Source organism: Coriobacteriaceae bacterium (assembly GCA_025757745.1).
Classification (GTDB): Bacteria; Actinomycetota; Coriobacteriia; order Coriobacteriales; family Coriobacteriaceae; genus Collinsella.
On sequence record CP107217.1, the window covers coordinates 1,901,400 to 1,959,070 of the forward strand.

50 protein-coding genes and 1 pseudogene (2 of these 51 cut by a window edge) are annotated in these 57,671 nt (G+C 58.5%); 17 read left to right on the forward strand and 34 right to left on the reverse strand.

Features of this window, described 5'->3' with window-relative positions; genetic code table 11:
• The 6 genes from OGM60_08320 to OGM60_08345 all read left to right on the forward strand — a co-directional run.
• Positions 1 to 1,506, forward strand: partial view of a 1-deoxy-D-xylulose-5-phosphate synthase gene (locus OGM60_08320; protein ID UYI98884.1) — the 3' portion only. Its footprint begins 276 nt before the window's first position; the window shows 1,506 of its 1,782 coding nt (coding positions 277–1,782); its start codon lies beyond the left edge, outside the window; the stop codon is at positions 1,504 to 1,506.
• A gap of 472 nt (positions 1,507 to 1,978) precedes the next feature.
• Positions 1,979 to 2,971 (forward strand): glutamate ABC transporter substrate-binding protein, encoded by a 993-nt coding sequence (locus OGM60_08325; GenBank protein ID UYI98885.1) that lies wholly within the window; start codon positions 1,979 to 1,981, stop codon positions 2,969 to 2,971.
• A gap of 138 nt (positions 2,972 to 3,109) precedes the next feature.
• A complete protein-coding gene (locus tag OGM60_08330) occupies positions 3,110 to 3,769 on the forward strand; it encodes an amino acid ABC transporter permease (protein ID UYI98886.1) in 660 nt (219 codons plus the stop codon).
• Positions 3,766 to 4,599 (forward strand): amino acid ABC transporter permease, encoded by an 834-nt coding sequence (locus tag OGM60_08335; protein UYI98887.1) that lies wholly within the window; start codon positions 3,766 to 3,768, stop codon positions 4,597 to 4,599. Before OGM60_08330 ends, OGM60_08335 begins: the two co-directional genes overlap by 4 nt.
• A gap of 72 nt (positions 4,600 to 4,671) precedes the next feature.
• Entirely contained in the window at positions 4,672 to 5,400 is a 729-nt protein-coding gene (locus OGM60_08340; GenBank protein ID UYJ00176.1) for an amino acid ABC transporter ATP-binding protein, read from the forward strand.
• An 87-nt stretch (positions 5,401 to 5,487) separates the two neighbouring features.
• Positions 5,488 to 6,297 carry a gamma-glutamyl-gamma-aminobutyrate hydrolase family protein gene (locus tag OGM60_08345; GenBank protein ID UYI98888.1) on the forward strand — a complete coding sequence of 270 codons (810 nt, stop codon included), beginning with the start codon at positions 5,488 to 5,490 and terminating at the stop codon, positions 6,295 to 6,297.
• A gap of 99 nt (positions 6,298 to 6,396) precedes the next feature.
• Here OGM60_08345 and OGM60_08350 read toward each other — a convergent pair whose 3' ends face one another.
• The 7 genes from OGM60_08350 to OGM60_08380 form a co-directional block, all read right to left on the reverse strand.
• The gene (locus tag OGM60_08350) at positions 6,397 to 8,016 is read right to left on the reverse strand and encodes an ABC transporter ATP-binding protein/permease (GenBank protein UYI98889.1); all 1,620 of its coding nucleotides are present in this window, start codon (positions 8,014 to 8,016) and stop codon (positions 6,397 to 6,399) included.
• On the reverse strand, positions 8,009 to 9,301 hold the full coding sequence (locus OGM60_08355) for an SPASM domain-containing protein (GenBank protein ID UYI98890.1): 1,293 nt from the start codon (positions 9,299 to 9,301) through the stop codon (positions 8,009 to 8,011). Before OGM60_08355 ends, OGM60_08350 begins: the two co-directional genes overlap by 8 nt.
• Before the next feature lie 21 nt (positions 9,302 to 9,322).
• The gene (locus OGM60_08360; GenBank protein ID UYI98891.1) at positions 9,323 to 10,141 is read right to left on the reverse strand and encodes a hypothetical protein; all 819 of its coding nucleotides are present in this window, start codon (positions 10,139 to 10,141) and stop codon (positions 9,323 to 9,325) included.
• Positions 10,125 to 10,949 (reverse strand): hypothetical protein, encoded by an 825-nt coding sequence (locus tag OGM60_08365; protein ID UYI98892.1) that lies wholly within the window; start codon positions 10,947 to 10,949, stop codon positions 10,125 to 10,127. The genes OGM60_08360 and OGM60_08365 overlap by 17 nt, the downstream gene beginning before the upstream one ends.
• Complete coding sequence (locus OGM60_08370) at positions 10,946 to 11,671, reverse strand: ATP-binding cassette domain-containing protein (protein ID UYI98893.1); 726 nt, start codon at positions 11,669 to 11,671, stop codon at positions 10,946 to 10,948. Before OGM60_08370 ends, OGM60_08365 begins: the two co-directional genes overlap by 4 nt.
• A gap of 342 nt (positions 11,672 to 12,013) precedes the next feature.
• Complete coding sequence (locus tag OGM60_08375) at positions 12,014 to 12,343, reverse strand: helix-turn-helix domain-containing protein (GenBank protein UYI98894.1); 330 nt, start codon at positions 12,341 to 12,343, stop codon at positions 12,014 to 12,016.
• An 8-nt stretch (positions 12,344 to 12,351) separates the two neighbouring features.
• On the reverse strand, positions 12,352 to 12,912 hold the full coding sequence (locus tag OGM60_08380; GenBank protein UYI98895.1) for a hypothetical protein: 561 nt from the start codon (positions 12,910 to 12,912) through the stop codon (positions 12,352 to 12,354).
• A 729-nt stretch (positions 12,913 to 13,641) separates the two neighbouring features.
• On the opposite strand from OGM60_08380, the pseudogene OGM60_08385 reads away from it, so the two are divergent.
• Positions 13,642 to 14,202, forward strand: a pseudogene (locus OGM60_08385) (IS3 family transposase).
• Positions 14,203 to 14,289: 87 nt separating this feature from the next.
• Here the strand turns inward: OGM60_08385 and OGM60_08390 are convergent.
• From OGM60_08390 to OGM60_08400, 3 genes are all read right to left on the reverse strand, one after another.
• Positions 14,290 to 14,646, reverse strand: a complete 357-nt coding sequence (locus OGM60_08390) for an Hpt domain-containing protein (protein UYI98896.1) — start codon at positions 14,644 to 14,646, stop codon at positions 14,290 to 14,292.
• Between the two features lie 23 nt (positions 14,647 to 14,669).
• Positions 14,670 to 16,550, reverse strand: coding sequence for a diguanylate cyclase (locus OGM60_08395; GenBank protein UYI98897.1), 1,881 nt, complete (start codon positions 16,548 to 16,550; stop codon positions 14,670 to 14,672).
• A 211-nt stretch (positions 16,551 to 16,761) separates the two neighbouring features.
• Entirely contained in the window at positions 16,762 to 17,559 is a 798-nt protein-coding gene (locus tag OGM60_08400; GenBank protein UYI98898.1) for an alpha/beta fold hydrolase, read from the reverse strand.
• A gap of 225 nt (positions 17,560 to 17,784) precedes the next feature.
• On the opposite strand from OGM60_08400, the gene OGM60_08405 reads away from it, so the two are divergent.
• From OGM60_08405 to OGM60_08415, 3 genes are all read left to right on the forward strand, one after another.
• A complete protein-coding gene (locus OGM60_08405; protein ID UYI98899.1) occupies positions 17,785 to 18,561 on the forward strand; it encodes a radical SAM protein in 777 nt (258 codons plus the stop codon).
• Positions 18,562 to 18,721: 160 nt separating this feature from the next.
• Entirely contained in the window at positions 18,722 to 19,609 is an 888-nt protein-coding gene (gene map / locus OGM60_08410; GenBank protein ID UYI98900.1) for a type I methionyl aminopeptidase, read from the forward strand.
• A 129-nt stretch (positions 19,610 to 19,738) separates the two neighbouring features.
• The gene (locus OGM60_08415; GenBank protein ID UYI98901.1) at positions 19,739 to 20,674 is read left to right on the forward strand and encodes a D-2-hydroxyacid dehydrogenase; all 936 of its coding nucleotides are present in this window, start codon (positions 19,739 to 19,741) and stop codon (positions 20,672 to 20,674) included.
• Between the two features lie 134 nt (positions 20,675 to 20,808).
• On the opposite strand, the gene OGM60_08420 is transcribed toward OGM60_08415, so the two are convergent.
• From OGM60_08420 to OGM60_08430, 3 genes are all read right to left on the reverse strand, one after another.
• Complete coding sequence (locus OGM60_08420; protein UYI98902.1) at positions 20,809 to 21,279, reverse strand: PIN domain-containing protein; 471 nt, start codon at positions 21,277 to 21,279, stop codon at positions 20,809 to 20,811.
• 16 nt (positions 21,280 to 21,295) lie between these two features.
• Positions 21,296 to 21,676 carry a hypothetical protein gene (locus tag OGM60_08425; GenBank protein UYI98903.1) on the reverse strand — a complete coding sequence of 127 codons (381 nt, stop codon included), beginning with the start codon at positions 21,674 to 21,676 and terminating at the stop codon, positions 21,296 to 21,298.
• A gap of 214 nt (positions 21,677 to 21,890) precedes the next feature.
• Complete coding sequence (locus OGM60_08430) at positions 21,891 to 23,276, reverse strand: M18 family aminopeptidase (protein ID UYI98904.1); 1,386 nt, start codon at positions 23,274 to 23,276, stop codon at positions 21,891 to 21,893.
• A gap of 161 nt (positions 23,277 to 23,437) precedes the next feature.
• Here OGM60_08430 and OGM60_08435 point away from each other — a divergent pair, with 161 nt between their 5' ends.
• Together OGM60_08435 and OGM60_08440 are read left to right on the forward strand one after the other, a co-directional pair.
• Complete coding sequence (locus tag OGM60_08435; GenBank protein UYI98905.1) at positions 23,438 to 24,523, forward strand: carcinine hydrolase/isopenicillin-N N-acyltransferase family protein; 1,086 nt, start codon at positions 23,438 to 23,440, stop codon at positions 24,521 to 24,523.
• 140 nt (positions 24,524 to 24,663) lie between these two features.
• On the forward strand, positions 24,664 to 25,743 hold the full coding sequence (locus OGM60_08440; protein ID UYI98906.1) for a 6-phosphofructokinase: 1,080 nt from the start codon (positions 24,664 to 24,666) through the stop codon (positions 25,741 to 25,743).
• A gap of 523 nt (positions 25,744 to 26,266) precedes the next feature.
• Here OGM60_08440 and OGM60_08445 read toward each other — a convergent pair.
• From OGM60_08445 to OGM60_08485, 9 genes are all read right to left on the reverse strand, one after another.
• Complete coding sequence (locus OGM60_08445) at positions 26,267 to 26,587, reverse strand: hypothetical protein (protein ID UYI98907.1); 321 nt, start codon at positions 26,585 to 26,587, stop codon at positions 26,267 to 26,269.
• Between the two features lie 446 nt (positions 26,588 to 27,033).
• Entirely contained in the window at positions 27,034 to 27,954 is a 921-nt protein-coding gene (locus OGM60_08450; protein ID UYI98908.1) for a helix-turn-helix domain-containing protein, read from the reverse strand.
• Positions 27,955 to 28,593: 639 nt separating this feature from the next.
• Complete coding sequence (locus tag OGM60_08455) at positions 28,594 to 31,359, reverse strand: hypothetical protein (protein UYI98909.1); 2,766 nt, start codon at positions 31,357 to 31,359, stop codon at positions 28,594 to 28,596.
• Between the two features lie 5 nt (positions 31,360 to 31,364).
• On the reverse strand, positions 31,365 to 32,066 hold the full coding sequence (locus tag OGM60_08460; GenBank protein UYI98910.1) for an ABC transporter ATP-binding protein: 702 nt from the start codon (positions 32,064 to 32,066) through the stop codon (positions 31,365 to 31,367).
• Between the two features lie 85 nt (positions 32,067 to 32,151).
• The gene (locus OGM60_08465) at positions 32,152 to 33,498 is read right to left on the reverse strand and encodes an ATP-binding protein (protein UYI98911.1); all 1,347 of its coding nucleotides are present in this window, start codon (positions 33,496 to 33,498) and stop codon (positions 32,152 to 32,154) included.
• A gap of 23 nt (positions 33,499 to 33,521) precedes the next feature.
• Positions 33,522 to 34,211 (reverse strand): response regulator transcription factor, encoded by a 690-nt coding sequence (locus tag OGM60_08470; GenBank protein ID UYI98912.1) that lies wholly within the window; start codon positions 34,209 to 34,211, stop codon positions 33,522 to 33,524.
• Between the two features lie 228 nt (positions 34,212 to 34,439).
• The gene (locus tag OGM60_08475; GenBank protein UYI98913.1) at positions 34,440 to 35,018 is read right to left on the reverse strand and encodes a methylated-DNA--[protein]-cysteine S-methyltransferase; all 579 of its coding nucleotides are present in this window, start codon (positions 35,016 to 35,018) and stop codon (positions 34,440 to 34,442) included.
• A 695-nt stretch (positions 35,019 to 35,713) separates the two neighbouring features.
• Positions 35,714 to 36,739 carry an aspartate-semialdehyde dehydrogenase gene (locus OGM60_08480; protein UYI98914.1) on the reverse strand — a complete coding sequence of 342 codons (1,026 nt, stop codon included), beginning with the start codon at positions 36,737 to 36,739 and terminating at the stop codon, positions 35,714 to 35,716.
• A gap of 174 nt (positions 36,740 to 36,913) precedes the next feature.
• Positions 36,914 to 38,302, reverse strand: a complete 1,389-nt coding sequence (locus OGM60_08485) for an aspartate kinase (GenBank protein UYI98915.1) — start codon at positions 38,300 to 38,302, stop codon at positions 36,914 to 36,916.
• 103 nt (positions 38,303 to 38,405) lie between these two features.
• On the opposite strand from OGM60_08485, the gene thrC reads away from it, so the two are divergent.
• Positions 38,406 to 39,923 carry a threonine synthase gene (thrC, locus tag OGM60_08490; GenBank protein ID UYI98916.1) on the forward strand — a complete coding sequence of 506 codons (1,518 nt, stop codon included), beginning with the start codon at positions 38,406 to 38,408 and terminating at the stop codon, positions 39,921 to 39,923.
• A 200-nt stretch (positions 39,924 to 40,123) separates the two neighbouring features.
• The gene (thrB, locus tag OGM60_08495) at positions 40,124 to 41,005 is read left to right on the forward strand and encodes a homoserine kinase (GenBank protein ID UYI98917.1); all 882 of its coding nucleotides are present in this window, start codon (positions 40,124 to 40,126) and stop codon (positions 41,003 to 41,005) included.
• Between the two features lie 258 nt (positions 41,006 to 41,263).
• Here the strand turns inward: thrB and yihA are convergent, their stop codons facing one another.
• The 10 genes from yihA to OGM60_08545 form a co-directional block, all read right to left on the reverse strand.
• Positions 41,264 to 41,854 carry a ribosome biogenesis GTP-binding protein YihA/YsxC gene (gene yihA, locus OGM60_08500; GenBank protein ID UYI98918.1) on the reverse strand — a complete coding sequence of 197 codons (591 nt, stop codon included), beginning with the start codon at positions 41,852 to 41,854 and terminating at the stop codon, positions 41,264 to 41,266.
• A gap of 37 nt (positions 41,855 to 41,891) precedes the next feature.
• The gene (gene mtnN, locus OGM60_08505) at positions 41,892 to 42,632 is read right to left on the reverse strand and encodes a 5'-methylthioadenosine/S-adenosylhomocysteine nucleosidase (protein UYI98919.1); all 741 of its coding nucleotides are present in this window, start codon (positions 42,630 to 42,632) and stop codon (positions 41,892 to 41,894) included.
• A gap of 78 nt (positions 42,633 to 42,710) precedes the next feature.
• On the reverse strand, positions 42,711 to 43,010 hold the full coding sequence (locus OGM60_08510) for a hypothetical protein (protein ID UYI98920.1): 300 nt from the start codon (positions 43,008 to 43,010) through the stop codon (positions 42,711 to 42,713).
• Positions 43,011 to 43,060: 50 nt separating this feature from the next.
• The gene (locus OGM60_08515; GenBank protein UYI98921.1) at positions 43,061 to 43,621 is read right to left on the reverse strand and encodes a hypothetical protein; all 561 of its coding nucleotides are present in this window, start codon (positions 43,619 to 43,621) and stop codon (positions 43,061 to 43,063) included.
• A 502-nt stretch (positions 43,622 to 44,123) separates the two neighbouring features.
• Positions 44,124 to 44,942, reverse strand: coding sequence for a pyruvate formate-lyase-activating protein (pflA, locus tag OGM60_08520; GenBank protein UYI98922.1), 819 nt, complete (start codon positions 44,940 to 44,942; stop codon positions 44,124 to 44,126).
• Between the two features lie 186 nt (positions 44,943 to 45,128).
• A complete protein-coding gene (locus OGM60_08525) occupies positions 45,129 to 45,983 on the reverse strand; it encodes a DegV family EDD domain-containing protein (GenBank protein ID UYI98923.1) in 855 nt (284 codons plus the stop codon).
• Between the two features lie 277 nt (positions 45,984 to 46,260).
• Complete coding sequence (locus OGM60_08530) at positions 46,261 to 47,703, reverse strand: glycoside hydrolase family 32 protein (protein UYI98924.1); 1,443 nt, start codon at positions 47,701 to 47,703, stop codon at positions 46,261 to 46,263.
• Between the two features lie 101 nt (positions 47,704 to 47,804).
• Positions 47,805 to 49,256, reverse strand: a complete 1,452-nt coding sequence (locus tag OGM60_08535; protein UYI98925.1) for a PTS transporter subunit EIIC — start codon at positions 49,254 to 49,256, stop codon at positions 47,805 to 47,807.
• A gap of 45 nt (positions 49,257 to 49,301) precedes the next feature.
• Entirely contained in the window at positions 49,302 to 50,684 is a 1,383-nt protein-coding gene (locus OGM60_08540; protein ID UYI98926.1) for a family 43 glycosylhydrolase, read from the reverse strand.
• Positions 50,685 to 50,867: 183 nt separating this feature from the next.
• Entirely contained in the window at positions 50,868 to 51,878 is a 1,011-nt protein-coding gene (locus OGM60_08545; protein UYI98927.1) for a LacI family DNA-binding transcriptional regulator, read from the reverse strand.
• Between the two features lie 467 nt (positions 51,879 to 52,345).
• Between OGM60_08545 and OGM60_08550 the strand changes: the two genes are divergently transcribed.
• Positions 52,346 to 53,635 (forward strand): IS110 family transposase, encoded by a 1,290-nt coding sequence (locus tag OGM60_08550; protein UYI98928.1) that lies wholly within the window; start codon positions 52,346 to 52,348, stop codon positions 53,633 to 53,635.
• A 121-nt stretch (positions 53,636 to 53,756) separates the two neighbouring features.
• On the opposite strand, the gene grcA3 is transcribed toward OGM60_08550, so the two are convergent.
• Complete coding sequence (gene grcA3, locus OGM60_08555; GenBank protein ID UYI98929.1) at positions 53,757 to 54,008, reverse strand: autonomous glycyl radical cofactor GrcA3; 252 nt, start codon at positions 54,006 to 54,008, stop codon at positions 53,757 to 53,759.
• Positions 54,009 to 54,093: 85 nt separating this feature from the next.
• Complete coding sequence (gene pflB, locus OGM60_08560) at positions 54,094 to 56,145, reverse strand: formate C-acetyltransferase (protein ID UYI98930.1); 2,052 nt, start codon at positions 56,143 to 56,145, stop codon at positions 54,094 to 54,096.
• A gap of 549 nt (positions 56,146 to 56,694) precedes the next feature.
• Between pflB and OGM60_08565 the strand changes: the two genes are divergently transcribed.
• Together OGM60_08565 and OGM60_08570 are read left to right on the forward strand one after the other, a co-directional pair.
• A complete protein-coding gene (locus OGM60_08565; protein ID UYI98931.1) occupies positions 56,695 to 57,144 on the forward strand; it encodes a winged helix DNA-binding protein in 450 nt (149 codons plus the stop codon).
• Positions 57,141 to 57,671: the start of an ABC transporter ATP-binding protein/permease gene (locus OGM60_08570; GenBank protein ID UYI98932.1), read on the forward strand. The gene runs 1,836 nt beyond the window's last position; 531 of the gene's 2,367 nt are visible here — the first part of the coding sequence; the start codon lies at positions 57,141 to 57,143; its stop codon lies off the right edge, out of view. Before OGM60_08565 ends, OGM60_08570 begins: the two co-directional genes overlap by 4 nt.

A 57,671-nucleotide genomic window follows, 5' to 3' on the forward strand; every position in this document is an offset into this window, starting at 1 on the left:
TATGGTGAAGCTTCTGGCTTTGCCAATCCCGACGAGTCCGAGCACGACCTGTTCGCCATGGGCCATACCTCCACGTCGGTGAGCCTGGGCTGCGGCCTTGCCCACGCGCGCGACCTGGCGGGCGACACGTATAACGTCATTACTGTTATTGGCGACGGCTCGCTTTCGGGCGGCTTGGCGTTTGAGGGCTTTAACAATGCGGCCGAACTCGATAGCAACCTGATCATCATCGTCAACGATAACGACCAGTCCATTGCCGAGAACCATGGCGGCCTGTATCGCAATCTGGCCGAGCTGCGCGCCAGCAACGGTACCTGTGAGCGCAACGTTTTCCGCGCGATGGGGCTCGATTACCGCTATCTGGACGCCGGTAACGATGTGTTGGCCCTCGTCGACGCGCTGCAGGAGCTGCGCGACATCGACCACCCCATCGTGCTGCACGTCTCGACCGCCAAGGGCATGGGCTTTGAGCCAGCCCAAAACGACCCCGAGCGCTGGCATCACGTAGGGCCCTTTGACATGGCGACCGGCCGCAAGCTCTGCCCGGGCCATCCGAGCGAGCCCGCACCGCGCACCTATGCCGATATTACGGGCGAAGCGCTCAGCGCCGCCATCGAGCGCGATCCGCAGGTCGTGGGCATCACGGCCGCCACGCCCTACATCATGGGCTTTACACCCGAACTTCGCGCTGCCGCCGGCAAACAGTTCGTCGATGTGGGCATTGCCGAGGAGCACGCCGTGACCTTTGCCACCGCGCTTGCGCACTCGGGCGCCAAGCCAGTCTTTGGTGTGTACGGCACGTTTTTGCAGCGCGCCTACGACGAGCTGTGGCACGACCTGTGCCTCAACGACGCCCCCGCAACCATCCTGGTGTTTGGTGCGTCAATCTTTGGCACCACGTCCGAGACGCACCTTTCGTTCTTTGATATTTCCATGCTGGGCGGACTTCCCAACATGCATTACTTGGCGCCGGCCTGCATGGAGGAATATCTGTCCATGCTGACCTGGTCGCTCGACCACCGCGAGCATCCTGTGGCGATCCGCGTACCGGGCATCGGCCTGGTGAGCCGTCCCGACCTTGCGCCCGCCGAAGACACCGACTACAGCGCCGTTCGCTACAACGTGGTGCGCCAGGGTCGCGACGTTGCCGTGCTCGCACTTGGCGATTTCTTTGAGCCGGGCGAGCGCGTGGCAAACCGCTTGGCTGCCGAGTACGGTATCGAGGCCACGCTCGTCAACCCTCGCTTTGCAACCGAGCTTGACCGCGAGTTCCTCGATAGCCTTGCTGCCGAGCATCGCGTTGTCGTCACCCTCGAGGACGGCATCTTGGACGGCGGCTGGGGCGAGCGCGTGGCATGTTATCTGGCATGCACGCAGTTGCGCACGCGCACCTTCGGCATCGCCAAGGGCTTCCCCGACCGCTACGACCCCAACGAACTGCTCGCGCAGAACGGCATGACGGTCGAGAACATAGCCGCCGAAGCCGTAAGGCTACTCAACGAGTAAGAAAACCTCCGCAAGGGAAGCACCCCCTGCGGAGGTTTTTGTTTTCACAGCTCAATTATCTCAATCTGTAACATCTAGGGCCCGAATTCCCGTCTAACTGTTACAGATCGAGACAAACCGTCTTTGCCCCTGACCTTTGTCTCAATCTGTAACAGATAGAGACCTTTTGCCCGTCTAACTGTTACAGATCGAGACATTCGAATTCCGCTGAAGAGAAAATCTCAATCTGTAAATCTCAATCTGTAACAGTTACTCGGCAAAAATGGCTGCAGATGTTACAGATTGAGACAAAACAGTAAGGCATGCCGCCGCACCCGCCCAAACCACCGCAAAGGTGCCTGTCCCCTTTTGGTGGGTACAATAACCCATAAGGTAAGTATGTTTCTGAGTTATTTCGTGTTGACCCGTCTGAGCGCGATAGGGTATAACTCTACTCAACCGCTAGGGATTTTATTGAGAAAGGTGTTCTACCATGAGCAAGAACCTCTCCCAGCAGGTCGTTCTCGACCGCCGCGGCTTCGTTGCCGCCACCTTCGCAACCGTCGCCGGCCTTGGTCTTGCCGGCTGCTCCGACACCAGCGCCGAGGCCGACAAGGGCTCCGCCGCCTCCTCCAAGAACTCCGAGGATACCGAGGTTTCCGCCACGCTCGACGCCAAGGCATTCGACAATCTCGTCAACGATGGCCCCAAGGCCGATGACGACGCCATCGCCGCCAGCAACTGGGCCACGGCCGTCAAGGACGCCGGCGTCTTTAAGATCGGTGGCGTTCAGACCTCCACACTCTTCTCCCTCCTCAACGAGAAAGACGGTCAGACCCGCGGCTTCGACGCCGGCATCGCACAGCTCCTGTCCAACTACATCCTGGGCGAGAACAAGGTCGAAATCACCCAGGTGACCTCGGACACGCGTGAGTCCGTCCTGCAGAACGGCCAGGTTGATGCCGTCTTTGCCACCTACACCATCACTGACGAGCGTAAAAAGCTCGTCTCCTTCGCCGGCCCCTACTACTACACCCAGCAGGCCATCCTGGTGCTCGCCGACAACGACGACATCAAGAGCGTCGACGATCTGGCCGATAAGAACGTCGCCGTCCAGTCCGGCTCCAACGGCCCCGCCATCCTGGAGGAGTTCGCCCCCAAGGCCAGCCAGCAGGAGTTCAAGACCGACGAGGAAGCCCGCCAGGCACTTCAGCAGGGCCGCGTTGACGCCTACGTCATCGACAACAACATGCAGCAGAGCGCCCTAGTCCGCGAGCCCGGTAAGTATAAGATCGCCGGCAAGCCCTTCGGCAGCAAGGAGCCCTATGGCATCGGCCTGCCGCTCGATTCCGACGGCGTCGCCTTTGTCAACGACTTCCTTAAGAAGATTGAGGACGACGGCACCTGGACCGAGCTGTGGCAGATCTGCATCGGTGACCGCACGGGTGACACCAATGTTCCCGAGCTGCCCGAGATCGGCGCCTAGGCAACGCGCCTAGTAACGGCCGCAACGAAACCATACGGAAACGCACGGTGCGCTTTATTGCGCTAAACTGTTTCCTTACTGAGTTGTCGGGGCTTCCGTACACACGGGAGCCCCTTTCCTTATCGGCGGGAGGTCCGCATGAGTCTCTCCGAGCTCTGGTCGCTCTATGGCCAGAACTATATCGACGCGCTGCTAGCAACCTGGGGCATGACGCTTGAGTCGTTTGCCATCGCCATGGTGCTGGCCGTCGCCGTCACCGTGATGCGCGTGTCGCCGCTCAAGCCGCTGCGCGTCTTTGGCGACCTGTATGTCCAGGTCTTCCGTAACATCCCCGGCATCGCGCTGCTCATTATCGTCGTCTATGCGCTGCCCCCGCTCAAGGTCGTCCTGCCCTACCGCACCTGCGTCATCGTCGCCACAGTGCTCTTGGGTTCTGCCTTTGGTTCCGAGAACTTTATGAGCGGCATCAACACCGTCGGTGTCGGCCAGGTAGAAGCTGCCCGCTCGCTCGGCATGAGCTTCAACCGCATCCTCGCCAAGATCGTGATTCCGCAGGCACTGCGTTCGAGCGTACTGCCCATGACCAACCTCTTTATCGCCGTCATGCTCACCACCGCGCTCGGCAGCCAGGTACCCCTTAAACCGCAAGAGCTCACCGGCGTGGTGAGCTACATCAACACGCGCTCGCTCGGCGGCGTCGCCGCGTTCTTTGTCTCGGCGCTCGGCTACCTGGGCACGGCCTTTGTGGTGAGTCACATTGGCAACTATATCGATAAGAAGGTGAGGATCCTCCGATGAGCAAGCACTCCTCCCCCGCACTCACCATGCGCGACGCGCTCTACGAGGCTCCCGGCCCCAAGATGCGCGCCAAGATTCGCGTCGGCACCGCCATCTCGCTTGTCGCTGTGGCCGCACTTGTCGCCCTCGTGCTGCAGCGCTTTTATGTGACCGGTCAGCTTTCGGTCCACTATTGGTATTTCTTTACACACCTCACCACCTGGAAGTTCCTGCTTGCCGGCTTTGAGGACACCGTTAAAGTCGCACTCACCGCTGGCGCCATCGCGCTGGTGCTGGGTCTGACCCTCATGCTCGGCCGCACGAGCGACATTAAGCCGCTGCAGCTGGTCTGCCGCGTGCTCACCGATTTCTTCCGCGGTGTGCCGAGCCTGCTGTTCATCTACTTCTTCTTTTTGGTGCTGCCCCAGTACAAGATCGCGCTGCCGTCGTTTTGGATGCTCACGCTTCCCGTCGCGCTCGCTGCAGCCGGCGTACTTGCCGAGATCTTCCGTGCCGGCGTCAACGCCGTGCCGCGCGGCCAGGTCGAGGCCGCCCAGGCGCTCGGTCTCTCCAAGGCTAAAATCACCTTTAAAATCGTGCTGCCGCAGGCTATTCGATTTATTATTCCGTCGTTGATTTCGCAGCTTGTGGTCGTCGTCAAAGACACCACCGTCGCCTACGTGGTGAGCTACCCCGACCTTATGCAAAACGCCCGCGTGCTCATTACCAACTACGACGCCCTCGTGTCGGTCTACCTGGTCATCGCGGTCATCTACATCCTCATCAACGTCGCAATCAACAAGGCCGCTGTCTACGTTTCGCACAAGACCGGCGCGACCATCATTCGCTAACGATTTACCATTTCGAGTCATAAGGAGCCGAGCACCATGGCACAGAGCACTTCTTCTACCGGCAATCAGCCGCTGATTGAGCTCAAGCACGTCGATAAGCACTATGGCGATCTGCACGTCCTCAACGACATCAATCTCTCGGTCGACCGCGGCGAGGTCGTCGTTGTGATCGGCCCCTCGGGCTCGGGCAAGTCGACCATGTGCCGAACCATCAACCGTCTGGAAACCATCGACTCGGGCGAGATCCTCATCGAGGGCGAGCCTCTGCCGCAGGAAGGCAAGGATCTTGCCCGCATGCGCGCCGAGCTAGGCATGGTGTTTCAGCAGTTCAACCTGTTCGCACATATGACCGTGCTGCAGAACGTCATGCTGGGACCGGTCGACGTGCTGGGCGTGTCCAAGGACGAGGCCCGCGAGCGCGCCATGGACCTGCTGAGCCGCGTGGGCGTTGCCGAGCAGGCCGATAAGGTGCCCGCACAGCTCTCGGGCGGCCAGCAGCAGCGCGTAGCCATCGCCCGCTCGCTTGCCATGCAACCCAAGGCCATGCTTTTTGACGAGCCCACGAGTGCCCTTGACCCCGAGATGATCAACGAGGTGCTCGAGGTCATGGTCCGTCTGGCCCAGCAGGGCATGACGATGATCGTCATCACACACGAGATGAACTTCGCCCGCCGCGTGGCCGACCGCGTCGTGTTTATGGCCGACGGCCAGATCGTAGAAACTGGCACGCCCGACGAGTTCTTCGACCACCCCCAGACCAAGCGCGCCCAGGACTTCCTCAACTCCATCAAGGGCCACTAGCCCAATTGCCACGCGGGCAAATTCATCACCAGCGTTTGTCCCACGTCACCCCTGTGCCATGTCCACCCGGATTCGAAAGCCACACCCATGATCGGAACCCGCACCTCATCGTCCTACACTCCGCACGTCGACGTCAATCCCGCCGACCGCCCGCTCATCCTGGTAGCACCACGCTGGGAAGAAGCGAAACCCTATTTGAGCGAGACGCTCTCCCCCAACGAGGAGATTGCGAGCGTCTTTGTCGATGCCATCCTTGCCGCCGGCGGCCTGCCGCTGCAGATGTCCATTACCGAAGACGTCGATGTCATCCGTCATTACGTGGAAATCGCTGACGGTATCGCCATTCCCGGCGGCCCGGACGTCAACCCCAAACGCTGGGGCGACGAGCGTCCGTACGACCCCACGCTGTGCTGCGAAATTCGCGACCGCTTTGAGTTTAAGCTGGTTAACGAGGTGCTTCGCGCCAAGAAGCCGCTCTTTACCACCTGCCGCGGCACGCAGTTGCTCAATGTCGCCACTGGCGGCACCCTGTGCATGGACGTGCCGAGCCTGGGTGCGCGCGAGGGCCGAACGCAGTGGCGCCACACCCACGTGCTCAACGACCCTGTGCACCCTGTCGAGGTCGTGCCGGGCTCGCTGCTGGAGCGCGCGGTTGGCGGGCACGGGCTGATCCAGACCAACTCGGCACATCACTGCTGCGTCGATCGTCTGGGCAAAAGCACGCGCTTGGTCGCCAAGGCAACTGACGGCGTTCCCGAGTGCATCGAAGTCGAAGGCCAGCCTTTCTGCCTGGGCGTGCAATGGCACCCTGAGTACACGTGGAAGACGCTCGAGACCGACTTTAACCTGTGGAAGTCGTTTGTCGAGGCAGCGACCAAGGTTAAGCAGGCCCGCTAGCTTACGAACCACACCGGCTAAAACCATCCATGCCAGGGGGGGCGGACACCAACTACGGTGCCCGCCCCCTGTATTTGATATGCTAGGTCCACTAACCCGTCAGGCAATTTCAATCACCTCATCGCATGCCGAAATAAGCACAGGGTCGTGCGTAGCGATGACCGTGATATGTCGCCCCTTTCTTTCCTTAAGGATTTCGATAAACGCCTGCTTGCTCTGACTGTCAAGTGCAGATGTCGGCTCATCAAACATCATCACGTCCGGGTTTTTCAGCAGCTGGCGAATTATCGCTATTTTTTGTTTCTCCCCCCCTGAAATGTTGTTCTGCTTATCGTCCAGCTCGACATCAAGTCCACCACTTGAATCGACCATCTTTTTAAGCCCCATTCTCTCAATGAGGCTCTCAAGGTCACGCTCTTCAGTGCTTCTGCAGCAAAGAGTTAAATTGTCCCGTATCGACCCCTCGGTCAGGGGCGGCTCCTGCTCAGTAATCCCGATATTGCGCTTCCGCAGCGCATAACGGTCCAGAGAGCTCAGGGGCTTGTCGTTAATCCAAATATCACCCTTGCAGTTTTCTGGATCGCAACCGCTTATCACATCCAACAGCGTGCTCTTACCGGAACCGTTCGGCCCAACGATTCCGTATACCTTTCCTTTTTCCAAAGAAGCTCGAATGTCTCTGAACGCGGTTTTTTCAGACCCAGGATAGCTATACGCCAGCTCGGAACAGCTCACCTCGTAAACATCGGCGAGGATAATGGCCCCATTTGAGTCCTCTGGCATGTCCAGCAAGCGCCGCAAACGCTCGTAGGATACTTTTGACGTTTGATAGTCCTTGCCCAGCGCAAGGAAGAATTCAATAGCCGAAGAATAATAGGAGTAATAGCTTAGCGCCGTCATAAGATAGCCGGGCAGCAAATTGCCGTCGAGAACTTCCTTTGCGCCCAGGATCAAGATTCCACCCTGTGCCAAAGATGTGACGACAGTGTTGGCAAACGTAAAGGTCGCATTAATTTGCTGGTTCTGATAAACGCAACGATATAGCTCTGCAAAAGAGTGCTCAAGCCTTTGCTTGAAAACCTCGAATAGAACATGTCTGCGGATAAATTGTGCGTTGCTAAGCTGCTTCTCCAGATCGGAAAAGAATCGAGCCTCCTGCTCTTGAGCCTCGAAACTTCTTGCGAACAAACACTTTTTGAAAAGCGAATAGACCGCGCCACCTATTATGCCAAGAGCCATACACAGCATTGCCAGGTGACCGTTTATGGTCGCCAGGACAACAAACACCACAAGCAACGTCACTATATTGCTCACGCTTTGGACACTTGCGTTTATAACAAATATCACCAAATCGTTAGCGTCATGATTAATCTGTTGGTTGTAATATGAGGCATCAAAATTAGAAAAGAAGGCCCGTGGTAGCCTTTGAACGTGACTTATCACCTCTTCATTCAATGCAAATCCCACATGTGTTTGCAGATCGACATAGACCAGCTCACTGACGCAATTCAAACCGGCTCGCACAATACCCAGCGCTGCTATCTCAGCGCCGATGGCGATTGCGCTTTCCCCATCTCGCGCGACACCGACAAAGTTGTTGACCAGTTGTCCCGTCAGAAAAGGAATTGCGAGACCAACCATAAGCGAGAGCAGGCACATTAGAAGATAGGTTATATACTTTGGATTCTTGATTATTGTTCTTGCGCAGAGATTAAACATGAGCTGAATCCAGTTCCGAAAGCAATCGCTGAGCCTTCTCGGTCAAAATCATTCGTTGGCGCACCTGATACCTTTGAGATACGCACTGTTTTGACCCTCCATGAAGAGCGTGATTAGGGCAACCTCCCATACATGAGGGATAGGCAAAACACTCTTCACACTCATGATCGCTCGGCTCATAGTTTAGCCATTGGACCAGCTGAGCATTCATCCTCGGCCCTTCGGCAAGCGTACCGACGCAGCGTTCACGCATCCCGATTTCGTCCCAACATTTATAAAGATAGCCCTCCGGATCCACTACAAACGACCCTGCACAAACGGCGCCACAAATAGCCGGATTAAAGCGCACCGTCAGGTCAACGTAGAACCCCCTATCAACTGCATGACTATAAAAGTCCAGCTCTTCCCGAGAAAACGCCTCCATCGAAAAACAACTACTGTCACTTGGGCACGTATCGTTAATATTGTCGACAGGCGCCAGATAGAATCCAACCTTGTTTTTAAGGCCCTTTTCCTCGAGTGCATCCAGCAAATCGCCAGCACCGGCAATGTTATGGGCATCGACATTGCACCTGATAGAAATATCCAACAGATGCGTGACTTTAGAAACGTTGTCTAGAATCGCATCGTACGTCGGCTGTCCGTTCCGCAAGAACCGTCGAGAATCGTGGTCCTTTCGAGACCCGTCCAAGGTTATTTGAGCCATCTTGACGTCACAAGCCGCGAGAGTCTCGGCCACTTCTGGCGTCAGAAGATATCCATTTGTAACGATGGATGCCGAATAGGAGCACTCTGGATTAAGGATCGCCTTTATACGCTCCGTAAGCCGCTGAATTTTATCGACTTGCAGCAACGGCTCTCCACCATACCAACCGATCTCAAGCTCGCTCAGCCCCCGTGAACGCTCCTTCACGAATGAGACAAGCCGGTCTTCAACCTCCGGAGTCATTGTCGTTTTGCGTTGTCCTTTTTCATAACAGTATGGGCAACAGAAGTTGCACTCCAATGTCGGGGCTATCGTCATGCCTAGAGAGCGATTGGAAAATCGAAGAAGACGGCCTATCGCCTTCATTTCCTCTTTTTCGTCACGATCATCTTCTAACAGCATTCCTCCTTGAAGCAACGCTTCGCGCAATTCATCTGGCTCCCATTCGGTTCCCGATACCATGCGGCACATACTTTCTGCATGTTGTTTATCCAACGAAAGGATCGCACCGGTCTTCGCATTCATCAACAGCGTTCTTTCGCCGTGGTTTTCAATCAAGTTGTATTGAGACGGCCTCATATGATTATCCCTCACAAACAATCAAAGAAATCTCGACCGCAATTGGTCGACGGTAAAGCAAATGGCAAGAACGCTTGTTACGTTAATCAGGCAGTCAATTAAAATCGAGGTGCATTGACTATCCTCCAACGGGGTCACGCCGCAAATCCACATGAGCATCGAGGACGGAAACGGAAGCATGGAATTGGCTCCGACCTGTATGTAGATCGTTACGACGTTGACAAGCAGCAGCATGCCAATAGGACCGAAGCCGGACCCAAAATAGGAAACAACGATCACGCAAGAGACCACATATGCAAGGCAGACGGCACTCGCCAGAAGAAGTCGATCGCAAAACATATTCAGGTTGAAACACTGTTGAGCATCCAAAACGATTGCACAGTTAAGACAGTACAAAACGACACTTGACAGGACAAACGCGCCCAATAGGGCGAAAGAAGACAGCACCGTTCGCGCAACGGTAACGCACGCCCGCTTCCCTCCCCGAGCCTCCGACAGCCCCCACGGTTCCTCGACAAAGCCCGAACTAACAAAGCGCGGCACAATACAAGCCGCGATGAACGGAAAGAACAATGCATGAGCCAACGGGGCCACGTTGAACAGCAAGCCGCGAAAAACCTCTGCATTACCAAATAGAAGGGCGTCCTCTGCCGACAGTTTAAGCGTCGGGTCTGGGAAAAAGCCCAAGAAACTGCCCTCGCGGAGGCTACAGAACCACATCGGGAAAGAATTAAGCTGCAATATCACCATACACGCATAAATTGCCAGGATTAAGACGTACGTCCATTTGCTCACATGCTTCAATTCTGAATGGAGGAACCTTTTAATCTGACGAGCCATTGAGCACACCTCCGACACGACAGGTCACGAGAGCGTAAATCAATACCGATAGACAGCTGGCTGCCACGCCATAGCCCAGAAGCGCCAGGTGCCCCATATCGCTATACCCAAGGGCACATCCGACCCCTAGGTACGGCCCAGGAAGGAAGAAGATCCATCGCAAGGATGGTATAGGTGCCTGAAGGAAGGTTCCGTAGAGCGTCAAGCTCATGACAAATCCAATTATTATTACAGCCCCGCTCAATACAGCGCTGCCTGTAATCCGATAGATGGTCATCGTCTCCAACGCAACCGATATCACCAATACGGCGTTGATTATCATCGCAGGAAAAAATGCAGCCAGCATGCCGTGCGTGTAGTTTTGCTCCCCACGCATTATGGCTATTGCAAACAAAAGAAGGCAAAGTGCGCTATATGCTGCACCGACTATTAAAGCAGACGAAAGCACATGTGCCAGAGCCCCATTAAAGCGGGCGAGACCTCTTGCTGAAGAAATTCGGTATCCCTCTTTATAGCCATGCTCCTGTAAAAGCACCAAACAAACGATGAGTGGAACGAACAGGGATGTACCGGCAAAAGCGCTGCGCGCAAGGGACTCATCAGGCGCAGAAGGATCGATTGCATTCCAGAGGAAACCAATATCCTCCCCACAAACGCCATAGCCAAAGCCTAGCAACGTTGCTCCGTTATTTAAAAAAACACCGAAGAGAAGACCGCACGCCAACACAAGCGTAAGACCAAACTGCGCCGGAAACATCCTGTGTAGACGCATCATATCTGCCTTTATGGGATGGATCGCCCGCTTCATAGCGAGACCGCGTTCATCAAGCGCCTGTAATATTCTTTTAGGGACGACGCCTCATCCCTTATGACATCCATCGATTCCTTTTTCAGCAGTTCACCGTCATGAATAAACACGCAACTTGTTGCAACCGATGCCAACTCATCCAAATCATGGCTAGAGATGAGCATGGTCTTACCCTGTTCTCGATTCAATCGGCCGATAAGGGCCCATATACTCTCGATGCCCAGCGGGTCCAACCCATTTGCCGGCTCATCGAAAATTAGTACGTCGGTGTCGCCCAACAAAGCCGTAGCTATATCCAGTCGCCGTTTCATTCCCAGAGAAAAACTGCTCACGCTCTTTTTCTCATCGACGTCCAGCCCGACTAGGCCCAAGACGCGAGGAACCTCACGTGTCTCATCGAGCCCCCATTCCGCACATCGGATCCGAAGATTCTCCACCGCACTGAGGGATTGGTATGCTCCGCTGGAATCTGGCACATAGCCGACACGCGTCCGCATCAGGCTCAGCTCTTTTTTCGACTTGCCTCCAAAGAGCTCCACGCTCCCCGACGATGGCTCACAGAGGCCCAGCACTATTTTAATAAGCGTGCTTTTGCCCGCCCCGTTTGCACCAACAAGGGCGCAAAGTTCAGACTGATTCACCTCGAAGGAAACGTCATGCAACACACGCCGTTTTCCATAGCGCTTTGACACCTTTGATAGCTTTATCGCTGATGCGCTCATTGGCCTCCTATTCTGCTTGATAACAAAACCGCTGCTGCCAGACTGTCGCCTGGCAGCAGCCGCAACTGCTAGAAATTAACAACACACAAGTTTTTGCTGCAGTTATTGACGCAGACGCGTGCTCCACAGAATGCCTTGCAGTAACCGTTGCACCCACCACCGGGGTCCACATAACTCGGCTTTACAATCCAGCTCATATCGTTCCTCCTTTCTTTTATCGTTCGTTCTTGATGTTATTGTTTGCCGATAACTTATATTTGTCAAGATAATTAATAAACAAAGAACCCGTGTTAGACACGGGTTCCGTTACACTGATATTTCGTTATAGTTGTTCTTTTTATGCTACTCGTCGCTCAAATCTACAGCGAAGACCGATGTCGGAAGCGACACCTCATTGCCTCTGCCATCCCGCATCTGCCTCACGGCATTCTTCGCGCGCTCGACAATAAGTTCCTCGAGCTCCTTCTCGCTCACGCGCTGAATAATATCTCCCGGTTGACAATCAAGCTCATCACAGATTTCAAGAAGCGTCTTAAGACGAATAGCTTTAATTTTTCCGTTTCTTAGCTTAGAAATATTAGCCGGAGTATGCCCCGTGGCACGAATCAGATCAGAGCTGGTCTTTCCGGTCTTAAGCAGCTGCGTCTCAAGCTCGATGATGAGATAGCTCATGTTTCCTCCTACACAAGCTCGTCAGACTGCTCCTGGAGCAGCGAGGCATAGCTCCAGATCACCGAGACAAACAAACAGACGGCCGCGCCGATAAGCGACCCCGCGTCAAAGGCAACGCCCTGGCAAATCGCGATAACGAAGGAATGAGGCACGACGCAAAGCTCCAGCCCACCAATGGTAAGATTGACCGATCCATAGGCACCAACAAGCGAAACCGCGGCGTTAACAGCAAAGGCAAGCGCGAGAACACGGATAAGCCGCACATGCGCCCTGGTAAAGGGCGATACGCCCCGCGAAATGTCACGGCTGATTCCGCACAAAACGACAAGCGAAATACCCATGACAAGCGCCATGCACAGTCCGCTTGGGATAACGATGCACCCGCCATTGAGAAGCGTCACAACACCGAAAGAATCGACAGAAGCAGCGTTTGCAACCGCATACCAGATCACGTAAACAACCAACGCGGCGAAAGCGACGAGCATTCCCGCAAAAACGACCGCCATGCAAAAGCCAAGCTTCCTTACAGTCTCGCCCGCCTTGGCCATACGCTGAACGCTGTTGGACATATACTCACCCTCATCGAATCTATCGTTATCGGAATAGTTTATCGAACAACGATATGGATTGCATGTACAAAGCCCAGCCGGTACGCATAGGTTATTTACTAATCCGAAGGGTGAGAGTGGATTTTTGGACACGTATCGAACGAGAGTGGATAATCTCCCACTTTGAGGCCGGGGACTGCGGACAAAAAGTTGGACCGTCAAGGTCCGGTTTGGAGTCCGCATGACATACAGTAGAGCCGTAGTAGAGAGGGCCGGGGAGCTCCGCCGCTCCGGGCTCTCGTGCAGGGAGATAGCCCGGGAGCTCGACGGGCCGAGCAAGAGCGCCGTCGCGCGCTGGACGAGGTCCGTGGCCGCGGGCGGAACCGTCGGGAGGGCGGTCGCGAAGATGGAGCTGCCGAAGGTCGTCGGGGACGGTCCGGTGTACCCCGACATCGACCCGGACGACAAGGACGCCCTGATAGAGCGCCTCGTCCTGGAGAACGCCGTCCTCAGGGCGGTGAACGACGTTTTAAAAGCCGCGAGCCTCGACGGGATGTCGAACAGGGAGAAGACCCTGGTGATAGACCGCCTGAGGCCTGCGGGGAAGTGGTCCTTGAGAGAACTCACCGCTTTCTTGAGGATATCGAGGAGCTCCTATGACTACCAGCGGCGCGCGATCGCCAGGCCGGACCGCCTGGCGCCGCTGAGGGCCCTCGTGCGGCGCGTGTTCCTGGAGGACGGCGACGGCGCGCGCGGCTACCGCTTCGTGGTGCGCAGGCTCCGCGAGCGCGGCGCGACTTCCGCTCGGCCCTGCCGAACTTCCTGTGGCTCACCGACATCACCGAGTTCAGGCTGCCCTCCGGCAGGAAGGTCTACCTGTCGGCCATCAGGGACTGCTTCGACTCCTCGGCCGTGGCGTGGAGGGCCGGCGAGAGCCCGGACGCCGCGCTCGCCAACTCGACGCTCGAGGACGCCTGCGCGCTGCTCGCGCCCGGCGAGGGCCCCGTCATCCACTCCGACCGCGGCGGGCACTACCGCTGGCCCGGCTGGATCTCGATCTGCGAGGGGCACGGCCTCACCAGGAGCATGTCGGCCAAGGGCTGCAGCCCGGACAACGCGGCGATGGAGGGCTTCTTCGGCCTGCTCAAGAGGGAGTTCTGGCACGGCAGGGACTGGGCGGGCTGGGCCCCCGCCCGCTTCATCGAGGAGCTCGGTGGCTGGATCGGCCGCTACAATACGGAGAGGCGCAGCGATGCGCTCGGCGGCCGCACGCCGGCCGAGTTCCGCGCCGCGCTGGGAAGGGCCGCGTGACGGTCCAGGAAATCGTCCGCAGTTCCCCGTCACCGGGCCTAAAACGGGAAATTATCCACTCTCATAGTCATCAAGGCTCACAGCCTCTTACTCGGCCACCTCGCGCAGGGCCGACATCGTAGCTGCATATTGCTGCTGCAGCGCATGCATTCCCTCGCGAGCGCCGTCAACGGAGCCGGCACCGCGCAGCGCTTCGGTCACCACGACCGCCGGCTCGTACAGATTATCGAATCCCAGGTTCTGGCTCACGCCCTTGAGCGTGTGCGCTGCCATAAACGCACCTTCGGCGTCTCCTGCCGCCATGGCGGCCTCCAGCTTGTCCATGCTCTCGTCATCCAAAAACTTGAGGGCAAAGCGGGCAAGCATTTCCTCGCCCATCAGCCGAGCGCACGCGTCATCATAATTAGCGCCGATCTTCTCATACGCCTCACGCATGGAAATCATGGATTAAAACTCCTTTGGTCAAACTAAATCGTGGGAAACGCGACGACGTCAGCGGGGCGTGCCAACGTCTCGGCAATTTGGTCTTGCACCTCGAGCAGACAATCGAGCAGCAGCGGGTTAAAGGTGCCGCACTTACCGTCCAGGATCATCTGAATTGCCTCCTTGTGCGGGATAGCGTCCTTGTACACGCGCACGCTCGTCAGAGCATCGTACACGTCGGCCACCGAAACCACCTGTGCGGCAATGGGAATTTCGTCGCCCTTAAGGCCATCGGGATAACCCTTGCCGTCCCAGCGCTCGTGATGCCAACGCGCAATCTGGTACGCATATTCCATAAGCGCATTGCCGGCGTGATGGCTACCCAGCTCAAGCAGCATGTCGGCGCCGATTGTGGTATGCGTCTTCATAATCTCGAACTCCTCGGGCGTAAGGCGCCCGGGTTTGTTGAGAATCGCATCGTCAATCGACATCTTGCCGATATCGTGCAGCGCCGAAGCCAGGGCAATCGTGGAGCGCTCCTCATTGTCAAGGGAAATGGTGTCGCTACGCTGGACCAGACAGCCAAGCAGCAGCTCGGTCAGCTTTTCGATGTTCGTAACGTGCCTGCCGCTCTCGCCGTTGCGAAGCTCCATGACGCCAGCCATGATGTCGATGAGCATGCGACTGTTCTTGACACGCTCGTTGTACTGCTGGGACAGCAGGCTCGTCAGGCGGCGCTGTTTGGCGTATAGGCGGATGGTGTTGCTTACACGGCGGCGCACGACACGGGAGTCAAACGGGCGGTTGATATAGTCCGAGGCGCCTAGCTCGTACGCGCGCAGAACCATATCATCGGAGTCTTCGCTCGAAATCATGATGACAGGCAGATTGTCACCAACCGATCGGCGCGACAGACCGGCCAGCACCTCAAAGCCGCTTATGCCCGGCATGACAATGTCCAGCAGCACGAGCGACAACTCATCGCCATAGCGGTCGACAATGTCGAGCGCCGCACGACCGTTATCGGCCTCGAGGATGCAATATTCGTCCTTGAGCATCTCGCTGAGAATGACTCGGTTCATCTCGGAGTCATCGACAATAAGCACCAAAGGCCTTTCGCTTTGGAAGGCCTCGATGGAATCGGCATCGGTCACGACCGTACCGGCTTTTGCCTTAGCGCGGCTCAGTAACTGGACAGCGCGGCCAACGCCCTCATCGACCGTCTCGCCATGAATGCGAACGCCACCAACACATGCCGTCAAGCTCACGTACTCATGGCCCGGAATAATCGTGGAACGAACGGCATCGGACACCTGATGCAGGCGACGGGTGAAGTCATCGGAGGGAATATTGGGCATGACAACCACAAACTTGTCGCAGCCATAGCGCACAAGCTCGTCAGTCGAACGGATTCCGCTGCGCATGGCTGTCGCCACAGCACCGAGCGCAAGGTCGCCGGCATGACGGCCACACGTATCGTTGAAGACCCTAAAATCATCAAGGTCGATCATCGCAACGCCGGCATTCATGCGGGCGCTTCGGAGCTTTTCCTCGTAATACCGGCGATTATGCACGCTCGTCAGCACGTCGGTGTAGACAAGGTCCTCTTCTGCAGCCTCTTGCCCATCGATCGGACGCACCATCAGCAGGACATGAGGCTTGCCCTCGACCTTCAGAGGGCGCAGATGGGCACGGTACTCAACGCCATCGTTGAGCAGTTGCTCCGACACCTCATCGGAATCTGTCAAGGCCTCAAGACTTGCCTGGCGCAAACAAGGGCAGCGATCGCCGGCGAGCAGGCAGTTAGGCTCGCTCTTAATCTGATCGGCCGACAGTAAACGTACCACGGGGTAGGTCTTCGCGACACGGGCGACCTCGGCGGCAGCCTCCTCGTCGGTTAGATTGACCTCGTGATTATTGAGCATATGGGGCCCTTTCGATAGTTTCGCATGGTGGCGGTGGGTTCCAAATGTTACAAGGGTAACACCTTGTCGATGCAGGTAAGCACGTGAATGCTGTTACATTTTTATGAGTTGGCAGACGGCGCGATTAAAGCCGCAGACGTGAGGTTTTGAGCACATTTGTTAACACGGCCGAAACGTTTGCGGGTGAAGTCTGCTTTGGCTATTGCGGGTGTTAGAGCCCCAGGATGCCAAGGACAGTCTGGGCAGCCGCTCCCGGGCGATCGCGCAGGCCGTTGTGCGCGCCGGGAACCATTACGAGCGGACAGTCCAAAAGCTCAGCCGCCACCCTCGTGCCCGCCTCGCGAGGCGTGCCAATCGAGAGCTCGCCCAGGAGCACGGCGGCCACCGTTTTCGACGCACGGACGCTATCCCAATCGGGAACGCAGGTCATAGTAATCCCGTATTCGTTCGCCATGAAACTGCGGCCGTTGCGCAGGGCATGCTTGGCTTCCGCCTCGGTTAACTTGGGGGCCTCAGGGTCCGAATCGCCGATGGCGCCCAGGAAGGCCCGTAATGCCCTGGAGACCTTTCCCGCGGCGATCATCTCGAGCAAAACCGGGGCCGCGCCCAGACCGGCGCCCTCATCCGTCACGGCGGGTTCATGCAGAATCGCACGCGAGATTATGGCGGGGTTTGCACGGAGAAGCTCCAGGGCCACCAACGTACCGGCACTGTGCGCGAGCACGTTTGCCGGAGCGCCAATATGCTCGATAACGACCTGCAGGTCGGCGGCTTGGGCGGCGAGGTCGTAGCGTCCGTCTGCAGCGTCGCCGCTCTCGCCGCAACCGCGGCGGTCGTAGGTAATGACGCGATAGTCACAGGCGAGCTCGCGGGCGATGCCGTCAAAAAAGACACCGTCGACGCACGCACCGTGCACGCAAACCAAGGCGGGTGCATCGGACGATACAACCGGGCCGGCATACTCGCGGCAGGCGATCGTAGTGCCCGCATTCTCGACCGTAAAATCCATACTGTGTTCCCATCATCAACGCCCATCCAGTTGCACGTCAGTACGATTGGATGGACCCGCATTGCCTTACGACTTGTTAACAGATTAACTGTACCCGACCCGAGGCTTTTCATGGCACGGCATAATGAGCGACGTGAAAAAACGAAACTTGTAAAGCAAGAGCCCACACCTTGCTTTGGAGCCGATGCTATGCTTAGGCACAATTGTCTTGAGGAGCATATGCCTATGTCTACGTTTTTGAATGCCGGCCCCATCTTTGGGCCCGTTCGCAGCCGTCGCCTGGGCCTTTCGCTCGGCGTCAACATGATGCCGGCCAGCGGCAAAATCTGCACGTTCGACTGCATTTACTGCGAAAACGGTCTCAACGCTGAGCGCCCCTGCCATGAGCCGTACAACACAGCTGCCGTGGTACTCGACGCGCTCGAGGTAAAGCTGCGCGAGATGGCAGCCGAGGGCAAGCTCCCCGATGTAATCACCTTCGCAGGCAACGGCGAGCCCACCGCCGCACCGGAGTTTCCGCAGGCCATCGCCGGCGCCGTCGCGCTGCGCGACGAGCTGGCCCCAAACACCAAGATTGCCGTGCTTTCCAACGGCACGCGCGCCGACCGTCCCCAGGTACACGATGCGCTCATGATGGTCGACGACAACATCCTCAAGCTCGATACGGTCGACCCGGCTTTTATCCAGCTGCTCGACCAGCCCGTTGGCCCCTACGATGTAGAGCACCAGATCGAGACGTTCGCGAGCTTTAACGGCCGCGTCATTATCCAGACGATCTTTTTGACCGGCGAGCACCGGGGCAAGTCTCTCGATAACACCGGCGAGGAGTACGTCGGCCCTTGGCTCGCGGCGCTCGAGCGCATTCGCCCGCAGGAGACGACCATCTACACGGTGGCGCGCGAGACACCGGTCGCCGGCCTTGCCAAAGCAGCGCCCGAGGCACTCGACACGATCGCCGCACGCGTGCGCGCCCTCGGCATCCCCTGCCAGGTGAGCTACTAGCAAAACCACGCAGCAGCCAGTGCCCGCCATCCCGCCCCATCAGTTGCGGTGATATAGTTCCTATTTGTGCTGTTAAACCGCTTAAATCGGAACTATATCACCGCAACTTTTATAGACGCGTGAGTGGGCTATACTAGCTGCGGATGAAAGGAAGTTAGCCATGTTTGACAAAGGACCCGTGCCCGGCCGCAACGACGCTTGCTGGTGCGGCAGCGGCAAAAAATATAAGAAATGCCATAGCACCTTTGATGAGCGCCTCGAGCGCTTGTGGGAAGAGGGCTGGGAGGTTCTGCCCCGCACGCTCTACAAGACGCCCGCCGATATCGAGGGCATCAAGCGCTCGGCCGCCATCAACGTGGGCGTGCTCGATTACGTAGGCGAGCACATCGCCGCGGGCATGACCACCAACCAGATCGACCAGATGATCTACGACTACACCGTCGAGCACGGCGGCACGCCGGCCGACCTCAACTACGAGGGCTACCCCAAGAGCGTATGCACCTCGATCAACGACGTGGTCTGTCACGGTATCCCCTGCGATACGGACGTGCTGCACGAGGGCGACATCATCAACGTCGACTGCTCCACGATCCTGGACGGCTACTTTAGTGATTCGAGCCGCATGTTCTGCATCGGTGAGGTCTCTGCCGAGCGCCAGCGCCTGGTCGAGGTCACCCGCGCCAGCGTGGAAGCGGGCTTGGCAGCCGTCAAGCCATGGTTGCCGCTCTCCGTTATGGCCGAAGCCGTGCAAAAGACGGTCGAGGACGCCGGCTTTAGCGTGGTGCGCGAGTACGGCGGACACGGCATTGGCAAGGAGTTCCACGAGGACCCGTTTGTGGGCTTTACCACCGAGGCGCCCGATGTGGACACCATCATGGCTCCGGGCATGGTCTTTACCATCGAGCCCATGGTCAACGCCGGGGCGCCCGACATTAAGATTAGCAAGGGTGACGGTTGGTGCGTGCGCACCAAGGACGGCAGCGATTCGGCTCAGTGCGAGGTACAGCTCGTGGTGACCGAGGACGGCTACGAGCTGCTGAGCTGGTAGCCGCAGATGCGCCGGATGCTGACGGGCAAACCCGCTTTGCATCCGGCGTTTTATTTGAACGTTTTGCCTGATAAAACCTGCCAAAATAAACCTGTCCTTTTTTGGCAGGCTGAGCGGAGATGACTGCTTGTGAACATCCTGGTTTTGTTGCCTGTCAACGACCGCCATCGTGCGATCCTCGAGTCGAGCGCTCCAGGCGAGGACTTTATCTACACGAGCGCCGACGCCGCCACACGTGAACAGGTCGCCGATGCCGACGTGATCCTGGGCAACATCGACCCTGGCATGCTCACGGCATGCGAGCATCTCCAGCTGTTGCAATTGCAGACCGCCGGCTATGACGATTACTTGGCCGCCGGCACCGTGCCGGCTGAAGCTAAGCTGTCTTGCTCGATCGGCGCCTACGGTCAGGCCGTGAGCGAGCACATGTTTACCATGGTCCTTTCCATGATGAAGCGCCTGCCCGGCTATCACGATTTGCAGCGCGAGCATCGCTGGGAGGATTTGGGGCCGGTTACCTCGCTCAAAAATGCCAACGTGCTGGTGCTGGGCGCGGGCGACATTGGCGGCCACTTTGCCACGCTCTGCCGCAGCATGGGTGCGCACGTCCGCGGCATCAAGCGCCATCCGCTCGTCTACCCCATTGTGTTTGAGGACATGGACGGCATGGACGCCCTACCTGAGCGCTTGGCGAAGGCCGACATCGTCGCATCCTTTATGCCGAGCACACCCGAGACCCGCGGCCTGGCGAACGCCGAGTTCTTCGCCGCGATGAAGCCGGGCGCCTTCTTTGCCAACGGCGGCCGCGGCGACCTTGTGGTCGCCGACGACTTGGTTGCCGCCTTGGAGTCGGGACATCTCGCCGGCGCCGCGGTCGACGTCACCGACCCCGAGCCCCTGCCCGCGACAAGCCCGCTGTGGGATGCGCCCAACATGCTCATCACACCGCATATCTCGGGCTGGTTCCACTTGGAGGCCACGCTCAACAATGTGGTCGACATTGCCGCGGAGAACTTGCGTCATCTGCAAGCGGGTGAGACGCTCCGCCGTTGGATCGAACACTAAGAATTACGCCGTTTTACAAACGGCGTAATGAGCCGACGCTGCGAGCCCGCCGTTTGGCCAACCTGCGGCGCTTTGCTGGCGCGGCCCTACCTGTGGGCTCTCGCTGACCATTATTCGACCAAAGGGGTCTAGCGCTATTTAAGCGTTGTTAGATAGCTTCTTGCGTCTTCTACGCTCATTGCTGCGACAGGCGCGTGTGAACAGAGTTTGACATCGTTGGTGACCAGTAAATCTGCTTGGGAGCGCATCGCTGCCGCAATGATTAAATCGTCTTCGTAATCGCTATGGAGATTACGCTGCTTGCTCGCCATCCATATGTCACTCAGGTCGCAGGGTACCGGCGTGGCAAGTTGCGACAACACGTCGAGGCAATCCCATGCAAGTGATGTCGCCGCCACGGCGGCATCTTGGGATAGTGAGCCATGCTCGCGCCGATACCATGCCTTATGTTCGCTTGAAATCAAATAGAACAGGTCTTTGGACGATGTCGCCGCATACAGCAAATCCACCTGCGCCGTGCATGCATCGCGTAAAAACTCAATCGCCACCGAACGACCACGTCGTGAGGGAATGAAGTAATCGAGCCACACGTTGGTGTCAACCAAGATACGCCTTGGAGCCTCACTCATACAGCCAGCTCATCTCCTCGCCATAGCGATCCGCATAGGCATTCCGTTTGAGCTCTTCGTCGTCCGATGGCTGAGCCCTGACCATATCGATTCCCGACTCACGGCAAGCGGCAGCGAACAGCTTCGACCCCTGATCCATGAGCTCGAGCTTACGTTTGGCGGCCTTTTCGCGCTCGCGCTGTTCCGCCCGGGCACGACTGGGCAGCAGGATATCCTCGAGCGCGCCGGGCCGATCAGCCAGAGATGCCGCAAGTTGCCAGAGCGCACGCACCGCTTGGCTCGGCGTCATACCGGCCCTGGAGAGAGCGGCGTCCCCACTCCTTTTAAGATCGGCATCGAGACGCACGTTGATCTGAGCGGCTGTTGTGGTCATGACCCCTCCTTAATACTTCAAAACTATCATAAAACTCTATGGTAAATACGTAAAGCATGTATAGCATTTATAAGCATTAGCCGTACTCTGTACACAAAAAGCCGCCGAGGCACACTGCACCTCGGCGGCCACGTATCACAGATCTAACTCGGTTTCACCCTTTGCATTTGCCCAGATAAAACCTGCCGAAATCAACATCCCTCTTTGGCAGGTTTTAGAGCTCCGCGCTTTCGGCTCCGTTGATATGGAGGTCGCGCTCGTAGAAGGCGGTGAGGGCGCGGATGGCGTACATCACGTCGCGTACGCCGCCGGTCTCGTAGCTTGAGTGCATGGCCAGCTGCGGCAGGCCCACGTCCACGGCATGCATGCTCGCCTGCATATTGGACAGGTTGCCGAGTGTGGAGCCTCCGGCCATATCGCTCTTGTTGGCGAAGGCCTGTGTGGGTACGTCGGCGTCATCGCAGATGGCCTGGAACACCGCGCGGCTAAAGGCATCGGTGCAGTAGTGCTGGTTGGCGGCTTCCTTAATGACGATGCCGCCGTTGAGCACAACCTGGTTGCGGGCATCGCACTTCTCGGCGTGGTTGGGATGCACGGCATGCGCGTTGTCGCAGCTCACAAGCATCGAGGCGGCAAGTGCGCGATGGTACGACTCGTCGTCAAAGCCCAGCGATCCGTTGATGCGGCGCAGCGCGTCGGCCAAGAACGTCGACATGGCGCCCTGCTTGGTCTCGGAGCCAACCTCCTCGTTATCAAAGCAGCAGAAGACCGAGATGTCATGCGCATTCTCGGCACCCAAAAATGCCTGCAGCGAGGTATAGGCGCAGGCCAGGTCGTCAAGCTTGGGCGTCGAGATAAACTCGTCGGCCCAGCCCCAAATGCGCGCATCCTGACGATTGACCAGGAACAGGTCGCGACCCAGAATCTGCTCGGGCTCAACGTCCAGTTCGTCAGCGATCAGTGCGTCAAAATCTCCCTGTTTAAGCTCGCCGACGCTGATGAGCGGGCACAGGTCGACGGCTCGGTTGGGAGCAAAGCCCTCGTTAACGCCGCGGTTCATGTGGATGGCAAGGCTCGGAATGATAGCGACCTCGCGCTCGGTAGCAAGCAGGCGGCTCTCGATACGGTCGCCCTCGCGCACCAGTACGCGGCCCGCGAGCGCCAGCGGGCGATCGAACCAAGTGTAGTCGATCATGCCGCCGTAGGCCTCGATGTTCAGACGCAGCGTCTCGCCCGCACCGTCAAGTTCGGGCACGGCCTTGACCTTAAACGTCGGAGAATCGCTGTGCGACGCCGTGAGCTGAAAATGATAGTCACCGGCAACACCGTCCTCGCCCCACGTCGCGGCCAGGTCCTCGCCCACCTTAAAGGCAACAACGCTCGAGGTGTTGCGCTGCGTGTAATAACGCCCGCCCGGCTCGATGTCCCACGCCGCATTCTCGGGCAGGTAGGTAAAGCCCGCCTCGTCGAGCTCGGCCATAATGGTCGCCGCCGTATGGAACATGCTGGGGCATGCCTCGATAAAGTCGATAAGGTCGTTGGCGGCCTCGATATCATCGGCCGTCACATGCGCGCGCTCGGGCGTTTCCTGATCCGTCATGCTCTCCCCTTTCGCTGGGTTGATGGTCCCCTCCAGCATACCCCGCCACGCCAGCGCCGCACTCTTCATTCCGTGCTTAATTCCGCGCCACTCACCAAGTTGAGCCATCATGCCCGCGCTCCTTTTGCGACAATTGCGCTAACAGGACGAGAGGAGCCGTCATGAAGCCACGTAACATTGCCATCACCTGCGGTGTCGCGGGAGTCGCCGTCGGCCTTGCCGCTGCCACCGGTATCGTTTATCACAAGCAAATCAAGTCCGCCGCGTCGCTCAAACGCTTGACCGGCTACGCGGATGGCTATGACCTGTACGCAATCGACATCGCCTACGACTACGATCTCGATCGCATCATCGCCGCTGGCGTGCGCGACGACCAGGCCTACATCGATGCCGTGGTGGCGCAGGTGCTGCCCGGTGTGCCGGCACATGTCCAGGCGCCCCAGTTTGCCTGCAGCGCTTTTGTCGCCGTAGATGCCGAAGGCCGCGTGCGCACCGGTCGCAATTACGACTTTAAGGACGACACCTCGGCGCTGCTGGTGCGCAATCACCCACGCGGCGGCTATGCTTCCATCGGGCTTGCCGCCCTTAACAACCTGGGCGATAACACTCCACTTGACTCCGTCGCCGGACGCGCCGCGGCACTCATGGGCCCGTTTGCCCAGCTCGACGGTGTTAACGAATGCGGCGTGTTCATTGCCGTACTCACCCTGGATTCCAAGCCCTGTGACCAGGACACGCAACGGCCCGTCATCAACACCTCGCTCGCCATCCGTCTGGTGCTCGACCGTGCCGCCACCACGCAAGAAGCTGTCGACCTGCTTTTCGCCTACGACATGCACGCCATGGCAGGACGCGATTACCACTTCTTTATCAACGACGCCGCCGGTGACGCGCGCGTAGTAGAATGGGACCCGCGCGATCCGGACCGCGCTTTCAAAGCGACTCCTGTACGCCAGGTTACGAACTTCTACGCCTGCTATGACGACGAAGTGCTGTCCAACCAAAAGAATGGCGAGCTGGGCCATGGTAAAGAGCGCGCCGTCGCAATCGCCGATGTTCTTGACGCCCATGTCGGTGCCCAGGACGAAACGATTGTCTGGGAAGCCCTGCGTGCCGCAGCGCAAGAACCCAATCCGGAAGACATCACCAGCAATACGCAATGGTCGGTCGTCTTTGACAATACCGAACCCGCCGCCGCTATTACGCTGCGCCGCCACTGGGGCGACGTCGACGCCTTCGCACTGTAAGGAGCCAGGCCCGTCAACCTTACGCCCGCCTGACGTTGTTTACATTTCCATACGCTTGAGCTAACACGTTTTACCCCCGCGTCAACAGTGTGCGGGGGTAAACTTATGCGCATGTTATAACTTGCCCGGAAGGATTCATCATGCTTAGGATCGGTCTTCTTACCAGTGGCGGCGACTGCCAGGCGCTCAACGCCACTATGCGCGGCATCGTCAAAACGCTTATGACAAATAGCGAAGAACCTATCGAGATCTATGGTTTTGAGGACGGCTACCAGGGCCTTATCTACAGCAGATTCCGCGTCATGACGCCCGCCGATTTTAGCGGCATCCTCACCCGCGGCGGCACCATCCTGGGCACGAGCCGTACGCCGTTCAAGCGCCTGAATGTTCCCGAGGCCGATGGCGTCGAGAAGGTGCCCGCAATGGTCCACACCTATCATAAACTGCAGCTCGACTGCCTGTTTATGCTGGGTGGCAACGGATCCACCAAGACCGCCAACCGCCTGCGCGAAGAGGGCCTCAACGTTATCGCGCTGCCCAAGACCATCGATAACGACACCTGGGGCACCGAGTTGACGTTTGGCTTTACGAGCGCCATCGACGTCGCTACCAAGTGCATCGACGACATCCACACCACCGCCTCAAGTCACGGCCGCGTGTTCGTTATCGAGATCATGGGTCACAAGGTTGGCTGGATTCCGCTGTATGCCGGCGTCGCGGGCGGCGCAGATGTCATCTTGATTCCCGAGATTCCCTACGACATGGATAACGTCATCAAGACCATCGAGCATCGCATGGAGACCGGCAGCCGCTTTACTATCGTGGCCGTCGCCGAGGGCGCTATCTCCAAGGAGGACGCGGCGCTGCCCAAGAAGGAGTACAAGAAGAAGCTCGCCGAGCGCACGAGCCCGTCAATCGTGTACGACATCGCCAAGGAGATCGAGGCCAAGACCGGTCGCGAGACCCGCGTCGCCATCCCCGGCCACACGCAGCGCGGCGGCCAGCCCGACGCCCAGGACCGCATCTTTGCGACCCAGTGCGGCGTCGAGGCAGCGCTCGGCTGCCTGCGCGGCGAGTTTGGCTACATGATTGCCCTGCGCGACGGCAAGATGTGCCATATGCCGCTCGAGGATGTCGCCGGCAAGCTCAAGTTTGTCGATCCCCAGAGCGATCTGGTGCGCGAGGCCAAGGCGTTGGGCATCAGCTTCGGCGACGAATAGCCTCGGCTGGAACCGCCCCCATCGGAGGCCCCAGGGCTTACCTCCCAAATCGTCCTCGGACATGTCAGGACCCCGCCGTGCGCTTCGCGCGGCGGGGTCCTTCCGTCCTGCGGAAAGATTTGGGAGGTAAGCCCTGGGGCCTCCTACGGTAACTAAGGAGACCGAGGCTATTCGCCTTCTTGCTGCGGGTGCCTAGGGTGGGGTGCAACGTGCATTTTCGGGAGTTTTCAGCAGCCGTGGGTGCCTGCATACTGGATTTTGGGCGAAAAGCAGGCGCCATGGGCCACGTTCTGTAAAAAATGACCAGCTCTTGAGGCATTGGGGGTCCAGGACCAGGGCATTCAACGCGGTTTTGTGCACCCGTTCCCGTACCCGCGGGCTCCGGGATGCTGAATACTCCGGAATTTGCACGCCGCCCCCGGGGGTACCTGTGGGCAAAAAGCAACCACCCAGCCGAAATATGCATTTTGCGGTGCGGTTTATGCAGTACAGCGGCTGTGGATGCGCATGCCGCCCAGCGTTCTTACCGACCGATGCAACGTCGTGCGTAGCCCTTAATGTCTTCGGTGAAACCGTCAAGGTCGTCGAGCGTGATCACGTTATCGGAAAGCAAGTTGGCAATCTCGTAATGCATGGTGCTGCGGCGAATATCGTTCACAAGCACTCCTGAGGACAGCTTGTCCCTATTGATACGCTCTTCTAACGCCCAAAATCTACTGGACGCTTCACTGCCACCGTTCAGTATCTCGATGTACTGGCCGATGAGCATTTCCATATAGCTTTCTTGCCATTTTGGGAGCAGCTCTTTAAACAGCTTCCAGTCGCTTTCAGCTAGCTCGCCCATGCTTCCTCCACTCGACAAGCGGACTTTGCCAAACGACTCTATTCTATTTGGTATTTTGCTCGCAACCGTGGATCAAGGGACCTTCGTTCTTCGAGTATGAACCTGAATGAACCGTTTGCTACAAAATGCGCCTAATTACTACGATGATTCGAATGCCTTCGACCATGCCGAAAAGGGTGAAAGTAAAACCGCAGGTAGATGGCTTGCCGATTTTCGAAAAAGATAAGTGTGGTCAGCCTCATCGAGTTCATCGTAGTAAATCGGCCTTTTTCTTGGCATGCAGTGAGTTAAATGCCAGTTCCCGTGCTGGAATTGCCCGCCCCATTCGTGAGTTGCGGTGAAATAGGGACTGTTAGACACTCCAAGGTCCTCAACGGTCCGTATTTCACCGCAACTTGGAAGGGGCGAGCGGCGTTGGCCAAGCATTGTTGACGGGTTGGAACGGCTTAGGCTTGTTTGCGGCGCTTCCATTGCTTTCGGCACCAGCACATGAGTGCCTCTATGAAGGGAAGCGTGATGAGGATGACCCATGCGGGATGGGGCTGCGCCAAGCAAAGCCACATATAGAGAAACCAGGCAATGGCGGCTGTTGGATAGACGCTGCCGATTAGCTTAGATAGATGACGTCGGTCGATGAAGTCGCCCATCGCATAGTAGACGGGAATCAGAAAGACCAGAAAGAGCCCCATACCCCACGTGCCGCAGATGATGCCGAGCGCGAGATAGGCGAGGACGACAAGTGCAGGAAAGGGAAACTCGTTCCATGCGCGACCGATCTTGGTGTGGAAATGCTTGCCATGATGGTCGAGCTTGTCGTGTGCCTCTTTCCAGCTGGAAAACGTCTCGCCGTCGATGGTGACGGTGCCGTCGTCATTGGTATGTACACTGTGTCCATCATCCTCTAGCGTATCGATATGCAATCCGCCCGGCCCCACATGGACCTCTTCACCCTTGCGCTCGTTAGCCACGTGGATGCCACTCCAACCAACATGAACCTCTTCGCCTTTGTTGGGATCAATAACATGGATACCGCGTGCGAGAGAAATATCGACAAGTGGCTTGCCGTCAGGATCCACGTGCTCGGTAGAAGACTCGGCGCCTTCAGACTCGTCCAAATTGTCTGCGCCAGAGTCACTGTCTGCCGAGTCATCGGTATCACAAACCGCTTCTCCATACAGCAGTTCATCCAGTGACACGCCATACAGCGCGGCGAGTGCAATAAGGTTATCGGTATCGGGCGAGGATTCGCTGCGTTCCCATTTGCTGACAGCTTGGCGGCTTACGCCCAACTGGGCAGCAAGAGCCTCCTGGGAAAGACCGGCAGCTTTGCGGCGATCGACGAGGCGCTGTGCCATCGCAAGATCCATAGTGGTTCCTTTCATGTGGCGACCGTAATCGAATGAGCCGAGTATGCCGAGAATAACCGGTAGCGACCACCATTTCTAGTTAGAATCTGCCCCAACCCTACCGCAACTACGAGTAGCAACCCCCTAATGGCCTGCCCTTTCATGACAAATGTCAGTACGCATAACAGCCAAGAGCCCTCTCAATATGTTGCGGTGGAATAGTTCCTGTTTCATGGCTCTGCTATGCCAAACAGGAACTATTCCACCGCAACTTACTATCAGGCCACGCACCCGCAGAGTAGCTACGGGTGCCTAGGGTAGGATGCGGCGTGCATTTTTGGGAGTATTCAGCAGCCGAGGGTGCCTGCATACTGGATTTTGGGCGAAAGGCAGGCACCATGGGCCGCATCCTGTAAAAAACGAGCGGCTCTAGAGGCGTTGGGGCTCAGAATCGGGGCTTTCAGCGCAGTTTTGCACTCCCGCCCCCGCGCCCGCGGACTCCGGGATGCTGAATACTCCGGAATTTGCACGCCGCCCCCTGGGGCACCAGTGGGCAAAAAGCAACCGCCCCGTCAAAGTATGCATTTGGCGGGGCGGTTTATACAAAAAGGCGGTTGTGGACGCGTCAACGGCTCGCTAGAACTTGAATCCCAGAACAGGCTACTCGGCACTCTTGAGGGCGCCGACCATGTCGATCTTGTTGAGGGTACGATTGGTGGCGAGGTTGACGATAAACGTAAAGCCAAAGGAAAGCACCACGGCGAGCACGTAGCTTAGCGGCTCGACCTCGACATCAAAGTACAGCGACGGCATCTGCAAAATGTACGTAAAACTCTCGGCCAGCAAGCCGCCCAGCGGCACGCCCAGCGCAGCGCCAATCGCCGTGAGGATCAACGTCTCCTTGTTGACGTAATGGTGCACCTCACCGCGGCGGAAGCCCAGTACCTTGATGGTCGCCAGCTCGCGCTCGCGCTCGGAGATATTCGTGTTGGACAGCGTAAACACCACCACAAACGACAGGCACGCTGCCATGAAGGTCACGAGCACCACAACCGAATTGATGATCGTAAAGTTCGCCTCATAGTTTTCCCAATGCTCGGCCGTACTCGAAATCGTAAGCCAACCGTCACTCTTAAGATTCTTGCTAAACGCAATCTGGTCGGCCGACGAACCCTTAAGCAGCACAAAGACGCCGTTAAGACGTGCGCTTCGACCGAACGCGCGCTCATAGGTGCCCTGCGTCATGTAAAGCGTGTTGCCCAGATAGTTAAGCGAAATGTCGCTGACTTTGACCTTGGCAACATTGAGCGACGAATCCTGGACGTGAGCCGTATCGCCCGGCTGAATCCCCAGCACCAGCTGTGAACTTTTGCTCAGATACACGTCTCCGTCACGCAAAGACAGCGGTTCTTTTGACTCATCCTCCAGACGCACGTAATCGCCCAAGTCACTCGTGCGGTTATCGGGCACCACGATCAGCTGCACGGTCTCGCTCTTGCCGCCAAACGTAAAGGTGACGTTGTCGGTCATAATCGGCAGGGTCGAGGTCACGGTCACGTTGAAATCATTGGCCGCGCTGCGCTCATCCAATGCCGCGCACGTCTGCGAAAAATCGTCGGGATTGGCGACCGCCAGCAGGTCGTAGCGCGTGATATGCCCGTACTGTTTGGGCGAAAGCGCCACCGACGTGTCGCGAATGCCCATACCGCAGATCACGAGCGCCGTGCAGCCGGCGATACCGAAGATGGTCATAAAAGCGCGCTTTTTGTAGCGGAACAGGTTACGTGCTGCCACCTTGTTCAAAAAGCCCATGCGGCGCCAGATAAAGCCGATGCGCTCAAGCAAGATGCGAGAGCCGGCGCGCGGGGCCTTGGGACGCATGAGCGAGGCTGGGGTCTCGGCCATCTCGTGGCGGCAGGCGATAATCGTAGCGCCCACCACGCCCACGGCAAACAGCGCCACCGACACGAGTGAAGACACGATATCGTACGAAAGCAGCATCTGGGGCAGCGAGTACATGTCGTCGAACACCGTAAACAAGAACAGTGGCAGGCCCACAAAGCCGATGATGTTGCCGAGCACGCCGCCGATCAGACATGCCCACAGCGCATAGTCCACGTATTTGGACAGAATACGCCCGCTCGAATAGCCGAGTGCCTTGTACAGGCCGATGAGCGTGCGCTCCTCCTCGACCATGCGCGTGGCGGTGGTAAGACTGATGAGCACAGCAACGACAAAGAAGATAAATGGGAAAACCGTGGCGATGGCCTCGATCGAAGAACTGTCGCTCTCGACGCTCGAGTAGCTTGCGATGTTACCGCGGTCCTGAATGTACCAGGTGCATTCGCCCAGATCGGAAAGCTCGGCGCGGGCATCGGCAAAATGCTGGTCGGCGGCGGCGCGGCGCTGGTCCAACTCGGTCTGAGCCTGGACGCGCTCCTCGCTGCCCTCGGCCATACGGTTGATGTTATCCTGCTCGATCCCAAAGAGCATGGCGGTCTGACGCTCGGCCGCATCCAAGCTTGCCGGCGTGTCGACCGTCAGCTCCTGAGCGCGCGCCTTCTCGCGCTCCTCGCGGATCTTCTCGATATTGCCTTTGACCTCGTTGATCTTTGTCGTGTAGGCATCCGAATAGGAGTTGAGGCTCTTGGCTCCCTCGACGATCACGTGGACCGCGGAGTAGGAAGAAGATGTCGCGGCATCCTCGCTCACATAGAACTTATAGTCCGCCGCCGAAGCAGCGCGAAAGGCGTTGACTGTCGAGTCGGAGCTCACATCAGTGGGATCGAGGACCTCGGCCGTAATGGTGTAATCGCCTGCGGCAAACTGATCCTTGGCGCTTTGGTTCGACGAGCTCGCGTCATTGGCGGCAAAGCTCACCGTATCGCCGAGCTTTTTGCCCGAAGCCTTCAGGAACTTCGAAGTCACCGCGACCTCATCGGCGCTCTCGGGCAAATCGCCGTTCACGAGCACCGGCTGATCGATGTTCTCTTTGGAAAGGCTCTGCACGACCACGCGCTCGCGCGTTGTGCCCACGGCGGTGTAGGCGGTCTCGGTGTAGATGCCCTCGGCCGTCTCGACGCCGTCGACCTCTTGGATAGCCGCAAGATCGTCACGCGTAAGACCATAGGTCGACTGCACGTTAATGTCATAGACATTCTGCTGGTCAAAATAGGCGTCGACCGAATCGCACAGGTCCTCGCAACCCGCCTTAAGGCCGCACATCACGCTCACGCCGAGCGCGGTGATGACCACGATAGATAGGAAGCGCTTAAGACTGCCCCGAATCGTGCGGTAGATGCCACGGCGAAATACCGTCGGCACCATATCGTTTGAGCTTTGAGCGGTGCGGTAGGTCGCGAACTCCCGGTCGCGACCCGCGTGCTCCGTATCGTGGTTTTGGCTGTTTTGGCGATCTTGGTCCATGGGCGCTACCACTCGATCGTCTCGATAGACACGGGATTTTGCTGAACCGTCTCGCTCTCCACGCGACCGTTCTTAAAGCGAATCAAGCGATCGGCCATGGGCGCCAGCGCGGAGTTATGGGTGATGATAATGACCGTGATGCCCTGCTTGCGACAGGTATCCTGCAGTAGCTGCAAGATCTGCTTGCCAGTTTTGTAGTCGAGTGCACCCGTGGGCTCGTCGCACAAAAGCAGCTTGGGATTCTTGGCCAGTGCGCGGGCGATGGACACGCGCTGCTGCTCGCCGCCCGAAAGCTGCGCCGGAAAGTTGGCGAGGCGCTCGCCCAGGCCAACCTGGCGAAGCGTCTGTTCGGCATCGAGCGAATCGGGGCAGATCTGAGCTGCGAGCTCGACGTTTTCGAGCGCCGTCAGGTTGGGGACCAGATTGTAGAACTGGAAGACAAAGCCCACGTCGGCGCGGCGGTATTCCACAAGCTGTGCCTCGTTGGCAGCGCTCACGTCACGCCCGTCCACCGTCACGGTGCCGGAGGTTACCGTATCCATGCCGCCCAGGATGTTGAGCGCCGTGGTCTTGCCGGCACCCGAGGCGCCTAGGATAATGGCGAGCTCACCGCGCTCAACGGTAAAGCTCGCGCCGTCGAGCGCGTGAATGCGGGCATCGCCCTCGCCGTATGCTTTGATGACGTCTTTGAATTCGATATAAGCCATCGATTAATTCCAATCTGGTCGGATAACTCTTTAGTATTACCCATTTCCCACCGACCAAAAAGGGACAGGTTTATTTTGGCAGGTTTTAGAAGCGGACGATGAAGGTAATCTGGTTGCTGTGGCCGCAGACAGAAGCACTCCCGCCATGGGCCTCGGCGATGGCTCGCACCACAGATAGGCCCACGCCCGAGCCGCCCGTCTTGGAGTTACGCGAGACATCTGCGCGGTAGAAGCGGTCAAACAGCCGGTCCAGGTCACCCTCGGGCAGCTCATCAACAGCATTCGATACGACAAGCTCGGCCGAGCCTTTGCCCGCACCGCGCGAGTCTGCGCGCAGGCTTAGCTCAATCACGCTGCCCTCGCTTGCGTAGCGTGTGGCGTTGTCCAGCAGCAACTCAACCACCTGCGCTACCGCCGCAGCATCGGCATGGGCCCGCACGCCACTCGCAATCGACGTCGACAGACGCTTGCCGCGCGAAACCGCCACCGACTCAAACGGCGCCGCCGCCTTGTCCACGGCCTCCGAAAGATCGATCGATGTCATGGTAAAGCCGGCCGAACCCTCGTCCATACGCGCCAGGAACACCAGACGCTCCGTCAGCGCCGTCAGCCGCGCGACCTGCTCGTGAATGCTCTGCGTCCATTCGCTCTCGCCGCTCTCGATTTCCTGCACCTCGTTGGCGGCGTCGATCACAGCTAGCGGCGTCTTGATCTCGTGGCTTGCATCGGTAATAAAGCGCTTTTGCTTGCTGTAGCTCTCGACCATCGGCCGAATCACCGCACCCGAGGCGCCCGCCACAATTGCCAGCACTGCCAACCAGCCAATGCAACTGATTGCCACGCTCGCGCTCAAAAACGAATGAAAGCTTGCAAGCTCACGCGAGCAGTCCACGAACACATAGGTGGTCTCACCGTCTTGAACGTCAGTCGTATAGCGATAATTGCCAGAAAAACCCGAGACCCAACCCTTGGAATGCAACTTTGCGGCAATACTGGCGGCGCGCTTGGCACCCACCGCGGCAATGCGGGCCGTGTTGACATCGGCAACCTGTCCGGCGGCAATCGTCACCGTAAAGTAGCGCGTGTCAAAGGGAGCTTCCGCCGTCATGCCTTCAAAACGCCCGTCGCGAACAGCCGCCCGGTTACCAGTAGCAACCTTGCCGGCAACCGCATCCTGGCCGGGATCGGCTTTAGGCTCGTTCCCCCAATCGATACCGTCCTTGCCCGCCAGGATATAGTCCAGGCGAGCGTCGGCCATCTTGCAGACATGCGAATAATTGACGATGTTGATGCCGGCGATGATGAGCGTGAGCACCACGGTCACGGCGCCCATGGCAACCAGGATGAACTTGCGACGCAGGCGGCGGCCCAATGCGTCAGCAGAATTTGCCCGCCCCGTACTACTCGAGGCGGCGTGAAACCGCTCCGTCATGCGTTTACACCACGTGCGCACGCTCACGCCTGCTCGCCTTCCTCGACAACCTCAAGCGAATATCCCTGGTTGCGCGACGCGCGGATGGCCACATTGGCACCCAGCGCCGCCAGCTTTTTGCGCAGGTACGAGATGTAGACCCACACCACGTTGGCGCCTTCGGGCGCGTCCTCACCCCAAACCTCGAGCATCAGACGCTCGGTGGGCATGCGCGTGCCAGCGTTGCGCATAAAGAGTTCCATAAGCTGAAACTCGCGATTGGCTAGGTGTTCCTCGCCCAAGGGACCCACAAGCGTGCAAGCCGCCGTATCGAGGCGCACGTTGCCCACACTGAGCGTCGTGGCATCGATCGCAGTCGCGGCGCGCGTCATGGCGCGAATGCGCGCGAGCAGTTCCTTGGCGGCAAACGGCTTGGTCAGATAGTCATTGGCGCCGGCGTCCAGGCCCTCAACCTTATCGGACACCTCGCTTTTGGCCGTGAGCATGATGATGGGCAGTCGCTTACCGGCGGCGCGTGTGCGCTTGAGCACCTCAATGCCATCCATGCCGGGCATCATGATGTCCAGGATTGCGGCGTCATAGTCGTTGGCGAGCAGATATTCGAGCGCCGTCAGACCGTCGAGGGCGGCATCGACCTCGTAGTCGCTATGTTGAAGAATCGCGGTAAGGGCACGGGAGAGGCCGGGTTCGTCCTCGGCAAGCATCAGCTTCATAGTTGTTCCTTTGGCGCACGGCTATACAGGTTTCGATACCGCCGATGATAGTGCACCGCCAGCCGTCTTAGCGCAGCCTTAGCTGCTCAACCTGCGCGTTTTCAAATACGCAGGATATAGCTTAACCAAACTTAAGGCTCAGATGCCGAGCGCTTGGACGCATGCCGGTCGCGAAAAGACAGCGACTCGTCCTTTCGCGACGTCCTAGTTATGCAAAGTGTTCGAGCGTTACGCCTCGTACGCGCCCTCAAGCCGAAGCAGCCACTCCTTGCGATCGAGCCCGCCGGCATATCCGTTAAGCGAGCCGTCGGCGGCAACCACGCGATGGCACGGCACGATAATCGAAATGGGATTGCGAGCGACCGCAGCCCCCACCGCACGGGGAGATACAACAGGGTCCTCATTTCTCGGCACACGATGTCGAGCGGCAACACGCTGGGCGATCTCGCCATACGTAGCGACCTCGCCACGCGGGATAGAAAGCAGCTCAAACCAAACCTCGCGCTGAAACGCCGTACCAATCATATGCAACGGCGGCGTAAACCGAGGCTCCTGCCCCGCAAAATACGCATTCAGCCAAGCCCAAGAACGCTCAAGCACCGAAGAAGCCGCGCCATTTGCCGGACTCACCGAAGACATCCCACCGGTACCAGAAACCGCATCGGCACCTACGACATACTCCGCATCCTCTTTGAGCAGCGTAGAGCCAAAGTGCTCCTGCCCTTCAAACCAAAGCCCCGTCAAACCGCGGCCATCAGCGGCAAGCAGGATTTCGCCCAAAGGCGAAGCAAATGTCGTCGTGACCACCAGCGGCTCCTTTCAAAACTCCGCAAACATAATACCGCGAACTGTGCAGACAACCTGTCAGATACACCTGGGCAGGCTCGTAATTGTTTAAGCGAGGCCGCTTTCCCCAATCAAGCGAAGAAGACGCAGGGCTTCGACGCCAGAGCGGTACCTCTATCAGCTGAGCTCTAATACTTTCCCGAGAAGTGAACGAGTAAAAACGAAGCCCCGGAGCATCCACATCTTTAGACCAGAAAACCGCAGGATTCGCGCTGCAAAACCTCAGGAAATAGCGGTCAAAATATGCCAATGCTTCGGGGGTCCAAATAAGGTCGTTCACTTCTCGGGAAAGTATTAGACCCCGATTCACCCCAACCCCAAAGTCACCCCAGGCAGCAGGCGCAACGCGCCGCAGCTGCCGGCCGCGCTCCGCAGTCCCCCAAGGCGGCAGGCGCGAAGCGCCGAGGCCGCCGCCGGGGCCAGGGCCCGCAACGGCCACGTGCCCTCACATCAGCCCAGCGGCCCCAACCAACAACGGCCCCATCGCAAGCCGCTTACAGCAGCGTCGCCGCAGGCGGGGCCGGGCTTAGTTTTCAGAACACTCCGCAGACCAGTGTGGCGCCTTGTCCGCAGCTCCGAAGGAGCAGGACAAGGCGCCACACATGGTCGAGGACGTTCTGAAAACTAAGCCCGGCCCCCGCCGGACAGGTCAACCGCTACTCGCAGAGCAGCTTAGCGATCTGGACGGCGTTGGTTGCCGCGCCCTTACGGATTTGGTCGCCGCAGCACCAGAAGGTGATGCCACGCGCGGCCTCGGGGTTCGAGATATCGCGGCGCACACGACCGACCCAAATCAGGTCCTGGTCGGAGGTGTCCATCGGCATGGGGAAGCGCTCGTGCGCATCCTCGGCAGCCATATCGTCAACCAGCTTGACGCCGGGAGCGGCAGCCAGCGCAGCACGGGCCTCGTCAACCGTAATGTCGCGCTCAAACTCAAGCGTAATGCTCTCGGAGTGCGAGCGCAGCACAGGCACGCGCACGCAGGTGCAGTTCACGCGCAGCTCGGGCAGGTGCATGATCTTGCGGCCCTCGTTCTGCAGCTTCATCTCCTCGGAGGTAAAGCCCTCCTCCTTGACGCCGCCAATCTGCGGAATCAGGTTGCTCGCGAGCTGGGCGGCAAATGCGCGCGGCTCGGGAATCTCCTCGCCACGGCCCAGGGCGACCAGCTGAGCCTCGAGCTCGGCCATACCGGGAGCGCCGGCGCCCGAAGCCGCCTGATACGTCGAAACAATCATGCGCTTCACGCCGGCGAGCTGATGCAGCGGCCACGTGGGAACCAGGCCGATGATGGTCGCGCAGTTGGGATTGGCGATAAGGCCGTGATGCCACTTGATATCGTCGGCATTGATCTCGGGCACGACCAGCGGTACCTCGGGATCCATGCGGAAGGCATGGCTGTTGTCGACCACGACGGCGCCGCGCTTGACGGCCTCAGGCAGTAGCTCCTTCGCGATATCGTCACCGGCGGCTCCGAGCACAATATCACAGCCCTCAAAGGCCTCGGGGCAAGCCTCTTCGATCACGATCTGCTCACCGCGGAACTCAACGGTCTTACCCGCGGAGCGTGCACTTGCCAACAGCTTGAGCTTGCCGACCGGGAACTCCTGCTCGTTTAGGCACTCGAGCATCTGGGTGCCCACGGCTCCCGTCGCGCCCAAAATAGCAACCGTGTACTGTTTCATGCTTCCCCCTTTAAAGGTTTTGGCTTTTGCCCGCACGCCGAGCAGGCTGATTATTGTTGTCAGTGTATACAAGAACGGGGCGGACACGAAACCCGCCCCGTCGAAACGAAACCGAAACGAAACGCCCCGCCGTAGATTTTTGAGGCGAGTCCCAAAAATCTAGCGAGATAGTAGCTACTTGTGGAGCGCAGCCAGGGCGGGATCGACCGGCGCGGAAGCCTCCAGGTCGGAGACCTTCACAATGCCGTTCTCGTCGGAGAAGGCACGGTAAATGGTCCGAATCGCCAGGTCGAAGTCCTTCTCCTCGACACCGATAATGATGTTGATCTCGTCGCAGCTCTGCGAAATCATACGCACGCTCACGCCCGCCTGGCCAAGCATACCAAACAGATGGCCCGAGATACCTGCGCGGCCGCGCAGGTTACGGCCGACGGTAGCGATGAGCGCCAGGCCCTCGACAACCTCGATCTCGAGCGGCTCGACCTCCTGCTGAATGTCGCTCACAAGCGAGTACAGCGAATCGTGAACGTCCTGCTCCTGCACCACGGCGCCAAAGCGGTCGACACCGGTGGGCATGTGCTCAACGGAAACGTCATAGCGCTCGAAGACCGAAAGCGCGCGGCGCATAAAGCCGACACGGGGCTTGGTGCGGTCGCGGGCCACATTGATGGCGACAAAGCCGCGTTTGCCGGTCACGCCGGTAATGATGGGCTCCGCCTCGCCCTCGTCAGCCGTCTCGCTAATGATGGTGCCGGGGTCCTGCGGCGCATTGGTGTTCTTGATGACCAGCGGAATGCCTGCCTCGCGCACGGGGAACACGGCCTCCTCGTGCAGGACGCTTGCGCCCATGTACGAAAGCTCGCGCAGCTCCTCGTAGGTAACGCGCGCAATGGGCTGAGCCTCGGGAACAATACGCGGATCGGCAGAATAGAAGCCCGAAACGTCGGTCCAGTTCTCGTACAGATCGGCGCCAAGGCACTTGGCCAGAATCGAGCCCGAAATATCGCCACCGCCTCGATCGAGCAGCTTGATCTGGCCCTCACGCGTCGCGCCGTAGAAACCGGGCATAACAAAGCCACCCTGCTGGCCGTACTCCTGCACCAGCTCGGAGGTGCGGTTCATGCTGAGCGTACCATCGTGATGGAACGCCACAACCGTCGCGGCGTCCAGGAACGGCAGGCCCAGATACTCGGACATCAGGCGAGCGGTGAAGTACTCGCCGCGGCTCACAAGCTCCTCGGTGGAGTAGCCGCCCGAGCGGGCGCGCTCGGCAAAGGCTGCGAACTCCTCGCGGATGGGATAGGTGAGCTCCAGCTCGTCAGCGATATCAAAATAGCGCTGACCGATGTCCTCGAGCAGCTCCTCGCACGACACGTGATACTTAACGTGCGCGTTAACCAGGTAGAGCAGGTCGGTCACCTTGGTGTCGCCCTTAAAGCGGCGACCGCAGGCGGAAACCACCACAAAACGGCGGGCAGGGTCGGCATCGACGATGGCCTTGATCTTCTTGAAGTGTTCGGCGTCGGCGACCGACGAGCCGCCAAACTTGGCAATTTTTATCATGGCGTGGAGGTTACCTTTCTAAAAGCCTCTGCAAACCTGTTTTGCGCGCTCTGATACCATGGTTTCACCGATTGGGACCAAGGTATCCGAGGAGCACTGTTATATGGGAACTTATCATAGTACACGAGGACGCACTTTATCATGCTCAAGTAAGGTGGCAATCCGTACCGGCATCGCTCCCGACGGGGGTTTGTTTGTCTCGGACGAGCTTGGCACCCAGCAGGTCGATATCAGCTCGCTTGCTGATAAATCGTACTTTGAAATCGCTCAAAATGTGTTGGGAATGTTACTGAACGATTACACGGACGAAGAAATTTCGGCGTGTGTCGACGAGGCATACCGCGGCACGTTCGCGAGTGAAGAGGTCACGCCTCTCGTCAAGCTCGACGCAGCACCGGGCACCGACGCCCCTCAGACCTATGTGATGGAGCTCTTTGGCGGCCCCACGAGCGCCTTCAAGGACGTCGCCCTGCAGATGCTCCCCCGCCTCATGGCCCGCACCTCCGCCCAGGACGGCGGCGCCGAGCGCATCATGATCGTCACCGCCACGTCGGGTGACACGGGCAAGGCAGCACTCGCCGGCTTTGCCGACGCCCCGGGCACGGGCATCACCGTCTTTTATCCCGAGGGCAAAGTCAGCCGCGTACAGAATCTGCAGATGTCCACTCAGGAGGGCGATAACGTCGCCGTCTGCGGCATCCGCGGCAACTTTGACGACGCCCAGAGCGCCGTCAAGCGCATCTTTGCCGATAAGGAGCTTGCCGAGCGTCTGGAGGCCGCAGGCACGGTGCTTTCGAGCGCCAACTCCATCAACGTCGGCCGTCTGGTACCGCAGGTCGTCTACTACTTTGCCGCCTATGCGCAGCTGTTGCGCGCCGGCGCCATCGAGGCCGGCGACGCCGTGGAGTTCTGCGTACCGACCGGCAACTTTGGCGATATCCTGGCCGGTTACTATGCCAAGCGCATGGGTCTGCCCGTCGCCAAGCTCATCGTCGCGAGCGACAAGAACAACGTGCTGGCTGACTTCCTGAGCACCGGCGTCTACGACCGCAACCGCCCGTTCTTCACGACCATCTCGCCTTCGATGGACATCCTCATCAGCTCTAACCTGGAGCGCATGCTCTACTTCCTGTCCGATGGCGACTGTGAGCTCGTTGCCGGCCTTATGGAGCAGCTGGCGCGGACTGGTCGCTACGAAGTTCCCGCCGACCTGCTGGCAAAGATTCAGAGCGTCTTTGGCTGCGGTTGGGCCAGCGAGGACGAGGTACGCACTGCCATCAAGAGCTGCTGGGACGCGAACGGCTACGTGATCGACCCGCACACCGCCTGCGGCTATCACGTCTTTGAGCAGGTCGCTCCCGCCGAGGGCGCCAAGGCCCGCGTGCTGCTTTCGACCGCCAGCCCCTACAAGTTCCCGCGCGCCTGCTGCGACGCCCTGGGCCTCGACGTTCCCGAGGACGACTTTGAGGCCATGCGCGTGCTCGAGCAGGCAACCAACACGGTTGCCCCGGTCCAGCTCGCCGAGCTCGAGTCCAAGCCCGTCCGCTTCGAAGACGTCTGCGACGTAGCCGACATGGCCAACTACGTAGAGCAGGCTGCAAAAAAGATGGCTACCAACTAAACCCTTACTAGGCGCCGGCGAAAGCCGGCGCACCTTCTTTTATCAGATACTCACCGGGATAATGACGAGCTGACATGCGGGTCTGCCTGTTTAGTTCGTCGCGAGTTCCGCACGAGCCGGAAAGCACTTAATGTGCTTTCCGAGCGAGCCAGGACTGCCCGAGCAGCGAACTAAACAGGCAGACCGCCCAGGAGATTCCCATGATCAAAATCACCGTCCCCGCCACCAGCGCGAACCTAGGCATTGGCTACGACACCCTCGGCATGGCCGTCAGCCTCTACTCGCACTTCACCTTCGAGCGCGCCGACAAGCTCACCATCACGGGCTGCCCCGAGGAATTCCAAAACGAGAACAACCTGGTCTACGTTAGCTTTGTCGATGCACTGGCCGCATGGGGCGAGCCGGCCTTCCCCGTCGCCATCGACATTCAGACTGACGTTCCCGTCGCCCGCGGCCTGGGCTCCAGCTCCACCTGTGTCGTCGCCGGCATTATGGCCGCCGCCGCGCTGACAGGCCACACCGTCGACCGTGCCGAGCTCGTCCGCATTGCCACCGAGGTCGAGGGCCATCCCGATAACGTCGCCCCCGCTATCCTGGGCGGCGCCGTCTGCTCCTTTACGCCGACCGATTCGCTCCCCCAGTGCCTGCGCTACGAGGTGAGCGATCGCCTGCGTTTTATTACCGTGATTCCTCCCTACGAGGTGCATACGAGCGAGGCGCGCAAGGTCGTGCCGCAGGAGGTTCCGCTCTCCACCGCCGTATGGCAGATGGGCCGCATCGCCGGCATGACGCGCGGTCTTGAGTCCGGCAACCTCGACCTGATTGCCGCCGCCAATGACGACCGCATCCAGGAACCCTATCGTCGCCGTCTGATTCCCGACTACAACGCCGTGCGCGACACCTGCCTTAACGGCGGCGCCAAGACCATCTGGATCAGCGGATCGGGCTCGACCCTTATGGCTGTGACCGACGACACCATCGTGGCAAAGTTCCTGCAGGTCAAGCTGCGCGAGCAGTTCCCTAAGTGTGATACGCATATTCTGACGTGCGACACGGAAGGCGCTCAAATCGAGTACCTGTAGACATCGCCGATCGGTCTGTCCGGGCCACCCAGGGGCATCCCCTTAAAAACGTCCTCGCACTTGAGGCCCGCTTATCCTGCTCCTTCGGAGCTGCGGATAAGCGGGCCTCGTGCTGCGGAATATTTTTAAGGGGATGCCCCTGGGTGGCCCTATGGCAACGTGGCGAGCGATGTCTACAGGGACCCACGCTTTGAAGGGGCGCCGGGCTGATAATTTGGCTCTTTATTGGGGAGGGCTCTTGCTAGGCTGGGGCACTTATTAGAGGCAGGCTTCGGCGATGCGGCGCTTGAGTTCGTCGATGCCGGTGCCGGTTTGGGAGCTTGTGATGATTACGTTTTCGGCCGGGACGTTGAGTTGCTTTTTGATGGCAGCTGCCTGGCGGGCCTGCTGGGTGCGGCTGAGCTTGTCGGCCTTGGTGAGGCAGACGATAAAGTTGAACTCGTTGCCCTGCAGATAGTCGATCATGTCATGGTCGAGCTTGCTCGGGTCGTGACGAATATCCACCAGCGACACGACCAGGTTAAAGCTGCGCTCGGAGTCGAAGAAGTCGCCGATGAGCTCGGCCCAACGGTCGCGCTCGGCCTTGGAACGACGGGCGAAACCGTAGCCCGGCAGGTCGACAAAGTGAACGTCGTCGGCCTCAAAGAAGTTGATGTTGCTTGTCTTGCCCGGCGTGCTCGAAACCTTCACCAGGTTCTTGCGGCCAAAGAGCTTGTTCATAATGGACGACTTGCCCACGTTGGAGCGGCCAACAAAGCTCACCTCGGGACAGGTGGACTCGGGGATCTGCGAAACCTTGCCGTAGCTGGCGACGAACTTGGCAAGCTGGTAGTTAATGGAATCGGCCATGGACACTCCTTGGTCGTAGGATCTTGCAAAAAACGCGCTATTGCGCAGCGGCAATGCGTCGAACGATATCGAGCGTGATATCGCTTGCGGCACGCGCATACTCGAACAAATCGAACTCGCGGTCGCAAATCGCATCATACGCCTCGTCACAATTATCGCTGATAGCACGCAGCACCAGGCAATCGACACCATTTTTGGTTGCGACATGGGCAATTGCCGCGCCCTCCATGCCGACACAATCGGCATGCGTCGCCTCGATGGCATCATTGCGCATAGCGGCGCCCGTCACAAAGCGGTTACCCGTGGCAATCGTGCCGACCAGGAACTGCTTTGCACCCTCGTTCGAAGCGGTCTCATTTGTCGAAGCATCAACAAACCCACGCTCAGCAAGCACATCGGCGGCAATATCGACCAGCGCGGGCGTCGAGACAAACTCCTCGAGCCCCGGTGCAGACTCGGCGATAAGCGCGGTATCGGTATCTAGATAGCGCAGGCATTTGCCAATGACGACATCGTCGATATGGAGCTTGGGATTCAGGCCACCTGCGATACCAGAAAACACAACTGCCTGTGGAGCATACTTGCTAATGAGGTGCTGTGTTGCGGCGGAAGCGTTTACCGTGCCCATACCCGCCGTCGTGGCGACAATCGACAGGCCGTCGAGCCCGCCGGTCACAACGTTCAAGCCCGCCTCCTGTACCATGCAAACGTTGCTCAACTCTTCCTTAATCTGCATGATCTCTTTTTCGAGCGCACCGATAATCGCGATGGTAGCCATGCCATTCCCCAAACCTATACGAAATTCTCAACCACGGTATGGTACCAGCATTTTGTTTGACCTCGTCAAACGAACACGTTAGGCCAGCGCAGCTCGGGTATCAAAGAATGTCTTAGCAATCGCAGCCACCAGCTCGCTCGAGCGATCGCTCCATGGCATCGATGTCATGATACTCATAATGTAGGTGTCGCCATCGACATCGATGAGGCCCGCATCGCATGTCGAATAGCAACCATCCTCGCTAATCCAGCCGGCCTTGTTGCGCACCAGGGCTTGGTCGTCCGCAATGCCGTCGCGGATAAAGGACCGGGTCGTAGAGGCCAGAAGATCCGATAGCCATTGCGACGTCTCGGTATCACGGCTCAAATACTCGCTCATCTCGCGCCACAACTTGGCCGAGGTGCGCGGGCAATAGGTGGGAAAATCACTCATCGGATCGAGTGCGGTATCGTAATCGATGCCAAGACTGGCAATCCAATCTCGTAACCGACACGGTCAAACGTCGCGCGTAACGCAATAAACGAATCGTTGTCCGAATTAACGATCGCGGCCTCGATCAGGTCGCGCACCGTCTGCCAACCCATGTTGTAGCCACCATAGGTGCCAAGGGAATCATCGAGTGAAACCTGACCCGTCTCGACCAGAAATTCGCAGATGTACAACGCATAGAGCGCCTTGTAGCTACTCGCGCCGTAAACCTCGACATCGGGGTTATACGTCACGCCCTTGCCGCTTGACAGGTCGTAGAACACCACGCCCACATCGCCTAGCTCCTGCGCCCGACTCAGGGCATCCTGGAGCAAGGCAAGGCTCTCATCCTCCAAGGTAGGAGTCTTGTTATCCACCAACGAGAAGGCCTGAACGGTATCACCCGAAGGGATATCGTTGAAGTCCGCCTTCGAAAGTCTCGTCTTGAGATCTGCCGACGCTTTGGACTTTGAAACCTTCTCGTTTTGCGTCTGTACCGTTGACGCATCTGAGTGTGCCATTCGCTCCGACGCGTAGGTTTTGGCGGTAATTCCGAGGATAATAATCGCCAACGTTAGCATCCCAATGGCGGCAATCTTCGTCACGCGGACGCGAGCGTCGGCAAGGCCACGCGAAGATGTGCCCTTCGTCTCATATCTGCTGCTATGCTGCGGCATATACTCGTCCCGCGATGCGTTATTTCGCACGTGGTCTCCTGACTGCTACCGTTCATATACGAGCAGCATAATACCGAGCAGGCATTTCTTTCCAAAGATATTCAGCGGCGTTTAAGGCGTCTTTAAAGAAACCACAAGCGTATTTATCCAAATGGCGCGATTCTGTTGCGCATCTCCGCCCAAAACGCAGTTGCGGTGGAATAGTTCCTATTTGGGCGGCATAAGCCGAAAAACAAGAACTATTCCACCGCAACTTGACGGAGCTCTTTGGCAATCAACTTGGTGCCCAGGGGCACTCATTTAAGTCTGTCCCCAATGAGTGCCTTTGGGGAGCGAAAATGGCTCGCTAGCCGATAGCGTTTTTGAGTTCCGCGCGACGCTTTTTCATGCCCGTCATGACGGCGTTGCGCAGCTCGGGCATGCGCGCGGTATCCATCTGTGGAACGCCCTCGAGCTTATAGGGAATGCCCAATTGCTCGTACTTGACGACACCCATCGTGTGATACGGCAGCATTTCCAGGCCCACCACGTTGTGCCATGGAGCGATGAGGCGGCCGAGCGCCTCGCACTCCTCAACCGTATCGGTAATGCCGGGCACCACCACGTGGCGGATAACGACCTTAATCTTGCGACGGGCAAGCTCATCACCAAACGCCAGAATGCGTGCGGGATCGCAACCGGTCAGCTTTTTATGCTCAACGGGATCGGCATGCTTGATGTCGAGCAGCACCATGTCGGTCTCGTTGAGAACAGTATCGAACTTCTCGGGATGGTTGGGGTCAAACGCATAGCCGCAGCTGTCGAGGCAGGTATGCACGCGGCCATCGGGGTTGTTGTGCATTGCACGGAACAGGTCGGCTAAAAACGCGGGCTGCAAGAGCGGCTCGCCGCCGGACACCGTAATACCGCCGCTGCGGTAAAACTCATGGTTGCTCTGGAACTCGTCCATCAGGTGCTCGACGGTCACCATGGTGCCGCCGCTAACCGACCAGGTATCGGGGTTGTGGCAATACGCACAGCGCATGGGGCAGCCCTGAACAAACACCACAAAGCGGATGCCGGGTCCATCGACCGTTCCCATCGTCTCAATCGAATGTACGCGGCCCAGGGCAAACGCAGAGTCCTCGGGACGAGCGTCCACACCCTCGAGCGTCATCTCAGCCATTCCCGCTACCTTGCCTCTCATTGGTTTTAGCTACATAAATGCCAGAATCATTCTAGCCCATACGCATGATGGCGAAACGGTTTAGCGGTCAATTGGGTTGTCCTATTTGGCCCTACGCAAGAGCGGCGGGAAGGTTATCGCAACCCGCCCGCCGCTGAGGCAATAGAAATCGATAGACGCCAGACCTTACGCCTTAAGCGTGAGCACCGCACCGAAGGCGGTCGGGCCGCAATGGCTCGAGATGACACCGCCGACCTGAGTCCAGGTAACGTCCTTAAAGCCCAGGTCGTGCGCATAGACTTCCATGTCGTCGCGCAGCTCCTGGGAAAGGCCTACCGAATACGCCAGGCCAATATGCGAGTAGTCAATCTCGCCCTTCGCAACCATGTGGTCAATAAAGGCGCGGGCGCACTTGAGCATAGAGCCGCGGAACTTCTTGGTTGCCACGAACTTGCCGCCCGTTACCTCAATGCAGGGCTTAATCTTGAGCAGATGGGCACCGAGGAATGCCACGTTGGATAGACGACCGCCCGCCTTAAGGAAGGCTAGGTCGGTAGGAACAAAGCCCAGCAGCACACGGTCCATGACGGAATTCGTAAATGCAAAGATTTCGTCGACGGTGGCATCGGGGTGAGCCTCGATGTATTTGGCGGTCTCGACGGCAACAAGCGACTGGCCCACCGAGACAAAACGCGTGTCCATGGAGTAGACGTAGTCGCGACCCTTGGCGGCAATCTTAGAAGACTGGTGTGAGCAGGTCGTGGCCTCGGAATACGCAAGGTGCAGAATAGTCGCATCGGGCTGCTCGGCATGGATGCGATCGTACACGTGCGCAAAATCTGCCGGCGCGCAGCCGCTGGTCTTGGGCATCACGCCAAACTCGTTGCAGCGCGAATAAATCTCGAGCGGATCGATCGAGCCGTCCTCGACGGTCTCGTCACCAATCGTGACATGCATAGGTACGCGCACGATACCGTAGCGTTCGCAGAGCTCCGGCGTCACATCCGAACCAGACTCAACCACGATTACGTACTTGCCCATTATCATCACGACCCATCTCAACATTGGCTTTTCAACACATGGCACGCGCCGCCGCACTGTTGCACAACGGCGGCAGAGCGCCAAAGAGACGCCGCCCCTTGCACACAACAAAGGACAGCGTCTCCCTGGAAAAACTCCGTGCTAATCTGAGATTCTACACGGTTTATTACTAAGTGTTACTTACTCCGCAAACGGTCGCTATACGCGATAAACGGTAGTTCGCTGCGGCAACTGCGACACATTCCGCCCAGCAAGTCCAATCGTGCTCCACACACGGTTAATGCGCGAGGCGGTAGAAATTCATCGATGCCGCGCCCTCGGCGTGCAGCTCCATCGCCGGAACCGCCGGCGAATAGGTACGGCTCGTAAGTGCCGCCTCGCCGCCATTTGCAAAAATCTCGACCATCGTAGTGTCCGAAAGCACGCGCAGGTCGCGAAGCTCGCTGAGCTCAATCGACCTCTGGTCGCGCCCATAGCCTTCGTCACCCATGTCGAGGGTAAGCATCCCGTCTGCATAGCGCACAAAGACACCCTTGCGGATTTCGAGCTCGACCATCTTGGCGCCCTCGCAGGAAACCACAAGATCAAACAGGCGGCCCGGCTCCTCAACGGTTTCACCGCCTATCGCGCGAACGCAGTCACCGCGCATCCTCTCAATCTCGTGCGCCGGCCGCTGGCAGAGCTTACCATCGCGTATGCTCAGCTCTCGCGGCACCGTCAACGCGCACTGCCACCCGCGCGCCACCGTCGGGTTTTCTGCCGTCGCGTCGGGGCAACCCGACCATCCGATCATCAAACGCCGGCCTGCAGTATCCTCAAAGGACTGCGGAGCATAGAAATCAAAACCGGCATCGACCATCGGGGGCATGCCCTGCCCGACGATTTTAAAGCTCGGCGCCTCCCAATCGGCCTCGATGGAGAACCACACGCACTGATGCGGATTGCGGTAATGCCAACCATCGGCAGGCACACCCTGCGGACAGCAAACGAGAATAAGCTCGCCATCGAGCTCAAACAGATCGGGGCACTCCCACATAAAGCCAAACTTCTCGTCCAACTCAATGCGCGTCGCATAGCTCCAGTCCTCAAGATTGCGCGAGGTATAGACAAGCACGCACCCGCGATCGTCTTTCGTACGAGCGCCGAGAACCATGTAGTAGATACCGTCGTGTTCAAGGATCTTGGGGTCGCGCACGTGCGTACCGATATTGTCGGGGTAATCGACCGGCCCAACAGCTATGCGCTTCTCGCCCAATTCGTCGGGATTCTCGGCAACCATATGAATCTGGTTTTGCTCACGGCCCGTCAACACGTAGTCGTAATCATCGCGGTCAAAATGCTTGACGTTGCCGGTATAGAAGTAGTGAATCTTGCCATCGCGTACAAAGGCAGAACCAGAATACGCTCCGCTCGAATCCAAATCGGAATCGGGGAACAGCACGGGGCCGTGATTCTCGTACGTCACAAAATCCTTTGTCGTCAGATGGTTCCAAAGCACTGGACCGCCATGCGCAGCATCGAACGGATCGTATTGATGATAGATGTGATACGTATCACCAATCTGAACCAAACCGTTGGGGTCGTTGAGCCAGCCAAGCTCAGGCTCCACATGGAACAGAAGCCTATCGGGGTCGGACGCGATGCGGGCCGCCGTCTCATCCTGTCCGGCACGCCACTGCTCATAGTCCGCGCGTGTCACCTTGTTTTTTTGATTTAACATCGCCGTTGACTTTCTCGTCTATGGGGAAGGACGCTCGACTCACACGAGTCGAACGCCCTTCCTCAAATGGACTTATCCTCAGATTACACTGAACGGCTCAACTAGAAGCTAACGTCGAAGCCAGCGCCAGCGCCCTCTTCATCGGTGGTCGGCACGCCCTTTGCCTTGTTGTAGGCAAAGATCAAGACGATCGGCACGATAAAGGCGATGAGATTGCCAGCCACATACCACACGAGGGTCTCGGGCGTGACGATGAGCAGGCCAAGCACGCCGGTCAGACCCTGACCGATAGCGCGCACCTCAAAGAGCTTGACGAAGGCACCGCCGCAGCCTGCACCGATGCATGCGCAGATGAACGGAATGATCGAATAGCGCATGTTTGCAGCAAAGATAGCGGGCTCGGAGATTCCGACCAGCGTCGGGATAAAGGACGACATGCAGATGTTGCGCTCTTTGGAGTGCTTCTTGTGAATGAGGTACATACCGATGGCGCCGCCGCCCTGGGCGATGATGGAAACCGACCAGATGGCCTGGATGTAGTTGAAGCCAGTCGTGGCAACAAGGTTTGCCTCGATACCCTGGATGAACTGATGCGTACCGGTAACGACGAGCGGCTGCAGGAACGCGGCGAAGACAAAGGCACCAAAGACGCCCATCCTGTTGTACAGGATATCGATTACGCCGGCGAGGACGTCACCGATCAGGTTACCGAGCGGGCCGAACACGGTGAACAGGGCGACGTTAGCAAGAATCAGGGTAACGGTCGGGACAAAGACGAACGAAACGACCTCGGGGATGTACTTCTGGGCAATCTTTTCGACCTTGGCCATAAACCAGGCGGTCAGAATTGCAGGGAACACGCCGCCCTGGAAAGCAACCATGGGAATGGAGAGCGGACCAAAGTTCCAGTACTCAGCACCCGTCGGGTCCATAACGAACGTGTTGCGGTTCATAAGGCTCGGGTGAACCATGACGATACCGACGAGGATGCCCAGGATCGGGTTACCGCCAAAACGCTTGACTGCGCTGTACATAACCAGGACAGGCAGGTAGTCGAACGTGGTGGCGATAATGGCAAAGAAGCTTGCGAGGTTCTTGAGGAACTCGCTGTGATCGGCGAGGCTGCCCTCCATGCCAAAGAGGCCGTTGGCAACGATCAGCGACTTAAGGCCGATGATGATAGCAGCGCCGACGAAGGCGGGAATGATGGGAATAAAGATGTCCGAGAATACCTTGAGGACCGAGAAGAACTTGCCCTTCTTGTCCGCCTCGGCGCCCTTGACCTCGGAAGCGCTGATCTCCTTAACGCCCGTCAGAGCCATAAACTCATCGTAAACCTTGTTGACGGTACCGGTACCGAAGATGATCATGAGCTGGCCGCTGTTGTACAGCACGCCCTTGACGCCATCGATGTTCTCGAGCTCGGCCTTGTTGTATTTGCTCGTATCCTTGAGCACCAGACGCAGACGGGTCACGCAATGCGTGGCGCCCTCGATGTTCTCCAGTCCGCCGACGTTGTCGACGACTTGCTGGGACACTGTCTTGTAGTCCATGTTCCTCTCCATTCCTTTTCTAAATCATAAAACGGTTCGTTGCCGCTACAGAGACGCGATCGTTGCGCTTGCGCACTTGAGCGCACCGTCGGTGACGGTAAGCGCCACACCCTGGCCCTGCTTGTTGCAGAAGCGAGCGTTGAGCGCAACGTCATCGACAAAGATGGTCGCGATGTCGTCGTCGACGACCAGACGCACATGGTGAGTGCCCTCGCCCTTAAAGAACAACGGACGCTCGAGGCCCATGTTGTTGACCTGGAACCACGGGTACTGGGGAGCCGGCGTGAACTCGAGCTTGCCCTCGCGCAGGTTGGCGCGGAACTCATAGGCAAGACCGGTCTCGGCGTCCTCGGCGAACTTGACCGAGAAGCCGGCAGCGTTACCGCCGAGCTCAATGTCGGCATCGAGCAAGTAGGTGGAGCCGGCATCTGCGGCGAGCACCTGCTCGACCTTGCCCGACTCGCAGGAAAGCTCAAAGGTCTCGACTGCCTTAGCCTCGCCAAAGGCGCCAAGCATGCTGTCGGGGAGCTTGGTGCCGAGCGTTCCGTCGGCACGCTGAACGATCTCGAGGGGCATAAAGGTGCCACCCCATAGGTAAGAGCTGGGGTCGCCGCCCTCGTCACGCGTAGGAACCCAACCAAAGAGAACGCGACGCTCGCCATCGAATGCGGTGCGAGCGGCGTAGTACGCGCGGCCGTCGAAGGAATCGTCAGCGGGGGTAATCCAAGGACCGTTGATGGACTTGGACATGCGGTAACGGGTCTTGTTGCCGTCGCTGTACTCGGAAAAGACGAGGTACCACCAGTCGCCCATCTTAAAGAGATCAGGCATCTCAAACATGGTGTACAGGCCCGGGTTCCACCAGTCGCCCTGGAACTCCCAGTTGGTCAGATCCTTGGAGGTGAACTTGACCAGGCGGCCGGTCATCAGACGCTTGTCCTCGCCCACACGCGTGCCGAGGATGAGCATGTACTCTTCGTTCTCCTCATCCCAAAGCACAAAGGGATCGCGCCAGTTGCGGTCATCGTAACCCTCCTGGGGCGGAAGCAGCGTCTCGGCGATGTTCTTCTCCCACTTGACGGCGTCGTCGCTCGTTGCATGAAGAAGAACCTGCTTCATCAAACGTGCGCGGACCTTATCGCGATTGCAACCAGTGTAGAGCGCATGGTACTTGTCGCCCACCTTAAACACCGTGCCGGCATAAATGTACTGGTCGACTTCCTCGTCGCCGCCGCGCTCAAGGCTCTCGCCAAAGTCCTTGTAGTTGACGAAATCCTTGGTCGTAGCGAGTGCCCAGCCAAACGGCTCGCCGAAAGGTTCGGGGTTACGCGTGTCACGCTGATGATAGAGATAGAACGTGCCGTCCTCGCCGTACGGCATGATGTCGCCTACCCAAATTCCCTCAGGCTGGTAATACACCTTGTGCATCCGAGACTTCCTTTCCACGACATACTAACTCGGTACAATGGCAAGATATGTCAATCGTTTTCATATGTCAAACGTTTTCACACCAATACGTCTTTTCGCAGTTCCAGTCGTCGGCAAACGGTTGACATATGTCGGTGAACGGTCATCAGAGGCGTTTGAGGAATTCTTTTGGCACGGGATGAACTACGCGGTTTTGCCCTCAATGAGTTCGACGGGGAGCTTGATATTCGATTCGGGATTATCGCCGTTAATAAGAGCGATGATGGATTGCGCCGCGAGCTCTCCGATGCGATCGATATCTTGACGTACGGTTGTTAAGTCAGGCATAAACGTCATAGTTCGGCGGGCACCATCCGCGCCCACGACCTTAATATCGTCTGGAGCGCTCAAGCCGCGCTGCTTCATCACGTTGAGACAGATGGCCGCCATCGTATCGTCTCCCGCAAAGATGCCGTCAATATCGGGGTTCTCATCGAGGATCTTCGCAACGACCGCGCCCTTTTCGTCGTCGGGCTTAACGAACTCAACCTCACGGACAAGCGCGGACAAACCGGCCTGCTCAACAACATCGAGGTAGGCATCGGTACGCTTATTGGCAGGCATGCGCATGCGGCTATTGCTGCGCAGGCACAGGATACGCCTGCAGCCGTCATCAATCAGACGGCGCGTGGCGAGCTCGCCAATGCCATAGCTGTCACTTGCAATCTGGACAGAGCCCTCGCCAAGATCGCAGTCGATGCCAACCAGGCTCAAGCCCATCTCGGCATATGCCTCGGCACCGATATTGAGGGAGTTGACGATGACGCCGTCGACCATATTGCGGCGGAGCATGTCAATATAGGAACGCTCAAGATCGGGTCGATTGGCGCTGTTGCACAGCAACATCTTAAAGCCGTTTTCCGCTAACGTGCGCTCGACCGCCTGCACAACCTGAGCATGGAACGGGCTGCTCACAAAGGGAACGATCATACCGATAAGATTCAGGCGACCGTTGAGCATGGCGCGGGCGATATCGTTGGGCGTATAGTTGATGCGCTCCATCGCGGCATGGACCTTATCGCGGGTCTCTTGGCTAATATAGCCGCGATTATTAAGCACGCGAGATACCGTAGTAGGCGAAACCCCCGCCACCGCTGCAACTTCCTTGATGCCAGGCTTAGCAGAATCCTTAGAACGAGCGCCCTCGCGAGCCATAGCACCCTCCCCCATCAACATGTCATACGTTTACATACGAACAAAGCATACCCCAACAACAGCGGGAAGACGGTAACAGTACAAGTAAGTAAACGACTCATCCAAATAATTAGGAGAGTTTCGCCTAAAGGGTGACTACACAGGACCCCGCCGGAGCTGTTTGGGCTACCTCCCAAAACATTCCGCACTGATATTTTCTGTATTGAAGACGTCGATGATGCGCCCGTATACCATTGACGTCGACACCATCAGACGCGGTCCGCGCGGTGACCCCACATTCCGCTGGCGCCCACAGGGCTGCCCTCGTTTCCTGACATGTCCCGCGCGGGCCGCGGCGAGCCGAGACCGCCGCATGACCTAATAGGAGCATGGAGCGATACCGCGGACCCGAACAACCGCATTCTATCGCGCCCCGTCAGTGTGCCGTCTGCCCGGTCCAGGCGAGCACGGAAAGAACGGAGCGAGACATGAGAACCGAATCGACACCCGGCGCCCGCGGGCCGGTCTTCTGCGGGGTCGACACCCACGCCGACTCGCACTGGCTGTGCGTCCTCGACTGGAGGGGCCGCAAGGTCCTGTCCCGCCAGTTCCCCGCCGACGCGGCGGGATACGAGGCGCTCGCCGGGGCGATCGCGGCGGCCGGGGAGCCGGCCTGCGTCGCGATGGAGGGGACGTCGTCCTACGGGGCGGGCCTCACCAGGCACCTCGCGTCGCTGGGGATGCCCGTGCGCGAGGCGCTCTCCCCGGCGAGGACGCAGAGGAGGCGCCCGGGGCAGGGAAAGTGCGACGAGTCGGACGCGGAGAGGGCGGCCCGCGCGGCGATGTCCGGCTCAAAGCTCGGGACCCCCAAGAGCCAGGACGGGTGGGTCGACGGGGTGCGCTGCATGCTCGCGGCGCACCCCGGGGCGGTGAAGGCGCGGACCTCGGCGATCAACACCGCGAGGTCGCTGCTCACCACCGCCCCGGAGGGGCTCAGGTCGAGGTTCCGCGGCATGGGAGGGCCGAGGCTGATGGAGGAGCTCCCCTCCGTGCGCGCCGAGGGCGCGCTGGGCGCCGCGCTCGGCGCGCTGGCGGACCTGTGGGCGGCGGCGCGCGACGCGGCGCTCGACATGGAGCGCGCGATCGAGGCGTCCCTGGAGGAGAACTGCCCCGCGCTGCTGGCGATGTACGGGTGCGGGCCCGTGAGCGCGGCCAAGCTCGCGGTCGCGGCCGGGGACAACCCGGGCAGGCTGCGCTCCGAGGCGTCGTTCGCGGCGATATGCGGGGCCTGCCCCATCCCCGCCTCGAGCGGCAAGACCGTGAGGCACAGGCTCAACAGGGGCGGCGACCGGCAGGCGAACAGCGCGCTGCACGAGATCGCGAGGCAGAGGGTCATGCGCGACCCCGAGACCGCCGAGTACGCCGAGAGGGCCAGGGGGCGGGGAAAGAGCGACAGGGAGGTCATGAGGTGCCTCAAGCGCTACGTGGCCAGGGAGGCGTACCGGGCGCTGATGCACCCGCACGAGATCAGGAGGCCCGAGGACGCCTCGGAGCTCGTGGCGGCCAGGCGCGCGGCGAAGGTCAGCCAGGTGAGGGCGGCGTCCATATTGGGAACCAGCGAGAAGTACATCTCGATGCTGGAGAGGGGACAAAGGGAGCTCAAGCCCATAAGGAGGGCCTACGAGGCATGGGTCGAGGCCGGACTTCCGCTCGATTGGGACAGGCAGGCCTTCGAGGCCGAGCGCAAAAAGGATTCTAAAAAACACCTTGCCAAATAGGAGCGTCAGGACGAAAGAACCCCCGCCGCACGAAGTGCGCAGCGAGGGCTTCTTGCATGTCCGAGGACGTTTTGGGAGGTAACCCAAACAGCCCCGGCGATCCTGCGGGAGTTAAACCCCTTTAGAACTTGTCGTGGAAGGTACGCGAAATGACCTCGTCCTGCTGCTCCTTGGTGAGAGTGTGGAAGTTCACGGCGTAGCCGGAAACGCGGATGGTCAGCTGCGGGTACTTCTCGGGGTGAGCCTGAGCGTCGAGCAGCGTCTCACGGTTGAAGACGTTGATGTTCAGGTGGTGGCCACCCTTCTCGGCGTAAGCGTCAAGCATGTGGACCAGGTTATCGGCCTGAGTCTCGGAAACTTCAGAAACCTTCATAATGTGTCTCCTTCGATTGATAGGCGCCGGCCGAAACCGGCGCACTAATCAGTAATCGTTATTGTTAGTATAGCACTAACAATAGTTACTCGCCCAGCTGATCAAGGTCGATATCGCCAAAGAACACCTGATCCTCTTTGCCGAGCGCACTCGGGATGATGGAGAAGGTGTTGGAGATGCCGTCCTGAGCATCGCGGAACGGGAGCTTGGAAACCGAAGACAGCGAAGCGATGGCGCCGTGGCTATCGCGCTTGTGCATGGGGTTAGCACCCGGGGCGAACGGCTGGCCAGCCTTGCGGCCGTCGGGCGTGGAGCCGGTCTTCTTACCGTACACGACGTTGGAGGTAATGGTCAGAACCGAGGTCGTGGGCACGGAGTTGCGGTAGGTATCGTTCATGCGGATGTACTCCATGAACTGGTGCACAACGTCGTGAGCGATCTGGTCGACGCGGTCGTCGTCGTTACCGTACTTGGGGAACTCGCCCTCGGTCTCAAAGTCGACGATGATGCCGTTCTCATCACGGACGGGGTGGACCTTGGCGTACTTGATGGCGGACAGGGAGTCAGCCACGACGGAAAGGCCAGCGATGCCCGTAGCGAACCAGCGGTGCACGTGCTTGTCGTGCAGAGCCATCTGGATGCGCTCGTAGCAATACTTGTCGTGCATGTAGTGAATGATGTTCAGCGAGTTGACGTACACGCCAGCAAGCCACTTCATCATGTCGTTGTACTTGGCCACAACGTCGTCGTAATCGAGCGTATCGCCCTCGACGGCGCGATACTTGGGGCCGACCTGCTTCTTGGAGACCTCGTCAATACCGCCGTTGAGCGCGTAGAGCAGGCACTTGGCCAGGTTGGCGCGAGCGCCGAAGAACTGCATCTCCTTGCCAATGCGCATGGAGGACACGCAGCAGGCGATGCCGTAGTCGTCGCCGTGGTAAACGCGCATGAGGTCGTCGTTCTCGTACTGGATCGAGGAGCTGGCGACAGAAGTCTTGGCGCAGAACTTCTTGAAGTTCTCGGGCAGACGGGTCGACCACAGAACGGTCATGTTGGGCTCGGGGCTGGTGCCCATGTTCTCGAGCGTGTGCAGGTAGCGGTAGCTCATCTTGGTAACGAGCGTACGGCCGTCAACACCCATGCCGCCGATGGACTCGGTGACCCACTGCGGATCGCCGGTAAACAGGGCCTGGTACTCGGGGGTACGGGCAAACTTGACCATGCGGAGCTTCATGATGAAGTGATCCACGAACTCCTGAATCTGCTCCTCGGTGAAGGTACCGTTGGCAAGGTCGCGCTCAGCGTAGATGTCGATGAACGTGGAGGTACGGCCGATGGACATAGCGGCGCCGTTCTGCTCCTTAACGGCAGCGAGGTAGGCGAAGTACATCCACTGGATGGCCTCCTGCGTGTTGGTAGCAGGGTTGGAAATATCGAAACCATAGGTCTCGGCCATCATCTTGAGCTCGCCGAGGGCGCGGATCTGCTCCTGCAGCTCCTCACGGTCGCGGATGTTGTCGGCGGTCATGACCGTCGGGGTGGAAGCCTTCTGGGCCTCCTTGTCCTTAATCAGGTAGTCGACACCGTACAGGGCGACACGACGGTAGTCGCCGATGATGCGGCCGCGGCCATAGCCATCGGGCAGACCGGTGATGATGTGAGCCGAGCGGCAAGCACGCATCTCGGGGGTGTAAACATCGAAGACGCCGGCGTTGTGGGTCTTGCGCTCGAAGGTGTAGCGCTCGACAACGTTCTCGTCGACCTTGTAGCCGTGCTGGCTGGCGGCCTGGCAAGCGATGCGGATACCGCCGTTGACGTGCAGAGCGCGCTTGAGCGGCTTGTCGGTCTGGAGGCCGACGATGGTCTCCTTCTCGCGGTGGGCGTTATCGATGTAGCCAGCGGGGTGGCTCACGATACCCGTGACGGTCTTGGTGTCCATATCGAGGACACCACCCTGCTCGCGCTCCTTAAGCAGCAGGTCGAGAACCTCGCCCCACAGCTCCTTGGTACGCTCGGTCGGACCTACGAGGAACGACTCGTCGCCCTCGTAAGGGGTGTAGTTCTTCTGGATGAAGTCTCGGACGTCAACCTCTCCCGTCCAAATGCCTTCCTTGAAGCCTTCCCATGCCTCCTGCATTGTGTAACCACGCTCCTAGTTACGTGTAATGCGGCGCTCTCTCACACCGCTGCTTATTGAATTCTTGAATTTTCGGCTTGCACTACCGGCTTCTTCCGTTCTTCACCACATGTTGGTGCAGGGAAAAACGTTTGTCCACCTTGGAACTGCAACCCAAAACCCAAGATTTCACCCGTTTGAGAAGGATAACATAGCGACCCCCTTCATCAGGGCTGTTATATGTTTCTTTTTTTATATCATAAGGGCGTTTTTTACAAACCCGCAGGAAATGCGAGCGTGAACAACTACCGTTCACCGATTTGTTTAGTTTTTTCCTTGCCTTTGTACGACGTTCACTCTAGCTGTTATGTCAGCTTTAGCAGGGTAAAGTGCCTCTGAGTGGGCTTTAGGACGTGCTCAGAGATCTACCCCTAACTTTGCTGATACCGACGGTGTACGGAGGTCGCCTAAAAGTTGTTTTCTAGGCATGTCCCAAAATCTACCGTATAGGGTGCGCGTGCGGGGGTATCATCTTTCACCGAAAATAGTTTCTAGTGTTAGGGGTTTTCGGTGGAAGATACCGATTTCCGTGAACTTGGGCGTCAGCTCCTTACCGAGTTCGGCAGCATGCATCAGCGCATTTCGCGCTTTGCGGACAAAGCCCTCGGCGGCGAGATGGCCGTCATGCGCGCCCTCATGCTCGCTGGCGGTTCGCTCACGCCGAGCGAACTCGCCGATCGCGCCTGGGTCTCGAGCGCCCGCATCGCCAATATCCTACGCGCTCTCGAAGCCAAGGGCTGGGTCGAGCGCGAGCACTCAAAGACCGACCGTCGTCGCGTACACGTCACGGTGACCGACAAGGGATTCCAGGATCTCGAAATCAAACGACGGGAATTCGAGGAGCGCACCGCGGCCTTCCTCGAGCAGCTCGGCGAAACAGATACCCAAGAGATGGTGCGCCTTCTAAGACGTGCCAACGAAATTATCGACCGCAATCAAGAAAGGAGAGATGCCGAGTGAGGATTCTCAAGCTCTTTAAAAAGCACGTCCTGGCACTGTTCACAGCTATCGTACTTATCGTAATCAGCTGCAACGCCGATCTGGCGCTGCCTACCTATATGAGCGACATCGTCGACGTGGGCGTGCAGCAAGGCGGCATCGCCTCGCCCGTGCCCGACACCATTCGCGCCGAATCGCTCGACGACCTCGAACTCTTCATGAGCGCCAAGGACGCCAAGGCTGTGGAGGCCGTGTTTAGCAAGGCTGACAAAAACGGCATTCGAACGTACAAGGGCACCGAGGAAGAGCGTGCCGATGGAGGCAAAATTACCGACATTATGAGCCTGCCCGAGACCGTCGTCCTTTCGCTCAACCAGGGCATCGACGCCGACTCCATGGGAGACATGACCGGCACGTCCAGCGAGAAAGACGGCGACGCCGCTCAGGCCATGCCCACGCCCGAGCAAATGGCAGCGATGACGCCCGAGCAGCTCGCCGAGATGCAGCAGAAGGCCGCAGCGGCGCAGAATATGCAAAAGCAGATCGAC

What these genes read in the sequence shown, in the direction of transcription:
- OGM60_08325 (UYI98885.1), top strand. Translation starts at nt 1,979, where the DNA reads ATGAGCAAGAACCTCTCCCAGCAGGTCGTTCTCGACCGCCGCGGCTTC.
- OGM60_08330 (UYI98886.1), top strand. Translation starts at nt 3,110, where the DNA reads ATGAGTCTCTCCGAGCTCTGGTCGCTCTATGGCCAGAACTATATCGAC.
- OGM60_08335 (UYI98887.1), top strand. Translation starts at nt 3,766, where the DNA reads ATGAGCAAGCACTCCTCCCCCGCACTCACCATGCGCGACGCGCTCTAC.
- OGM60_08345 (UYI98888.1), top strand. Translation starts at nt 5,488, where the DNA reads ATGATCGGAACCCGCACCTCATCGTCCTACACTCCGCACGTCGACGTC.
- OGM60_08350 (UYI98889.1), bottom strand. Translation starts at nt 8,016, where the DNA reads ATGTTTAATCTCTGCGCAAGAACAATAATCAAGAATCCAAAGTATATA.
- OGM60_08355 (UYI98890.1), bottom strand. Translation starts at nt 9,301, where the DNA reads ATGAGGCCGTCTCAATACAACTTGATTGAAAACCACGGCGAAAGAACG.
- OGM60_08360 (UYI98891.1), bottom strand. Translation starts at nt 10,141, where the DNA reads ATGGCTCGTCAGATTAAAAGGTTCCTCCATTCAGAATTGAAGCATGTG.
- OGM60_08365 (UYI98892.1), bottom strand. Translation starts at nt 10,949, where the DNA reads ATGAAGCGGGCGATCCATCCCATAAAGGCAGATATGATGCGTCTACAC.
- OGM60_08370 (UYI98893.1), bottom strand. Translation starts at nt 11,671, where the DNA reads ATGAGCGCATCAGCGATAAAGCTATCAAAGGTGTCAAAGCGCTATGGA.
- OGM60_08375 (UYI98894.1), bottom strand. Translation starts at nt 12,343, where the DNA reads ATGAGCTATCTCATCATCGAGCTTGAGACGCAGCTGCTTAAGACCGGA.
- OGM60_08380 (UYI98895.1), bottom strand. Translation starts at nt 12,912, where the DNA reads ATGTCCAACAGCGTTCAGCGTATGGCCAAGGCGGGCGAGACTGTAAGG.
- OGM60_08390 (UYI98896.1), bottom strand. Translation starts at nt 14,646, where the DNA reads ATGATTTCCATGCGTGAGGCGTATGAGAAGATCGGCGCTAATTATGAT.
- OGM60_08395 (UYI98897.1), bottom strand. Translation starts at nt 16,550, where the DNA reads ATGCTCAATAATCACGAGGTCAATCTAACCGACGAGGAGGCTGCCGCC.
- OGM60_08400 (UYI98898.1), bottom strand. Translation starts at nt 17,559, where the DNA reads ATGGATTTTACGGTCGAGAATGCGGGCACTACGATCGCCTGCCGCGAG.
- OGM60_08405 (UYI98899.1), top strand. Translation starts at nt 17,785, where the DNA reads ATGTCTACGTTTTTGAATGCCGGCCCCATCTTTGGGCCCGTTCGCAGC.
- map (UYI98900.1), top strand. Translation starts at nt 18,722, where the DNA reads ATGTTTGACAAAGGACCCGTGCCCGGCCGCAACGACGCTTGCTGGTGC.
- OGM60_08425 (UYI98903.1), bottom strand. Translation starts at nt 21,676, where the DNA reads ATGACCACAACAGCCGCTCAGATCAACGTGCGTCTCGATGCCGATCTT.
- OGM60_08430 (UYI98904.1), bottom strand. Translation starts at nt 23,276, where the DNA reads ATGACGGATCAGGAAACGCCCGAGCGCGCGCATGTGACGGCCGATGAT.
- OGM60_08435 (UYI98905.1), top strand. Translation starts at nt 23,438, where the DNA reads ATGAAGCCACGTAACATTGCCATCACCTGCGGTGTCGCGGGAGTCGCC.
- OGM60_08440 (UYI98906.1), top strand. Translation starts at nt 24,664, where the DNA reads ATGCTTAGGATCGGTCTTCTTACCAGTGGCGGCGACTGCCAGGCGCTC.
- OGM60_08445 (UYI98907.1), bottom strand. Translation starts at nt 26,587, where the DNA reads ATGGGCGAGCTAGCTGAAAGCGACTGGAAGCTGTTTAAAGAGCTGCTC.
- OGM60_08450 (UYI98908.1), bottom strand. Translation starts at nt 27,954, where the DNA reads ATGGATCTTGCGATGGCACAGCGCCTCGTCGATCGCCGCAAAGCTGCC.
- OGM60_08455 (UYI98909.1), bottom strand. Translation starts at nt 31,359, where the DNA reads ATGGACCAAGATCGCCAAAACAGCCAAAACCACGATACGGAGCACGCG.
- OGM60_08460 (UYI98910.1), bottom strand. Translation starts at nt 32,066, where the DNA reads ATGGCTTATATCGAATTCAAAGACGTCATCAAAGCATACGGCGAGGGC.
- OGM60_08465 (UYI98911.1), bottom strand. Translation starts at nt 33,498, where the DNA reads ATGACGGAGCGGTTTCACGCCGCCTCGAGTAGTACGGGGCGGGCAAAT.
- OGM60_08470 (UYI98912.1), bottom strand. Translation starts at nt 34,211, where the DNA reads ATGAAGCTGATGCTTGCCGAGGACGAACCCGGCCTCTCCCGTGCCCTT.
- OGM60_08480 (UYI98914.1), bottom strand. Translation starts at nt 36,739, where the DNA reads ATGAAACAGTACACGGTTGCTATTTTGGGCGCGACGGGAGCCGTGGGC.
- OGM60_08485 (UYI98915.1), bottom strand. Translation starts at nt 38,302, where the DNA reads ATGATAAAAATTGCCAAGTTTGGCGGCTCGTCGGTCGCCGACGCCGAA.
- thrC (UYI98916.1), top strand. Translation starts at nt 38,406, where the DNA reads ATGGGAACTTATCATAGTACACGAGGACGCACTTTATCATGCTCAAGT.
- thrB (UYI98917.1), top strand. Translation starts at nt 40,124, where the DNA reads ATGATCAAAATCACCGTCCCCGCCACCAGCGCGAACCTAGGCATTGGC.
- yihA (UYI98918.1), bottom strand. Translation starts at nt 41,854, where the DNA reads ATGGCCGATTCCATTAACTACCAGCTTGCCAAGTTCGTCGCCAGCTAC.
- mtnN (UYI98919.1), bottom strand. Translation starts at nt 42,632, where the DNA reads ATGGCTACCATCGCGATTATCGGTGCGCTCGAAAAAGAGATCATGCAG.
- OGM60_08510 (UYI98920.1), bottom strand. Translation starts at nt 43,010, where the DNA reads ATGAGCGAGTATTTGAGCCGTGATACCGAGACGTCGCAATGGCTATCG.
- OGM60_08515 (UYI98921.1), bottom strand. Translation starts at nt 43,621, where the DNA reads ATGGCACACTCAGATGCGTCAACGGTACAGACGCAAAACGAGAAGGTT.
- pflA (UYI98922.1), bottom strand. Translation starts at nt 44,942, where the DNA reads ATGGCTGAGATGACGCTCGAGGGTGTGGACGCTCGTCCCGAGGACTCT.
- OGM60_08525 (UYI98923.1), bottom strand. Translation starts at nt 45,983, where the DNA reads ATGGGCAAGTACGTAATCGTGGTTGAGTCTGGTTCGGATGTGACGCCG.
- OGM60_08530 (UYI98924.1), bottom strand. Translation starts at nt 47,703, where the DNA reads ATGTTAAATCAAAAAAACAAGGTGACACGCGCGGACTATGAGCAGTGG.
- OGM60_08535 (UYI98925.1), bottom strand. Translation starts at nt 49,256, where the DNA reads ATGGACTACAAGACAGTGTCCCAGCAAGTCGTCGACAACGTCGGCGGA.
- OGM60_08540 (UYI98926.1), bottom strand. Translation starts at nt 50,684, where the DNA reads ATGCACAAGGTGTATTACCAGCCTGAGGGAATTTGGGTAGGCGACATC.
- OGM60_08545 (UYI98927.1), bottom strand. Translation starts at nt 51,878, where the DNA reads ATGGCTCGCGAGGGCGCTCGTTCTAAGGATTCTGCTAAGCCTGGCATC.
- OGM60_08550 (UYI98928.1), top strand. Translation starts at nt 52,346, where the DNA reads ATGAGAACCGAATCGACACCCGGCGCCCGCGGGCCGGTCTTCTGCGGG.
- grcA3 (UYI98929.1), bottom strand. Translation starts at nt 54,008, where the DNA reads ATGAAGGTTTCTGAAGTTTCCGAGACTCAGGCCGATAACCTGGTCCAC.
- pflB (UYI98930.1), bottom strand. Translation starts at nt 56,145, where the DNA reads ATGCAGGAGGCATGGGAAGGCTTCAAGGAAGGCATTTGGACGGGAGAG.